Below are 57,671 nucleotides of genomic sequence, written 5' to 3' on the forward strand. Positions count from 1 at the left end.
GGGGGACGGGGGAGAGAACGGGGGAGACGGGGGAAGACCGGCGGCGCCGGGGTGGTGGGGCTCTTGGGGGAGAGCCCACCACCCCGGCGCCGCCGTTCGCGGTGTCCACCGCCGTTCGCCGACTCCGCCGCCGTTCGCGGTCCCGGGCCGGGGCCGGGGTCAGTGGCCGCTGACGCGGCCGTGCAGGAGGAGGGACAGGGCGCCGTGGACGTCGTCGAGTGAGCGCTGCGGCTGGAAGGCCTGCCAGTCGAGCGCGGCCACCAGCACCATGCCGACCAGCGCCGCGGCGGTGAGCGGGATGTCGATCTCCTCGCTCAGCTCGCCCGCGGCCACCCCGTCCCGCAGCACCGTCTCCACCACCGCGACCGCCTCCTGACGGACCACCAGCAGGGTGGACTGCCAGGCCCGGTTGGTGCGCCACAGCTCGGCCACGTACAGCTGGGTGAAGGCGGGGTAGCGGTGGATGAAGAGCAGCCCGGCGCGGATCATCGCGTCCAGCGCCTCCACCCGGGTCCCGCCCCCGGCCACCGTGTCCTCGGCGGCCTGGCGCAGGGAGGCGGTCAGCAGCCCCACTCCGTGCCGCAGCAACTCCTCGAACAGCTCGCTCTTGCTCTTGAAGTTGTAGTAGACGGTGCCCTTGGCCACCCCGGCGCGTTCCGCGATCTCGTCCACGGTCGTGGCCGAGAAACCCTGCTCGGCGATGAGGGTCACGGCGGCCTCGTACAGCTTGGTGCGGGTGGCCTGCCGTCTGGTGCTGCTGCGGGTTTCCATGGTGTCGATTCTCACAGGCTCAGCTCGGGGTGCAGCTTGTCCAGGGTCCACACCTGGCGCCGGTGGGCGGAGATCGCGGTCAGCGCCAGCGCACCGGCGGTGAACGCGGCGAGCACCGCCGAGGCCGTCCAGACCGGCTCCATCCCGCCGCCGCTGATCAGCCGGCGCAGCGCCTCGACCACGTAGGTCATCGGCAGCCAGGGGTGGATGGCGTTGAAGAAGCCGGGGCTGGTCTGCACCGGGTAGGTGCCACCCGCGGAGGTCAGCTGGAGCATCAGCAGTGCCAGCACCAGGATGCGCCCGGCGGCCCCGAAGCGGGCGTTCAGCCACTGGATGATCGCGGCGAAGCAGCAGGTCACCAGGGCGAGGAAGCCCATGGTCGCGGCGGACCTGGCCATCTCCAGGCCGAGCCCCCAGTGCAGTACCGACATCAGCGCGGCCACCTGGACCAGCCCGATCGCGGCCACCGGCAGCCAGCCGGCCAGCGCGATCCGCCAGGCCGCGGCCCCGGCGGCGAGCGCCCGCCGGTTGAGCGGCTGGATCAGCATGTACGCCACCATGGCGCCCACCCAGAGGGAGAGCGGGATGAAGTACGGGGCGAAGCCGGTGCCGTAGTTGGGCGCCTTGTACAGCGACTGCGAGGCGAGCTTCACCGGGTCGGCCATCACCTCGGTACGCCGGTCCCGCTCGTCCTTGCCGTAGTCCGGGATCTTGCCCACACCGTCGTTGAGCCCGCCGGCCAGCTCGGTCGAGCCGTCCACCAGCCGGAACATCCCGCTGTCCAGGTCGCCCGCGCCCTGCTTGAGCCGGCCGACTCCACTGTCCAGGTCGGCCGAGCCGGACTTGGCGGTGGCCAGCCCGCCGTAGAGGGCGCCCGCACCGTCGGCCACCTTGCGGGCGCCGTCGTTGAGCTCGTTCACCTTGGTGACCGCGTACGCCAGGTCCTCGTCCAGGTGCGGGGCGCGCCGGGCGAGCGCCTGGGCCTTGGTCTGGACGTCCTTCAGCTGCGCGTCCAGCTTCCCGATGTCGCCGTTCGAGTCCTTGGCCAGTTCGTGTACGTCGTCGGCGACCCGCGCGGTGTCGGCGGCCGCCGTCTTGGCCTTGGCCAGCTTGGGGCAGACCTGGGCGTCGACGTCGGCCTGGGTGAGGCCCTCGGTCACCGGTACGCCGGGCACCTCGGGGAGCTGGCCGCCGGTGCCGGCCGACTCGCCCGTACCGGCGGTGGCGCTCGGGCCGTCCGCGCCGGGGGTCTTGCCGGTGCCGGTGCCGCCGGTGATGGCCTTGGCCTTGCCGAGCAGGGTCTTGTCGACGCACAGCTCCCGGTACACGGTGTTCAGGTCGTCGGAGGCCTTATGGGCGTTCTCCCGGCCGGTGGGCCCCCACTTCACGATCAGGTCGAGGTTGTTCCGCAGCCCCTGCGAGAAGTCGGCGACCATCTGGGCGGACCGGCCGATCTGCGCGCCGTTGTCCTTGAGGTACGGGCGGGCCTCGCCGGCCGCGCGGTTGACCCGGTCGGCGAGCAGCTGGGTGCCGTCGGCCACCTGCCGCGAGCCGGACGTCAGCTCGGCGGCGCCGGAGGTGAGCCGGGTGATGCCGCCGGCCAGTTCGCCACTGCCCTTCTTGGCGTCCGTCAGCCCGTCGGAGAGGTCTTTGGAGCCCTTCTTCGCCTTCTCGGTGCCGTTCTTGAGGTCGTCGGCGCCCTGGGCGGCCTTCTCCGTGGCGTCGTGGATGTCGGAGAAGGAGATGAAGATCCGGTCCAGGAAGGAGCGGGACGACTTGGTGGAGGCGGCGGTGCGGATCTCGGAGAACACCGTGCGGGAGATCTGGCCGACGATGTAGTTGTTGGAGTCGTTGGTCCGCACCCGCAGGGCCCCGGTCTCCGGGGAGTCACCGGAGCTGGAGGCGATCCGCTCGCTGAAGTCCTTCGGCATGGTCAGCGACAGGTAGTAGCGGCCCTCCTCGACGCCCTCCCGGGCCTCCTCGTCGCTCACCTCGTGCCACTCGAAGACCTTGCTGTCCCGCAGGTTCCTGGTGATCTCGTCGCCCGCGTTGAGCTTCTCACCACCGGTCTTGGCGCCCTTGTCCTCGTTGACCAGCGCGACCGGCAGCTTGTCCAGCCGGCCGTACGGGTCCCAGAACGACCACAGGTACAGCGCGCCGTACAGCAGCGGCAGCAGCAGGATGGCGACCAGCGCGGCGCGCGGCAGCTTCCCGCGGCCGAACCGCCTCAGCTCAAGCGCGGCCAGTCTCGGCGAACGCATCGGCCGCCCCCTCCTCGTCCTGGGTCTGTGTCTTCTGGGTCTGCTGCGACTTCTGGGTCTGGTGCGGCTCTTGCGGCTGCGGACGCGGCTCGGCTTCGGTGTCCTCGGCGCCTTCCGGGACGGCCGCGGCCTTCGGCGCCTCCGCCTTCTCCGGCTGTGCCGCCTCTTCCGGCGTCGGTGAGGCGTCGGTGCGGCCGGTGTCCGGCCGGTCGGTCACGGTACGGACGACCAGGGCGTCGGCGGGCGCCTCGCTGCACACCGCGAGCACCGTGATCCCGGACGCCGCGATGGACCGCAGCAGCTCCCAGGCCGCCTCGCGGTCGGTGCCGGAGAGCTTCAGGTCGGTGTCGTCCACGGCGAGCAGACGCGGCTGCGCCATCAGCGCGAGGGCGAGGGACAGCCGCAGGCCCTCCAGCCGCTCCAGGTCCCGTACGGAGGTCCGCTCGCCCTTGGGCAGGGCGGCGGGGTCGAGCCCGGCGGCCTCCAGGGCGGCGGTGACACGGGCGCGGGCGGCGGCCCGGGTGGCGCGTGGCCGCAGCAGGTCGAGCGGGGAGCCGGTGAAGTGGCGCTGGAGCAGGGCCCGTTCACGCAGGTGCTCGGCGACGGTGAACGCCGGGTCGAGGTCGCTGACTCCGCACACGGGGCCGAGCGCGCTGATCCGCCGGACCTTGCCCATCTTCTTCGGCAGTGGCACCCCGCCCACCTCGGCGTGGCCCGCGGTGGCGCGCATCCGGCCGGTGAGGGCGAGCAGCAGGCAGGTGCGGCCGGAGCCTGACGGCCCCTCGATGGCCACCAGCGCCCCGGCCGGTGCCGCCACGTCCACGTCCTGGAAGGCCCAGCCGCGCGGACCCTTCAGTCCGAAGCCCCGGGCGACGACCGTCGCACCCGGCCCCGAGTCCGCCCCCGACTCCGCCCCCGGGTTCGGTCCCGACTCCGGCTTCGCGTCCCGCTTTTCACCGGTCCGCGCCGATGGGCCGCCGCCCCTCTTCACCAACGTGCCGCGCGTACCGCGTATGCGGCCGCCTCCGGTCCGTCCCGCCACCGGCCTGCACCCCCACCCCTTTTTGAACTGACTGGTCAGTCCAAAAACTACTCCGAACGGGGAGTTGAGGCAAAACCGCTGGTCAAGGTGGATTGTCAGTGGGGGCGGGCACGATGGACACAGTCGGCCACAGTGCCGTCACACGACGACAGGAGGTTCGTCATGTCCGCTGGTTCCCGCGCCACGGCGAACGATGTCCATCCGGTGGTACGCCGCTCCACGGCGCCGCCCGCCGCCCTCGACCTCCTCGCCCAGGCCCACGCCGGGCTGGACGAGGCCGCCGTGCTGGAGACGTCCAACGAGCGGTACGCCGCGGCCCATCTGGCCGCGCTGCGCACCGCCGCCGCCGTGCTGGCCGCCCGCGGCCGCCCCGAGACCACCGCGCGCGGGCGGCAGCGGATCCGCAGCGCCTGGGAGGTGCTGCCCGAGTCGGCGCCCGAGCTGGCCGAGTGGAGCGCCCTGTTCGCCTCGGGGGCGGACCGGCGGGCCCGGGCCGAGGCGGGCATAGACGGCGCGGCCGACCGCCGCGAGGCCGACGACCTGATCCGCGACGCCGGGCGGTTCCTGCGCATCGTGGAGCGGCTGCTGCGACCGGAGCCGGTGGCGCCGCGCCCGGTGCCGGCGCCGCGCGGGGGAGCCGCCCAGGACGGGTGATCGGACCAGGCCCGCAGGCCATAGGGTGGGGGAGTCCGCAATCTGTCCCGAGGAGTCAACTGCCGTGTCGGACCCCCAGCGCCCCCGCGCCTCCCTCCGTACCGCCGTGGTGTGGGACGTTCTGGCGGAAGCCCTCGACCGCCGGGTCAAGGCCGCCGGCCAGGACAGCCTGGACGTCCTCGACACCGGCGGCGGCAGCGGCAACTTCGCGGTGCCCGTGGCCGCCCTGGGCCACCGGGTCACCGTGGTGGACCCCAGCCCCAACGCGCTGTTCGCGCTGGAGCGCCGGGCCGCCGAGGCCGGGGTGGCCGACCGGGTGCGCGGCGTGCAGGGCGATGTACACGGGCTGTTCGACGTGGTCGAGCGCGGCGGCTTCGACGCGGTGCTCTGCCACGGTGTCCTGGAGTACGTGGACGACCCCGCCGAGGGCGTGCGCAACGCGGTCGCGGCGCTGCGGCCCGACGGCATCCTGAGCCTGCTGGCCGCCGGACTGGGCGGCGCCGTGCTGGCCCGGGCGCTCGCCGGGCACTTCACCGAGGCCCGCCGCGCCCTGGAGGACCCGGCCGGCCGCTGGGGCGAGGGCGACCCGGTTCCGCGCCGTTTCACCGCCGAGCAGCTGACCGAGGCCGCGCGGGCGGCGGGCGTCGAGGTGGGGGCGGTGCACGGGGTGCGGGTCTTCGCCGACCTGGTGCCCGGAGTGCTGGTCGACACCGAGCCGGGAGCCGTGGAAGCCCTGCTGAAGCTGGAGGCGGCCGCCGCCGAGCTGCCCGCCTTCCGCTCGGTCGCCACTCAGCTGCACGTACTGGGCGAACGCCGGGGCTGACCCTCACCGCGCCCGGCGACCGGCGCCGACCTGCGGCGCAGCCGCACATGGAGTACGCCACACGCCACCCGTGCGGGCCCGAAGCCCCGTATGATCGAGGGACACCACTCGGGCATGACGGAACGCAGGACGGGGAACCACAACCTCACCGGCCGTACCGGCATGGCGGTCCCAGCGGTGAAAGGCACGAGGGCGGGTTTCACGGGGGCGATTCCCTGCCTATCCTGGAAGGGCCGCATACCGGTCGCCCCCAGCGACCGACGACGAGGAGGACTCCGTGCCGCTCTCGGAGCACGAGCAGCGCATGCTCGAGCAGATGGAGCGAGCGCTGTACGCCGAAGATCCCAAGTTCGCGACAGCGCTCGAGGGAAGCGGGCTGCGTACGTACACCCGGCGACGGGTCTACCAAGCGGTCGCAGGCTTCCTGGTGGGTATCGCCCTCCTCATGGCCGGAATGGTCGCCCAGCAGATCTGGATCAGCGTGGTGGGCTTCCTCGTCATGCTGGGGTGCGCGGTCCTCGCGGTCACCGGATGGCGCAAGGCCCCCAAGCCCGGCGAGGCCCAGGCCGCGCCCGGCCAGGGCCGGCAGCAGGGCGGCGGAGGCCGGCAGTCCCGGCAGCGCCGCTCCATGATGAACCGGATCGAGGAGCGCTGGCAGCGCCGCCGCGACGAACAGGGCCAGTGAGCCCGGGGCGCGCACCACGCCGGTGACGACCCCCGTCGGTGCGGGGTGTGGACGGCTTCCGTCCGTACGGCCCTCGGCACCATGACTTCGCCTGTGGGGCGGCCACTTCGGTGGCCGCCCCACAGACGTGTGCGCCCACGCTCACCGACCGCGCCGCCGGGGACGCGGCGAGGGTGAGCGAAGCCTCCCGCGCGGGCGGGGCACAGACAGCCGCCGGAGGAACGGTGCGCACCCGTGGGCCCCGGGTGCCCACCGGCCTGCGCCGGGGGTGCCCACCGGCCTCCGCCCGAGGGCGCAGCGGCCTGCGCCGGGGGTGCCCACCGGCCTCCGCCCGAGGGCGCAGCGGCCTCCGCCGGGGGTGCCCACCGGCCTCCGCCCGAGGGCGCAGCGGCCTCCGCCGGGGGTGCCCACCGGCCTCCGCCCGAGGGCGCAGCGGCCTCCGCCCGGGATGCCCACCGGCCTCCGCCCGGGTGCCCACCGGCCCACGCCCGAGTGCCCACCGGCCTGCACCCCGCCCGAGGGTGCGCCGGAGCAGGCTCATCAGGCTCGTCCCGGTGCACCCTTCCCGCGTCCTACCCCCGGCGGCGGCCCGGGAGGGCCAGGGGGCGGGTGGCGGTGGCCAGGCGGGCGGTCAGGCGGCGGCGGGTGCGGGACCAGCGGGCGGCCAGGGCCCGGCGGCGGTCGGACAGCGCCCACAGCACCCGGGCCGAGGACCGGGGCAGGAGCAGGGCGCGTATCCGGGTGCCGCGGTCGGCGGAGGCGGCCAGTCCGGTGCGGACCCGGGCCGCGTCGTCCGCCAGGGAGCCCGCGGGGCGCGGGTGCGGGGCGTAGAGGACCTGCTCCACCGCACCGGCCAGCCGGTGCGCCGCGGCCGCCGGTTCGTCCTCCAGGCGGCCCTGGCGGACGATCCGCTCGGCCGCCCGGCGCGGGGTGAGGGCGCCGTCCGGTGGGATGCCGTGGTCCCAGGCGGCGTCCTCCACCTCCTGCCACACGGCCAGGGTCCGGGCGGCCGCGTCCTGCTCGGTGCGCCCGGCGGAGCCGCCCAGCCGCCGCGCCCGTATCCGGATCCGCCACAGCAGGGGCAGCAGCGCCAGGATGACGAGCAGCGCCACCCCGGCCGCGATCGGCAGGACCGGCCACCAGGGGAAGCCGGAGTCGGCGGCCGGTGCCGCGTCCTGCTCCTTCTCGGGGCCGCAGCCCGCGATCCCGGTCACCCCGGGCGGGCAGCTCTCCTCCCGCTCCGGGGCCCGGGACGGCACCGCCGCCTCGGACTCCTCCGGCCGGACCGGGACCGGGGCCTCATCCGCCGGGGACACCGCCCGGGTGTACTCCGGCACGCTGCCCCGGGACGGCGTCGGCTCGAAGCGGGTCCAGCCCACGCCCTCGAAGTACAGCTCCGGCCAGGCATGGGCGTCCCGGATGCCGACCGACATCAGACCGCCGGACTGCGAGGTGCCCGGGGTGAAGCCGACCGCCACCCGGGCCGGGATGCCCAGCGTCCGGGACATCGCCGCCATGGCGAAGGAGAAGTGGACGCAGAAGCCCTCGCGCTGCTTGAGGAAGCGGGAGATGGCCTCCACGCCGGTGCCGGAGGAGACCTTCACGTCGTAGCGGAAGCCGCCCTCCGAGGTGAACCAGTTCTGGAGCCTCACCGCGCGCTCGTAGTCGTTGGCCGCGCCCCGGGTGACCTCCAGCGCGGTGTCCTTCACGTCGGCGGGCAGCGAGTCCGGCACCGCCGTGTACTCACGGCGCAGCTCCTCGGGCGCCGGCGCCGCGGCGGCCAGCTGCTCGCGGGTCGGCTCGGTCACCAGGCTGCGCACCATGTACTTCTCACCCTGCGCCGTCTGGCCCTTGTCGCCGACGATCAGCCGGCCGGCCGGCTCGAACCGCCAGCGGCCGTCGATGTCCACCCGGGAGGCCGGGAACGGCATGGGCAGCCAGTTCGGCTCGAAGTAGTCGCTGACGACCAGGTTGGTGGTGACCTCCCGGGTGGCGACCGCCCCGCTCAGCCCGTCGGGGCGGGGCAGCACCTCCGGCACGTCCTCGATGCCGCGCCGGGAGGTGCGCCAGGTGGTGCCGTCGAACTCGTCCATGGCGACCATGCGCAGATACATCCCGGAGGTGTCCTTCGCGTTGGTGGCGTAGCGGATCACCTCCCGGTCCTCGGGCTGGACCAGGTTGTCCTGGAGCGACACCAGCGGGTTGACCGCCGAGATGGTGCCCCCGCCGCCGGAACCGCCCTGGCCGCCGACCCCGCCCAGCAGCCCCCCGTCCAGCGACGGCAGCGCGGCCGGCACCGCCAGCGCGGCGCCCAGCGCCAGCACACCGATCCGCCGCCCGAAGCGCACCGGCGGCCCGGTGCGGCCCGAGAACGGACCGGAGCCGCCGGCCGGCCGCGCGGACTCGGCGCCGCCCAGCACCCGGCCCCAGCCGGCCAGCCGGTCGCGCCCCTCGGCCAGCAGGAGCAGCAGATAGCCGCCCGCCGCCAGCAGGAACCACATCCAGACCGCCTCGCCGCCGGACAGCCCCGCGGCGACCGAGTACAGCGCCAGCAGCGGCAGCCCCGCGGGAGCGGCGGTGCGCAGGGTCACCGCCAGCGCGTCCACCACCAGCCCCACCAGCAGCACCCCGCCGACCAGCATCAGCCGGATGCCCTCCGTCGGCGGCGCCGGTATCGCGTACCGCCCCACGTCCTCCGCACCCTCGGTCAGCAGGGCGCTCCACCGGGCCACCACGTCCGGCCCGGGCAGGAATCCGGCGACCGCCCGGTCCCGGGCGAACACCACGGTGAGCAGCAGCAGGACCACCACGCCCTGCGCGGCCACCGTGAGCACCCGGGCCGCCGACAGCAGCCGCACCAGCACACCGGTGGCGGAGACCACGGCCAGCAGCGCCGCCGCCTCCAGCAGCCAGCTTTCCGAGGAGATCAGCGGCAGCAGGGCACCCGACGCCAGCAGCGTCGCCGCGTACGCCGCGAGCACCAGCCGCACCCGGCCCCTCATGACCGACCTCCCCGCGTACCGCCGGGAACGGAGCCGACGGAAGCCGGTCCGCCCGCGGTCGAAGACGCCGAGGACGCCGAGGACGCCGAATACATGGAGGACGCCGGGGACGCCGCCGGGCCGCCCAGGCCGCCCGGGCCCAGGTGCCGCCACAGCTCGGCCAGGGCCGCGCCGGGGGGCACCGCCACCGCCGACCAGCCGGCCTCGTTCAGCGTGCGCAGCCGCTCCGCGAGCGCGTGGCCGCCGGTGCCGCCGTGCGCCCAGGCGCCGCTGTCCAGCACGAACGCCACGGCGCCGCCGCCGCGGTGCCGCATCCGGGCGGCCACCGCCGCCTGCTCCTCGTCCAGATCGCCCACGAACGCCACCAGAAGCCCCTCACCGCCGCCGCGCAGCGCGTCGTACGCCCGGGACAGCCCCGAGCCCTCGGAGTGGTCCAGCACCGCGAGGGTGTCCAGCATCAGCCCGGCCGCCTCCGCGGAGTCTTGCGCCGCGGCGGCGAAGCCGTCCACGCTCTCCGACGGCAGCGCGTTGCCCTCGTCGGTGAGCAGCCGCACCGCGAAACCGCGCCCCAGCATGTGCACCACCGCCGAGGCCGCCCCGGACACCGCCCACTCGAACGCCGAGCCCGGCCCGGCGCCCCGGTAGGCGGTCCGCCGGGTGTCCAGCAGCACCGTGCAGCGGGCCCGCTGCGGCTGCTCCTCCCGGCGCACCATCAGCTCGCCGTGCCGGGCGGTGGAGCGCCAGTGCACCCGGCGCAGGTCGTCGCCGTGCCGGTAGCCGCGCGGGATCACGTCGTCCTCGCCGGCCAGGGCCAGCGAACGCTGCCGCCCGTCGCCGTACCCCGCGCCGTCGCCGGCCAGCCGCACCGGCGGCAGCGGCTCGGTGCGCGGCACCACGATCAGGTCGTCGTGGGCACTGAACGCCCGGGTCAGCTCGCACATCCCGAACGGGTCGCTCAGCCGCAGCTGGAGCGGGCCCAGCGGATAGCGGCCGCGCAGGTCGGAGCGGACCCGGTAGGACACCTCGCGCCGGCCGCCCGCCTCCACCCGCTCCAGCACGAAGCGGGGCCGGGGCCCGAGGACGTAGGGCACCTGGTCCTGGAGCATCAGCAGACCGGTGGTCACCCGGGAGACGTTGTCCAGCCGCAGGTGCACCCGGGCCTCCTCGCCGGCCGCCACCCGCCGCGGCGTCAGCCGCCGGGCCGCCGCCACCTGGTGGCGGGTGCGGTACAGCACCGCGGCGCACACCAGCGGCAGCACCGCGAGCAGCACCCCGACCCGCAGCAGGTCGCTCTGGCCGAGGACATAGGCGCACACCCCGGCGGCGATCCCGGCCGCCAGGAAGGACCGCCCGCGCGTGGTCAGCCCGCGCAGGGCCGTCCGCAGCCCGCCGGGCGCCCCACCGGCCCGGGTCCCATCGGCCCGGGTCCCGTCGGTCGGGGTCCCGTCGGTCCGGGGCTCACCCGTCTGCGACTCACCGGTCCCGGCCGCATCCGTCACGGCCTCACCGGCCCGGGCGGCGGAACTCCGGCGTGCGGCCGCCATCACGGCCGCCGCGCCCCGGGGTGCTGCCGGCCGAACAGCGGGGCCGCCGGCGGCGCCGCCGAGGGCACCGGGGTGCGCTGGACGATCTCGTGCACCACCTGCTCGGAGGTGCGCCGGTTCAGCTGGGCCTGGGCGGTCGGCAGCAGCCGGTGCGCCAACACGGCGGAGGCCAGCGCCTGCACATCGTCCGGCAGCGCGTACTCCCGGCCGTCCAGGGCGGCGGACGCCTTCGCGGCCCGCAGCAGATGCAGGGTGGCCCGCGGCGAGGCGCCGAGCCGCAGGTCGGGGTGGGTCCGGGTGGCGGCGACCAGCTCCACCGCGTACCGCCGCACCGCCTCCGCCACATGCACCCCGCGCACCGCCTCCACCAGCTTGAGCACCTCGTGCGCGTGCGCCACCGGCTGGAGGTCGTCCAGCGGGGAGAGAGCCCCGTGCACATCGAGCATCCGCAGCTCCGCCTCGGGGCTCGGATACCCGATGGAGACCCGGGCCATGAAGCGGTCCCGCTGCGCCTCCGGCAGCGGATAGGTGCCCTCCATCTCGACCGGGTTCTGGGTGGCCACCACCATGAAGGGGCTGGGCAGCTCGTAGCTCTGCCCGTCGATGGTGACCTGCCGCTCCTCCATCGACTCCAGCAGCGCCGACTGGGTCTTGGGGGAGGCGCGGTTGATCTCGTCGCCGATCACGATCTGCGAGAAGATCGCGCCCGGCTTGAACTCGAAGTCGCGGCGCTGCTGGTCGTAGATCGACACTCCGGTGATGTCCGACGGCAGCAGGTCCGGGGTGAACTGGATGCGTCGCACCGAGCAGTCGATCGACCGGGCCAGCGCCTTGGCGAGCATGGTCTTGCCCACCCCGGGAACGTCCTCTATGAGCAGATGTCCCTCGGCCAGCAGCACGGTCAGCGAGAGCCGAACGACCTCGGGCTTGCCCTCGATCACGCTCTCCACCGAGCGGCGGATCCGGTCCGCCGTGGTGGTGAGATCGGTGAGGCTCGCTCGGTCGTCGTAGGTCGTCACACGGCCCTCCTCGGCCCGTCCATGGGCGGGTGCGAGGCTGACGGCACCGGCCCATCCAGAAACACGGACACCGGACCCGGATCACTCGAAGGGCGGTGCCTTTCGAGCATTCTTGTTGCCCTGGCCCGTCCGTGTCACTCGCCTGTGGACAACCGCGGGCGATTTGCCGGGTGCGCCGTGTTTGCGGTGGCTGGAACGGTCACCCGACCTGGGAGCGTTCCTGTGCCGAAGGCCCGGTCCGATGATCGGACCGGGCCTTCGGGAGGCCGTGTACCGGCCGCCGGCTCAGACGGCCGGGGTGATCTCGCGCAGCAGGCCGGTCTTCACGTCGAAGACGAAGCCCCGCACATCCTCGGTGCTGATCAGGAACGGCGAGGTGCGCACCCGCTGCATCGACTGGCGCACGTCCTGGTCCACGTCCCGGAACGCCTCCACCGCCCAGGCCGGACGCTGCCCGACCTCGCGCTCGATGTCGTGCCGGAAGTCCTCGGTCAGCTGCTCCAGGCCGCAGCCGGTGTGGTGCACCAGCACCACGCTGCGGGTGCCCAGCGCGCGCTGGCTGATGGTGAGCGAGCGGATCACGTCGTCGGTGACCACACCGCCGGCGTTGCGGATGGTGTGGCAGTCGCCCAGTTCGAGGCCGAGGGCGGCGTGCAGGTCGAGACGGGCGTCCATGCAGGCCACCACGGCGACCTTCAGGACCGGCCGGGCGTCCATGCCGGGATCGGTGAACTCGCCGGCGTAGGACCGGTTGGCTTCGACGAGGCGGTCCGTGACCGTGCCGGCGTCGGGTGCCGCGGAGGGAGCGGAGTGCGCGGAAGCAGGAGTCGACATGGCACAGACGTTACTGGTCAGCCCGGCGGGCAGCGCGGTGTGGGATGCGGACAAAGAACCTCAACGCGCCCCCGCTGTGAGCCAACACACAGGACGCACGGAGGTGAGCGGGGGCGCACACCGGGCGCGCGGCCCGACGGGGCCGGACCGGGTGAGGGGCGGCCGCCACGCGAGAGGCGGTTGATTGACCGTGCGGGGCGGTGGACTAGAGTGACGCGCAGTTCTTACGGAGACAATCGAGCGAATCCCAGCGAATCCGCGGTTTCTCCCCCGCGTGCGCGGCGATACGCACGGCTCGGCTCCCGCTCGCCGGACCGGCCGACCCTTCCGGCGCCGGCCACGGGCTCCCTCGGGCGCCGACCCGCAGGCGTAACGGCCGGGCCCGATCCCTGAGAGGGCGCTGTGACCCCCCCGTCCCGACATGTCCCGGTGATGCTCCAGCGGTGCCTGGACATGCTCGCCCCCGCGATGGGGCGCCCGGGCGCCGTCGTCGTCGACTGCACCCTCGGCCTCGGCGGGCACAGCGAGGCGCTGCTCACCCGCTTCCCCGAGGCCCGGCTGGTCGCGCTGGACCGGGACAAGGAGGCGCTGCGGCTGGCCGGTGAGCGGCTCGCCCCCTTCGGGGAGCGCGCCACCCTGGTGCACGCCGTCTACGACGAGCTGCCCGAGGTCCTCGGCCGGCTCGGCCTGCCCCGCGTCCAGGGCGTCCTGTTCGACCTCGGCGTCTCCTCCATGCAGCTGGACGAGGCCGACCGCGGCTTCGCCTACGCCCAGGACGCCCCGCTCGACATGCGGATGGACCAGACGGCCGGCGTCAGCGCCGCCGAGGTCCTCAACACCTACCCGGCCGGCGAACTGGTCCGCATCCTGCGCGCCTACGGCGAGGAGAAGCAGGCCAAGCGGATCGTCTCGGCGATCGTGCGCGAGCGCGAGAAGGAGCCCTTCACCCGCAGCGCCCGGCTGGTCGAGCTCATCCGCGAGGCCCTGCCGCAGGCCGCCAAGCGCACCGGCGGCAACCCCGCCAAGCGCACCTTCCAGGCCCTGCGCATCGAGGTCAACGGCGAGCTGTCGGTGCTGGAGAGCGCCGTCCCGGCCGCCGTCGCGGCGCTCGCGGTGGGCGGGCGGATCGCCGTCCTGTCGTACCACTCCCTGGAGGACCGGCTGGTCAAGCAGGTCCTCTCGGCCGGCGCCGCCACCACCGCGCCGCCCGGACTGCCGGTCGTCCCCGAGCAGTACCAGCCCCGGCTGAAGCTGCTGACCCGCGGCGCCGAACTCCCCACCGAGGAGGAGATCGCCGAGAACCGGCGCGCCGCCCCGGCCCGGCTGCGCGGCGCCGAGCGGATCAGGGAGGACCATCGGTGAGCGCCCCTGACGGTGAGGCGGAGTAAGGAGGAGCGGTGACCACAGCTGGACCCCTCGGGGGGCGGGCCGGCCGGCTGGCGCGGCTGCTGCCGTCCGGACCGAGCACCGCCGCGCGTACCCCCTTCGTCCTGCTGGTGGTGGTCCTGCTCGGCGGCGGGCTGATCACCCTGCTGCTGCTCAACTCCTCGCTCAACCAGGGCTCGTTCGAGCTCAGCGAGCTGAAGAAGCGGACCACCGGGCTGACCGACGAGGAGCAGGAGCTCCAGCGCGAGGTCGACGGCCGCTCCGCCCCCGACGCGCTGGAGCGCCGGGCCCGCCAGCTCGGCATGGTGCCCGGTGGCAGCCCCGCCTTCCTCGACCCCGACGGCACCGTACGGGGCAAGCCCAGCCGGGCCACCGCCGAACCGTCCCCGCCCCCCGCCGACCCGGCCGCGCTCCCGGGTACCGGCGGCCCCGCGGCCCCGCCGGGCGCCGCCACCGCCCCGCAGACCGGCGGACAGCGCCCGGTGCCGGCCCCCGGCGCCGCACCGGAGCAGCCCGCACCGGACCCACCCGGCCGCCCCCAACCCGTAACGCGGCCACCCGGCGCCGCACCCCCGCCCGGCGGGACGCCCGCGCCAGGGCAAGGCCCCGCCCCGTCCGCCCTCCCGACCACGCCCGGCAGGTGACGCAGTGCCGACCACCCAGCCCCCGCGCCGCCGGGTGCCCGCCCCGGCCCGGGCGCCCCGCCCGGCCGCCCGCCGGCCCCGGCAGGGGCGCCCCGGCACCCTGCGGCTCGGCAACCCGCGGCCCCGGCTGCGGCTGGTCAGCCTCGGACTGACCCTGGTCATGCTGGTCTTCACGGTCCGGCTGCTCCAGGTGCAGGCGCTGGACGCCGACGCCTACGCGGCCAAGGCCGAGAAGAACCGCTACCAGGAGATCACCCTCTCCGCCGAGCGCGGCGAGATCACCGACCGCGCCGGGGTGGCCCTCGCCACCAGCGTCGACGCCTACGACATCACCGCCGACCCCAAGATGTTCACGCCCAAGGAGGCCAAGGCCCCGGACGCGCCCGAGCAGGCCGCCGCGCTGCTCGCCCCGATCCTCGGCCTGGACTCCGGGGAGCTGGTGAAGAAGCTCAAGGCGCCCGGCTCCCGCTACGCGCTGCTCGCCCGCCGCCAGACCCCGCAGGTCTGGAACCAGATCCGGGACCTGAAGAGCGTCTACGCCCGCAAGGCCCGCGAGGGCAAGGCGAAGGGCGGCAGCGGGGTCAGCGTGCTGGCCGGCGTCTTCAACGAGCCCAGCAGCAAGCGGGTCTACCCCAACGGGGCGCTGGCCGCCGGGATACTGGGCTATGTCAACGCCGAGGGCCGCGGCGGAGGCGGCCTGGAGTCCATGCTGGACGAGCAGCTGGCCGGCCGGGACGGCAAGGCCAAGTACGCGCAGTCCGGGGGCCGCCGGGTGCCCACCGTGGGCGCCAACGAGACCCCGGCCGTGCCCGGTTCGGACATCGAGCTGACCATCGACCGGGACATCCAATGGGCCGCCCAGCAGGCCATCAGCCGCCAGGTCGAGGAGTCCGCCGCCGACCGCGGCTATGTCGTCGTCCAGGACACCCGCACCGGCGAGGTGCTGGCCATGGCCAACTCGCCCGGGTTCGACCCCAACGACCTCTCCCAGGCCGACTCCGCCGCCATGGGCAACGCCGCCCTCCAGGACGCCTACGAGCCGGGCTCCACCGCCAAGGTGATGTCCATGGCCGCCGTACTGGAGGAGGGCGCCGCCACCCCCTCCACCCATGTCACCGTGCCCAACCGGCTGCACCGCGGCGACCGGCTGTTCAAGGACGACATCGACCACCCCACCTGGTACCTCACCCTCAACGGGGTGCTGGCCAAGTCCAGCAACATCGGCACCATCCTCGCCACCGGCCAGCTGGGCAAGGACCAGGCCGAGTCCAACCGGATCCTCCACTCCTATCTGCGGAAGTTCGGCATCGGCCGGCCCAGCGGACTCGACTACCCGGGCGAGACCCCCGGCATCCTGGCCGCCCCGAAGAAGTGGTCCACCTCCCAGCAGTACACGATCCCCTTCGGCCAGGGCCTGTCCGTCAACGCCATGCAGGCCGCCTCCGTCTACTCCACCATCGCCAACGGCGGCCGGCGCATCGAGCCGACCCTGGTCCGCGGCACCCGCGGCGCCGACGGGCGCTTCACCCCGGCGCCCGCGCCGAAGAAGACCCGGGTGGTCAGCGAGAAGACCGCCACCACCCTGGCCGCCATGCTGGAGTCGGTGGTCGACGACCGGGAGGGCACCGGCACCAAGGCCGCCATCCCCGGCTACCGGGTCGCCGGCAAGACCGGCACCGCCAACCGCGTCGACCCCGAACTCGGCCGCTACAAGGGCTACACCGCCTCCTTCGCCGGCTTCGCCCCCGCCGACCAGCCCCGGCTCACCGTCTACTGCGCCATCCAGAACCCCACCAAGGGCAGCTACTTCGGCGGCCAGATCTGCGGCCCCGTCTACCGGCAGGTCATGGAGTTCGCCCTCAAGACCCTGTACATCGCACCGACCGGCAAGCAACCCCCGCACATGCCGGTCACGTTCGAACCCGGCCAGTGAGCCGGGCGGGAGCCACCAGTGACAACCCTCACCCCCCGATCAACCGACCAGCCCGGCGACGACGCCCGCGACACCCCGGCCGGCCGGCCCTCCGCCGCCCCCGCCGGAGGGGCCCCCGGCCACGCCGCCCCGGCGCCCTCTTTTGGCCCGATGCCGCCCCCGCCCGGTACGCTCACCGCCGTGCCACACGCTGATCAGTCCCGAACCACCCCCGCGGACGTGCCCGCCACCCGCCCCGGAGCGCCCCGGCCGGACCGCACCCGCCCCGTACCCCTGGGCGAACTCGCCGCGAAGCTGGGGACGACGGCCCCCGGCGACGCCCAGGTGACCGGCATCACCCACGACTCCCGGGCGGTGCGCCCCGGAGACGTGTACGCCGCGCTGCCGGGCGCCCGCGCGCACGGTGCCGACTTCGCCGGGCAGGCCGCCGACCTGGGCGCGGTCGCCGTGCTCACCGACCCCACCGGCGCCGAACGGGCCGCCGCCACCGGGCTGCCGGTGCTCGTCACCGAGCAGCCGCGCGGCCGGATGGGCGAGCTGGCCGCCGACATCTACGGCCGGCCCGGCGAGGACCTGCTGCAGATCGGCATCACCGGCACCTCCGGCAAGACCACCACGGCCTACCTGGTCGAGGGCGGGCTGAAGGCGGCCGGCCGGTCCACCGGGCTGATCGGCACCGTCGAGATGCGCATCGGCGACGAGCGCATCAAGTCCGAGCGCACCACCCCCGAGGCCACCGACCTCCAGGCGCTCTTCGCGGTGATGCGCGAACGCGGCACCGAGGCGGTCGCCATGGAGGTCTCCAGCCACGCCCTGGTGCTCGGCCGGGTCGACGGCTGCGTCTTCGACGTCGCCGTCTTCAACAACCTCAGCCCGGAGCACATGGAGTTCCACTCCGGCATGGAGGACTACTTCCAGGCCAAGGCGCAGCTGTTCACCCCGCGCCGCTCCCGCCGAGGGGTCGTCAACCTCGACGACGAGTACGGCCAGCGGCTGGTGAAGGAGGCCTCCGTGCCGATCACCACCTTCTCCGCGGAGGGCCACCCGGACGCCGACTGGCGCGCCGAGGACGTGGAAGTGGGCGCCACCGGCTCCACGTTCACCGTCGTCGCGCCCGACGGCCGGCGGATCTCCGCCGCCGCCCCGCTGCCCGGCCCGTTCAACGTGGCCAACACCCTCGCCGCGATCACCGTCCTCGCGGTGGCCGGAATCGACCCCCAGACCGCCGCCGACGGGGTGGCCGCCGTACCCGGCGTCCCCGGCCGGCTGGAGCGCGTGGACGCCGGGCAGCCCTATCTGGCGCTGGTCGACTACGCGCACAAGACCGACGCCGTCGAGTCGGTGCTGCGCTCGCTGCGCAAGGTCACCGAGGGCCGGCTGCACATCGTGCTCGGCTGCGGCGGCGACCGCGACACCACCAAGCGCGGCCCGATGGGCGCCGCCGCCGCGCGGCTCGCCGACACCGCCGTGCTCACCTCCGACAACCCCCGCTCCGAGGACCCCCTCGCGATCCTCGCCGCCATGCTGGCCGGCGCCGCCGAGGTGCCCACCCACGAACGCGGCGACGTGATCGTGGAGGAGGACCGGGCCGACGCCATCGCCGCCGTCGTCGCACGTGCGAAGCCCGGCGACACCGTGCTGGTCGCCGGCAAGGGCCACGAGCAGGGCCAGGACGTCGCCGGGGTCATCCGCCCCTTCGACGACCGCGAGGTCCTGCGCGACGCCATCCAGGCGCATTCCCAGACCCCCGCTTCACCCCACCCGAACACCCAGGGATGACCTAGTGATCGCCCTCTCCCTCGCCGAGGTCGCCACCCTCACCGGCGGGCTGCCGCACGACATACCGGACCCGGAGCTGAAGGTCACCGGTCCGGTCGTCATCGACTCCCGCAAGGTCGGACCCGGCTCGCTGTTCGCCGCCTTCGCCGGTGAGAACGTCGACGGCCACGACTACGCCCGCGGCGCCGTGGACGCGGGCGCCGTCGCCGTGCTCGCCACCCGGCCGCTCGGCGTGCCCGCCATCGTCGTGGACGACGTGCAGAGAGCCCTCGGCGCGCTCGCCCGCGCGGTCGTCGCCCGGCTCGGCACCCGGGTGGTCGCGCTGACCGGCTCGGCCGGCAAGACCAGCACCAAGGACCTCATCGCCCAGGTGCTCCAGCGCAAGGGCCCCACGGTCTGGACCCCCGGCTCCCTCAACAACGAGATCGGCCTGCCGCTCACCGCGCTCACCGCCGACGCCACCACCGAGCACCTGGTGCTGGAGATGGGAGCGCGCGGAATCGGCCATATCCGCTACCTCACCGAACTCACCCCGCCCTCCATCGGGCTGGTGCTCAACGTCGGCTCCGCCCACATCGGCGAGTTCGGCGGCCGCGAGCAGATCGCCCAGGCCAAGGGCGAAATGGTCGAGTCCCTGCCGGCCGCCGAGGACGGCGGCACCGCCGTCCTCAACGCCGACGACCCCCTCGTCAAGGCCATGGCCTCCCGCACCAAGGCCCGCGTGCTGCTCTTCGGCGAGGCCGACGAAGCGGACGTACGGGCCGAGAACGTGCACCTCAGCGACGCCGGGCAGCCCTCGTTCCGGCTTCGGACACCCACCGGGTGCAGCGACGTGACCTTGCGCCTGTACGGTGAGCACCACGTGTCGAACGCGCTCGCCGCGGCCGCCGTCGCCCATGAGCTGGGCATGTCCGCCGAGGAGATCGCCACCGCGCTGTCCGGGGCAGGCACCCTCTCCCGCTGGCGTATGGAGGTCACCGAGCGTCCGGACGGTGTGACGATCGTCAACGACGCCTACAACGCCAACCCCGAATCCATGCGGGCCGCGCTGCGCGCGCTGGTGGCCATGGGCCGGGGGCGCCGTACGTGGGCGGTGCTCGGCACCATGGCCGAGCTGGGCGACGAGGCGCTCGCCGAGCACGACGCGGTCGGACGGCTCGCCGTCCGGCTCAATGTCGGCAAGCTCGTCGCGGTCGGGGGCAGGGAAGCGTCCTGGCTGCAACTGGGCGCATACAACGAGGGTTCGTGGGGTGAGGAGTCGGTGCACGTGTCCGACGCACAGGCGGCGGTCGACCTGCTGCGCAGGGAACTGCGTCCGGGAGACGTCGTGCTGGTGAAGGCGTCCAGGTCGGTCGGTCTGGAGCGGGTCGCCCAGGCGCTGCTGGAGACCGCCGAGGGCGAGGTTGCCGGCCGATGAGGCAGATCCTCTTCGCGGGGGCCATCGGGCTCTTCCTCACCCTGATCGGCACCCCGCTGCTGATCAAGCTCCTGGCCCGCAAGGGATACGGGCAGTTCATCCGCGACGACGGCCCGCGCACCCACGGCAGCAAGAAGGGCACGCCCACCATGGGCGGCATCTCCTTCATCCTCGCCACCCTCATCGCGTACGCGCTGGCCAAGGTCATCACCGGCGGGGAGGTGTCCTACTCCGGCCTGCTGGTGCTGTTCCTGATGGCCGGCATGGGCCTGGTCGGCTTCCTGGACGACTACATCAAGATCGTCAAGCAGCGCTCGCTGGGCCTGCGGGCCAAGGCGAAGATGGCCGGCCAGCTGATCGTCGGCATCGCCTTCGCGGTGCTGGCGCTCCAGTTCGCCGACACCCGCGGCCAGACCCCGGCCTCCACCAAGCTGTCCTTCATCACCGACTTCGGCTGGTCCATCGGCCCGGTGCTGTTCGTGGTGTGGGCGCTGTTCATGATCCTCGCCATGTCCAACGGCGTGAACCTGACGGACGGTCTGGACGGCCTGGCCACCGGCGCCTCCGTGATGGTCTTCGGCGCGTACACCTTCATCGGGCTGTGGCAGTTCCAGGAATCCTGCGCCAACGCCCTGGAGCTGACCAACCCCAACGCCTGCTTCGAGGTCCGCGACCCGCTGGACCTCGCGGTGGTCGCCTCCGCGCTGATGGGCGCCTGCTTCGGCTTCCTGTGGTGGAACACCTCACCCGCCAAGATCTTCATGGGGGACACCGGCTCGCTCGCCCTCGGCGGCGCGCTGGCCGGCCTCGCGATCTGCTCCCGCACCGAGCTGCTGCTCGCGCTGCTGGGCGGCCTGTTCGTGCTGATCACCCTCTCCGTCGTCATCCAGGTCGGCTCCTTCCGGATGACCGGCAAGCGGGTCTTCCGGATGGCGCCGCTCCAGCACCACTTCGAACTCAAGGGCTGGTCCGAGGTCCTGGTGGTGGTCCGGTTCTGGATCATCCAGGGCATGTGCGTCATCGTGGGCCTCGGCCTCTTCTACGCGGGATGGGCAGCCGACAAGTGAGCACCACCTCCTGGCAGGGCAAGCACGTCACCGTCGCCGGCCTCGGCGTGAGCGGCATCCCCGCCGCCCGCGCCCTGGCCGGCCTCGGCGCGCGGGTCACGGTCGTCAACGACGGCGACGACGAGCGCTCCCGTACGCAGGCGGAAGAGCTGCGGGCCGAGGGCATCGCGGTACGCCTCGGGGACGGCGACACCCTGCCGGAGGGCACCGAACTCATCGTCACCGCCCCCGGCTGGCGCCCCGGCAAGCCGCTGTTCGCCGCCGCCGAGGCGGCCGGCGTCGAGGTGTGGGGCGATGTGGAGCTGGCCTGGCGGCTGCGCGGCCCGGACGCCGCGCCCTGGCTGGCGGTCACCGGCACCAACGGCAAGACCACCACCGTACGGATGCTGGCCTCCATCCTCGAGGCCGCCGGGCTGCGCACCGCGGCCGTCGGCAACATCGGCGTCTCGCTGCTGGACGCCGTGCTCGGCGAGCAGGAGTACGACGTGCTGGCGGTCGAGCTGTCCAGCTACCAGCTGCACTGGGCGCCCTCGCTGCGCGCCCACTCCGCGGCCGTGCTCAACCTCGCCCCCGACCACCTGGACTGGCACGGCTCCATGGAGGCGTACGCCGCCGACAAGGGCCGGATCTACGAGGGCAACACCGTCGCCTGCGTCTACAACGCCGCCGACAAGGCCACCGAGGACCTGGTCCGGGAGGCCGACGTCGAGGAGGGCTGCCGGGCCGTCGGCTTCACCCTGGGCACCCCCGGGCCGTCGCAGGTCGGCATCGTGGACGACCTGCTGGTGGACCGGGCGTTCGTGGAGAACCGGCAGCAGCAGGCCCAGGAGCTGGCCCAGGTCTCCGACGTGAACCCGCCGGCCCCGCACAACATCGCCAACGCGCTCGCCGCCGCCGCCCTGGCCCGCGCCTTCGGCGTCCCGGCCGGCGCGGTCCGCGAGGGGCTGCGCGCCTTCCGGCCCGACGCCCACCGCATCGAGCACGTCGCCGACGTGGACGGCGTGGCCTATGTGGACGACTCCAAGGCCACCAACACCCACGCCGCCGAGGCCTCCCTCGCCGCCTACCAGGGCATCGTCTGGATCGCCGGCGGCCTCGCCAAGGGCGCCACCTTCGACGAACTGGTCCAGCGCTCCGCGCCCCGGTTGCGCGCCGCCGTGCTGATGGGCGCCGACCGCGCCCTCATCCGCGAAGCCCTGGCGCGACACGCCCCCGAGGTCCCGGTGGTCGACCTCGACCGGACCGACACTGGGGCGATGTCCGAGGCGGTCGCCGAGGCCGCCCGGCTCGCCCGGACCGGGGACACCGTGCTCCTCGCCCCGGCCTGCGCGTCGATGGACATGTTCACCGACTACACCAAGCGGGGCGAGGCGTTCGCGGACGCCGTCCGCGCACGCTCCGCCGAGCGCGCCTGAGAGCCCGGCCGCCCGGCCGCCGCGGCCAGGGCGCCGGGACACCACCGGACCGGACACCACCGGAGGGGACAGCGACCATGCGGGCCGACCACACCGCGTACCCGCCCCGCTGGGCGGGCATCGTCCTGCGCGGCCGCACCGCCGGAGCACGCACCCCCGCCACCGTCCGCCGCCCCCGCCGCCCGGCCCCCGGCCGGCCCCCGCGCGGCGGCGGGCTGCGCGCCGCCTACGAGCGGGCCCGGCGGGCCTGGGACCGGCCGCTCACCGCGTACTACGTGATCCTCGGCGCCAGCCTGCTGATCACCGTCCTCGGGCTGGTGATGGTCTACTCGGCCTCCCAGATCCAGGCGCTGAACTTCTCGCTGCCCGACTCCTACTTCTTCCGCAAGCAGTTCCTGGCCGCCGCGATCGGCGCCGGGCTGCTGCTCATGGCCTCCCGGATGCCGGTCCGGCTGCACCGGGCGCTGTCCTACCCGCTGCTGGTCGGCGCGGTCTTCCTGATGGTGCTGGTGCAGATCCCCGGGATAGGGCACGCGGTCAACGGCAACCAGAACTGGATCTCCCTCGGCGGCCCCTTCCAGCTCCAGCCCAGCGAGTTCGGCAAGCTGGCGCTGATCCTGTGGGGCGCCGACCTGCTCGCCCGCAAGCAGGACCGGCGGCTGCTGAGCCAGTGGAAGCACATGCTGGTGCCGCTGGTCCCGGTCGCCTTCCTGCTGCTCGGGCTGATCATGCTCGGCGGCGACATGGGCACCGCGATCATCCTCACCGCCATCCTCTTCGGGCTGCTCTGGCTGGCCGGGGCGCCCACCCGGATGTTCGTCGGGGTGCTGCTGGTGGCCGCCGTGCTCGGCGCCGCCCTTATCGGCACCAGCAGCAACCGGATGGCCCGGCTCGGCTGCATCGGCGCCGCCGACCCCGGGCCCGGCGACGCCTGCTGGCAGGCCGTGCACGGGATCTACGCGCTGGCGTCCGGCGGATGGTTCGGTTCCGGACTCGGGGCGAGTGTGGAGAAATGGGGCCAACTCCCCGAACCGCACACCGACTTCATTTTCGCCATCACCGGGGAGGAACTGGGACTGGCGGGGACGCTGTCGGTGCTCGCCCTGTTCGCGGCTCTAGGCTATGCGGGTATCCGCGTGGCCGGACGCACGGAGGACCCCTTCGTGAGGTACGCCGCGGGAGGAGTGACCACCTGGATCACGGCCCAGGCCGTGGTCAACATCGGTGCGGTGCTCGGGCTGCTGCCCATCGCCGGCGTCCCCCTCCCGCTGTTCTCCTACGGGGGCTCCGCCCTGCTGCCGACCATGTTCGCCGTCGGACTGCTGATCGCCTTCGCGCGAGACGAGCCGGCGGCGAGAGCGGCCCTCGCCCTGCGCCGGCCCCGGCAGGGCGGCCGGGCCGGGGTGAGTTGGAAGTCGATGCGACGGCGCGTCAAGAAGCGTCCGTCCGGAGAGCGGTGAATTTCGGTGCATGTCGTACTCGCCGGTGGGGGGACCGCCGGCCACATCGAGCCGGCGCTCGCCCTCGCGGACGCCCTGCGCAGGCAGGACCCCACCGTGGGGATCACGGCCCTCGGTACCGAGCGCGGCCTGGAGACCCGGCTCGTGCCCGAACGGGGCTACGAGCTGGCGCTCATCCCCGCCGTGCCGCTGCCCCGCAAGCCCACGCCGGAGCTGATCACCGTCCCCGGCCGGCTGCGCGGCACCATCCGGGCCGCCGAGCAGGTGCTGGAGCGCACCAAGGCCGACTGCGTGGTCGGCTTCGGCGGCTACGTGGCCCTGCCCGGCTACCTCGCCGCCAAGCGGCTCGGCGTGCCGATCGTGGTCCACGAGGCCAACGCCCGCCCCGGGCTCGCCAACAAGATCGGCTCCCGGTACGCGGCCGGGGTCGCCGTCGCCACCCCGGACAGCAAGCTGCGGGGCGCCCGCTACATCGGCATCCCGCTGCGCTACTCCATCGCCACCCTGGACCGGGCCCGGGTCCGCCCCGAGGCGCGGGCCACCTTCGGGCTCGACCCCAACCTGCCGACCCTGCTGGTCTCCGGCGGCTCCCAGGGCGCCCGCCGGCTCAACGAGGTCATCCAGCAGGCCGCGCCGATCCTCCAGCGCTCCGGGATCCAGATCCTGCACGCCGTCGGCCCGAAGAACGAACTGCCGCACGTCGAGAACATGCCTGGGATGCCCCCGTACGTCCCGGTACCGTATGTGGACCGGATGGACCTCGCGTACGCTGCGGCCGACATGATGCTCTGCCGCGCGGGCGCGATGACCGTCGCCGAACTCTCCGCCGTCGGGCTCCCCGCCGCGTACGTCCCGCTGCCCATCGGCAACGGCGAGCAGCGGCTCAACGCCCAGCCGGTGGTCAAGGCCGGCGGCGGACTGCTGGTCGACGACGCCGAGCTGACGCCCCAGTGGGTCCAGGGCAACGTCCTGCCCGTGCTGGCCGACCCGCACCGGCTGTACGAGATGTCCCGCTCGGCCGCCGAGTTCGGCCGCCGGGACGCCGACGAGCTGCTCGTCGGCATGGTCCGCGAGGCGATCGCCGCCCGCCGGGGCTAGCCCCGGTCGGCCGCACGCAGGAGGAGGCAGGGAGCATGGCCGGACCGACCACCGCCGAACGCGGCGCCCGCAGGCCGAAGAAGGGCGCCGCACCGGCCCGGCCCTCCCGCCCCGCCCCCCGCCGCCGGCTGCCCCCGGCCCGGGTGCTGCTGCTCGGCCTCGCCGCCCTCGCGCTGGCCGGCGGCGGGGCCTGGGTGCTGTACGGCTCCTCCTGGCTGCGGGTGGAGGCCACCGCGGTCTCCGGCACCCGGGTGCTCACCCCCGCCCAGGTGGAGGCCGCCGCCGGCGTCCCCGAGGGCGCCCCGCTCGCCTCGGTGGACACCGAGGCCATCGCCGGCCGGCTGCTCCGCAAGCTGCCCCGGATCGACACGGTGGAGGTGAGCCGCTCCTGGCCGGACACCGTCGAACTCACCGTCACCGAGCGGACCCCCGTGCTCCTTGCCGCCTCCCGCGGCGGCTACACCGAGATCGACGCCACCGGCTTCCGGTACGCCACCGTGAAACGGCCGCCCGCCGGCGTACCGCTGCTGGAGCTGAAGGCGGCCGACTCCGCCAGCCTGCGCCGCTTCGGCCGGGAGGAACTCACCGTCTCCGCCGTGGCGGTGGCGGGCGGGCTGCCCGAGGCCGTGGCCAAGGACACCCGGTCGCTGCGGGTGACCTCCTTTGACGCGGTCACCCTGGAACTCACCCGGGGGCGCCGGGTGGTGTGGGGCAGCGCCGAGAACGGCGAGCCCAAGTCCCGTGCGCTGACCGCCCTGATGAAGGCCGAACCCCGTGCGCGGACGTTCGACGTCAGTGCTCCGACCGCCCCGGCCGCTTCGCGCGGTTGACGCACATATGCCCTGGCCAGCACCCTGGTTGGTCAGCGCTCCGGGTGATCACATAGGGTGAAAAGAAAAACGGGAGGTTCGGCGTGTTCGTTGAACGCGCGCCACTTGTCGACTTAGTGTCCTGTTCGGAGAAGAGTCCAGCGGACAGGCGTACTGGTAACCCTAAACTTCAACGTTAGGGTTTGGGTCGGCGTTCCGGACCGTCCCATCGGCATCCGCCGTCGCGGCGCGCACACGGGCGCGGCGGCGGCACGTAAATCGAGGCGAGAGGCCTTCGACGTGGCAGCACCGCAGAACTACCTCGCAGTCATCAAGGTCATCGGTGTCGGCGGCGGTGGTGTCAATGCCATCAACCGAATGATCGAGGTCGGTCTCAAGGGTGTCGAGTTCATCGCCATCAACACGGACGCACAGGCGCTGTTGATGAGTGACGCCGACGTGAAGCTCGACGTCGGCCGCGAACTCACCCGAGGCCTCGGAGCCGGGGCCAACCCGGCGGTCGGTCGCAAGGCGGCAGAGGACCACCGCGAGGAGATCGAGGAGGTCCTCAAGGGGGCCGACATGGTCTTCGTCACCGCGGGCGAAGGCGGTGGCACCGGCACCGGCGGCGCCCCCGTGGTCGCCAACATCGCGCGCTCCCTGGGCGCGCTGACCATCGGCGTGGTCACCCGCCCCTTCACCTTCGAAGGGCGGCGCCGCGCCAACCAGGCGGAGGACGGCATCGCCGAACTCCGCGAAGAGGTCGACACCCTCATCGTCATCCCCAACGACCGGCTGCTGTCCATCTCGGACCGCCAGGTCAGCGTGCTCGACGCGTTCAAGTCGGCCGACCAGGTGCTGCTCTCCGGCGTACAGGGCATCACCGACCTGATCACCACCCCCGGTCTGATCAACCTGGACTTCGCCGACGTCAAGTCGGTCATGTCCGACGCCGGTTCGGCGCTCATGGGCATCGGCTCGGCCCGCGGCGACGACCGCGCGGTGGCCGCCGCCGAGATGGCGATCTCCTCGCCGCTGCTGGAGGCCTCCATCGACGGCGCCCGCGGGGTGCTGCTCTCCATCTCCGGCGGCTCCGACCTCGGCCTGTTCGAGATCAACGAGGCCGCCCAGCTGGTGAGCGAGGCCGCCCACCCGGAGGCCAACATCATCTTCGGCGCGGTGATCGACGACGCCCTCGGCGACGAGGTGCGGGTCACCGTGATCGCCGCCGGGTTCGACGGCGGCCAGCCGCCGGCCCGCCGGGACAACGTGATCGGCGCCTCCTCCACTGCCAAGCGCGAGGAGTCCCCGGCGCCCCGCTCCATCCCCGAGCCGCCCCGTCCGGCGCCCGGGCTCGGCACCGTCCCGGTGCGCGAGGAGCAGCCGCCGGCCCCGGCGCCCGTCGAGCCGGCCCCGGTCTCGGAGGCCAAGTCGCCGAGCATCCCGGAGCCGCACCACTACCCGGACAGCCAGGCCGAAGAGCTGGACGTCCCGGACTTCCTGAAGTGACCTGGTCGCAGTGATAGGGCAGTACCACTCCGCGAGCGGCGCGCACTTCGCCTTCACCGACCGGTGGGGCGGGGTGAGCGCCGCTCCGTACGAGCAGCTCAACCTCGGGGGAGCGGTCGGCGACGACCCGGACACGGTCCGCGCCAACCGCCGGCTCGCGGCCGAGTCCCTGAAGCTGGACCCGGCCGCGGTCGTCTGGATGAACCAGGTCCACGGCCGGGAGGTCGCCGTGGTCGACGGGCCCTGGCCCGACGGCCCGGTCCCGGCGGTGGACGCGGTGGTCACCACGCGGCGCGGGCTCGCCCTCGCCGTGCTCACCGCCGACTGCGTCCCCGTCCTGCTGGCCGACCCGGTCGCCGGGGTGGCCGCCGCCGCACACGCCGGACGGCCCGGACTGGCCGCCGGGGTCGTCCCGGCCGCCGTCGAGGCCATGGTCCGGCTCGGCGCCGAGCCCTCCCGGATCACCGCGCACACCGGCCCCGCCGTCTGCGGACGGTGCTACGAGGTCCCCGCGGCCCTGCGCGAGGAAGTGGCCGCCACCGAGCCGGCCGCCTGGGCCCAGACGAGTTGGGGCACCCCGGCACTGGATGTGACCGCCGGGGTGCACGCCCAGCTCGCCGCGCTCGGGGTGGCCGGCCGGCACGCCTCGGAGGTCTGCACCCGCGAGTCCGGCGACCACTACTCGTACCGCCGCGACCGCACCACCGGCCGGCTCGCCGGCTACGTCTGGCTGGACGCCGCACAGATGACGGAAGGCTCATGACGGACCGCGACCGCAGGGCGGAACTCACCGCCAACCTCGGGCGGGTGGAGGAGCGCATCGCCACCGCGTGCCGGGCCGCCGGGCGCCCGCGTGAGGACGTGACCCTGATCGTGGTCACCAAGACCTATCCGGCGGACGACGTACGGCTGCTGCATGAAATGGGGGTGCGCCATGTCGCCGAGAACCGCGACCAGGACGCCGCCCCCAAGGCGGCCGAGTGCGCCGATCTCGACCTGACCTGGCACTTCGTGGGCCAGTTGCAGACCAACAAGGTACGTTCCGTGACGGGTTACGCCCGCGTGGTGCAGTCCGTGGACCGGTTGAAGCTCGTCGGCGCACTCTCGGGCGCGGCGGAGCGCGCCGGGCGCGAACTGGGGTGCCTGATCCAGGTCGCACTGGACGCGGGGGCCGACGGACGCGGTGAGCGCGGCGGCGTCGGACCGGACGGTGTGGCCGAGTTGGCCGACGCGGTGGCAAAGGCCCCCGGGCTCGCGCTCGGCGGGCTGATGACGGTGGCCCCGCTCAGCGGGGAGTACGCCGGGCGCCAACGCGCCGCGTTCGACCGGCTGGTGGACATCTCGGCCCGGCTGCGTGAGGCTCATCCCGCTGCGACCATGGTGTCCGCGGGGATGAGCGCGGACCTGGAGGACGCCGTCGCGGCCGGGGCGACACATGTACGCATCGGTACGGCGGTACTCGGTCGGCGCCCGCCGCTCCGGTAACGTCGCGAAGCAAAGTCGGACCACAGCAGAAAATATGGTCATTTCCGCCGAACAGCGGACAGGCCGGGAGCCAGTGGATCGCGGGCACCAGTGACGATGCCGATCCACCACAGAGCGGAGGACTGGAGAGCATGGCCGGCGCGATGCGCAAGATGGCGGTCTACCTCGGCCTCGTGGAGGACGATGGGTACGACGGCCGGGGCTTCGACCCCGACGACGACTTCGAACCCGAGCTGGAGCCGGAGCCCGAGCGGCGCCACCAGCCCCCGCACCAGGCGGTCCACGCCTCCGCGCACCAGCCGCACCGCCCGGTCGAGCACGAGGAGCCGCCCCGGGTGGTGGCGCAGCCGCCGGTGCCCCGCGAGCCCGTCGCGCTGCCGGTGGAAAGCGGACGTCCGGCACGAATCGCCCCCGTGTCATCCATCACACCCGAACGCCCGAGCCTGGAGAAGAACGCACCGGTGATCATGCCCAAGGTCGTGTCCGAGCGGGAGCCCTACCGGATCACGACGCTGCACCCCCGGACCTACAACGAGGCCCGTACCATCGGGGAACACTTCCGCGAGGGCACCCCCGTGATCATGAACCTGACCGAGATGGACGACACCGACGCGAAGCGGCTGGTCGACTTCGCCGCCGGTCTGGTGTTCGGCCTGCACGGCAGCATCGAGCGGGTGACGCAGAAGGTGTTCCTGCTGTCGCCTGCTAACGTCGATGTCACGGCGGAGGACAAGGCCCGCATCGCAGAGGGCGGATTCTTCAACCAGAGCTGAGAGCACGACACCGGGAACGACCGGCCCGCGCGGCCGGACGGGCACGGGATGGACATGGGGATCAGGGGAGAGGGAAGCGCGGGATGAGCGTGGCACTGCAGGTGGTCTACATCGCTCTGATGTGCTTCCTGGTCGTCCTGATCTTCCGGCTCGTCATGGACTACGTCTTCCAGTTCGCCCGTTCATGGCAACCCGGGAAGGCGATGGTGGTCGTTCTGGAGGCCACCTACACTGTCACCGATCCACCACTGAAACTCCTTCGGCGGTTCATCCCGCCGTTGCGTCTCGGAGGCGTGGCACTCGACCTGTCCTTCTTCGTCCTGATGATCATCGTATGGATTCTGACCTCCGTCGTGAGCAGTCTCATGATGAAGGTGTAAGGGTCCGGCGATACGGTCCTGCCGACTGCCGACGACTACGTAGAGGTGAAGGAAAGATGCCGCTGACCCCCGAGGACGTGCGGAACAAGCAGTTCACGACCGTCCGCCTCCGAGAAGGCTATGACGAGGACGAGGTCGATGCCTTTCTCGACGAGGTCGAGGCGGAACTGACCCGCCTCCTGCGCGAGAACGAGGACCTGCGCGCCAAACTGGCCGCGGCCACCCGCGCCGCCGCGCAGAACCAGCAGCAGCAGGGGATGCGCAAGCCTCAGGAGCCCCAGGACCGTCCGCAGGGTCCCGGCGCCCCGGTGCCCGCCGCCATATCCGGACCCCCGGTCCAGCAGCAGCCCCCGCAGATGGGCCCGCCCCAGCTGCCCGGTGGAGCTCCGCAGCTGCCGGCCGGTCCGAGCCACGGCGGCCCCCAGGGCGGCCCCGGCGGCCCTATGGGCCAGGGCCCGATGCAGGGCGGTCCGATGCAGGGCGGCCCCGGCCAGATGGGCGGCCCCATGCAGGGCGGTCCCGGTCAGATGGGCGGCCCGATGGGCGGCGGCATGGGTGGACCCATGGGCGGCCACGGCGGCCCGGGCATGCCCCAGCCGCAGAACCCCGGCGGCGACAGCGCCGCGCGGGTGCTCTCGCTGGCCCAGCAGACCGCCGACCAGGCGATCGCGGAGGCCCGTTCCGAGGCCAACAAGATCGTCGGTGAGGCCCGTTCGCGCGCCGAGGGCCTGGAGCGCGACGCCCGCGCCAAGGCCGACGCGCTGGAGCGGGACGCCCAGGAGAAGCACCGCGTCGCCATGGGTTCCCTGGAGTCCGCCCGCGCCACCCTGGAGCGGAAGGTCGAGGACCTGCGCGGCTTCGAGCGCGAGTACCGGACCCGCCTGAAGTCCTACCTGGAGAGCCAGCTGCGCCAGCTGGAGACCCAGTCGGACGACTCGCTGGCCCCGCCGCGCTCCCCGGCCGCCCCGTCCCTGCCGCCGTCCCCGTCGATGGCCTCGGCCGGCGCCGGTGCCCCGTCCTACGGCGGCAACCAGGCGATGGGCGGCGGCCCGTCGATGGGCCCGGGTCCGTCCTACGGCGGCCAGCAGCAGATGTCGCCCGCGATGACCCAGCCGATGGCACCGGTGCGCCCCCAGGCGCCCCAGCCGATGCAGCAGGCGCCGTCGCCGATGCGGGGCTTCCTCATCGACGAGGACGACAACTGACGCGGCGGCCCGAGCGGGCCGCGTAGCGCGGTAGGCAGTCGCCAGGGCCGGGCCCGGGACCACGAGTCCCGGGCCCGGCCCTTCGGCGTGTCCGCGCCTGTCTCGGTACGTGGGGAGATACGGGGAAGGGGCCCGGCGCCGGGGTGGCGGCCGGGCCCCTTCGGGGTGCCGGGGTGCTACGCCTTGCGGAGGCGGAAGGCGAGCGAGAGGCCCTCGTCGGTGAACGGGGTGCCGAACTCCGCCTCGCCCTCCGCGTAGTCGGTGGCCAGCACCTCGTCCGCGATCAGGCCCGCGTGGTCGGTGAGGGCCGCGGTGACCTCCGGGTCGGTGGAGGACCAGCGCAGCGCGATCCGGTCGGCCACGTCCAGGCCGCTGTTCTTGCGGGCCTCCTGGATGAGGCGGATCGCGTCCCGGGCCAGGCCCGCGCGGCGCAGCTCCGGGGTGATCTCCAGGTCCAGGGCGACCGTGGCGCCCGCGTCGGACGCCACCGACCAGCCCTCGCGCGGGGTCTCGGTGATGATCACCTCGTCCGGGGCGAGGGCGATGGTCTCGCCGTTCACCTCCAGGGTGGCCGTGCCGTCCCGCAGGGCGAGGGAGAGCGCGGCGGCGTCGGCGGCGGCGACCGCCTTGGCCACGTCCTGGACGCCCTTGCCGAACCGCTTGCCCAGCGCCCGGAAGTTGGCCTTGGCGGTGGTGTCCACCAGCGAGCCGCCCACCTCGGAGAGCGCGGCCAGCGAGGAGACGTTCAGCTCCTCGGTGATCTGCTCGCGCAGCTCCGGCGAGAGCGCCTCGAACCCGGCGGCGCCGACCAGCGCGCGGGACAGCGGCTGGCGGGTCTTCACCCCCGACTCGGCCCGGGTGGCCCGGCCCAGCTCGACCAGCCGCCGCACCAGCGCCATCTGCGTCGACAGCGCGGGGTCGATGGCGGCGAGGTCCGCCTCCGGCCAGGTGGCCAGGTGGACGGACTCGGGCGCGCCCGGGGTGACCGGGACGACCAGGTCCTGCCAGACCCGCTCGGTGATGAACGGGGTCAGCGGCGCCATCAGCCGGGTGACCGTCTCGATCACCTCGTGCAGGGTGCGCAGCGCGGCCTTGTCGCCCTGCCAGAAGCGGCGACGGGACCGGCGTACGTACCAGTTGGACAGGTCGTCGACGAACGCGGAGAGCAGCTTGCCGGCCCGCTGGGTGTCGTACGCCTCCATCGCGGAGGTCACCTGGTCGGTCAACGCGTGCAGCTCGGACAGCAGCCAGCGGTCCAGCACCGAGCGCTCGGCGGGCGCCGGGTCGGCCTCGTCGGGCGCCCAGCCCGAGGTGCGGGCGTACAGGGCCTGGAAGGCGACCGTGTTCCAGTAGGTCAGCAGCGTCTTGCGGACGACCTCCTGGATGGTGCCGTGGCCGACCCGGCGGGCCGCCCACGGGGAGCCGCCGGCGGCCATGAACCAGCGCACCGCGTCGGCACCGTGCTGGTCCATGAGCGGGATCGGCTGGAGGATGTTGCCCAGGTGCTTGGACATCTTGCGGCCGTCCTCGGCGAGGATGTGGCCGAGGCAGACCACGTTCTCGTACGAGGACTTGTCGAAGACCAGGGTGCCGACGGCCATCAGCGTGTAGAACCAGCCGCGGGTCTGGTCGATGGCCTCGGAGATGAACTGCGCCGGGTAGCGGGACTCGAACAGCTCCTTGTTCTTGTACGGGTAGCCGTACTGCGCGAACGGCATGGAGCCGGAGTCGTACCAGGCGTCGATCACCTCGGGGACCCGGGTCGCGGTGGCGCCGCAGTCCGGGCAGTCGAAGACCACCTCGTCGATGAACGGGCGGTGCGGGTCCAGGCCGGACTGGTCGGTGCCGGTCAGCTCGGACAGCTCGGCCAGCGAGCCGACGCAGGTGAGGTGGTCCTCCGCGCAGCGCCAGATCGGCAGCGGGGTGCCCCAGTAGCGGTTGCGGGAGAGCGCCCAGTCGATGTTGTTGTTCAGCCAGTCGCCGAAGCGGCCGTGCTTGACGGAGTCCGGGAACCAGTTGGTGTTCTCGTTCTCCTCAAGGAGCCGGTCCTTGACCGCGGTGGTGCGGATGTACCAGGACGGCTGGGCGTAGTAGAGCAGCGCGGTGTGGCAGCGCCAGCAGTGCGGATAGCTGTGCTCGTACGGCACGTGCCGGAACAGCAGCCCGCGGTCCGCCAGGTCCTGGGTCAGCGCCTCGTCGGCCTTCTTGAAGAAGACCCCGCCGACCAGCGGCACGTCCTCCTCGAAGGTGCCGTCGGGGCGGACCGGGTTGACCACCGGCAGCCCGTAGGAGCGGCAGACCACCAGGTCGTCGGCGCCGAACGCGGGGGACTGGTGGACCAGACCGGTGCCGTCCTCGGTGGTGACGTACTCGGCGTTGACCACATAGTGCGCGGGCGCGTCGAAGGGGACCAGCTCGAAGGGGCGCTGATAGGTCCAGCGCTCCATCTCGGCGCCGGTGAAGCTCTCCCCGGTCGCCTGCCAGCCCTCGCCCAGCGCCTTCTGAAGCAGCGGCTCGGCGACGACCAGCTTCTCGGTGCCGTCGGTGGCCACCACGTACCGCACCCCGGGGTGCGCGGCGACGGCGGTGTTCGACACCAGCGTCCACGGGGTGGTGGTCCACACCAGCAGCGCGGCCTGGCCGGCCAGCGGGCCGGAGGTGAGCGGGAAGCGGACGAAGACCGAGGGGTCGACGACCGTCTCGTACCCCTGCGCCAGCTCGTGGTCGGACAGCCCGGTGCCGCAGCGCGGGCACCAGGGGGCGACCCGGTGGTCCTGGACCAGCAGGTCCTTGGTGAAGATCTCCTTCAGCGACCACCAGACCGACTGGACGTAGTCCGGGTCCATGGTCCGGTAGGCGTCGTCCAGGTCCACCCAGTACCCCATGCGGGTGGTCAGCTCGGCGAAGGCGTCGGTGTGCCGGGTCACCGACTCGCGGCACCTGGCGTTGAACTCGGCGATGCCGTACGCCTCGATGTCCCCCTTGCCGGAGAAGCCGAGCTCCTTCTCCACGGCCAGCTCCACGGGCAGCCCGTGGCAGTCCCAGCCGGCCTTGCGGGCCACGTGGTAGCCGCGCATGGTGCGGAAGCGCGGGAAGACGTCCTTGAAGACGCGGGCCTCGATGTGGTGGGCCCCGGGCATGCCGTTGGCGGTCGGCGGACCCTCGTAGAACACCCACTCCGGGCGGCCCTCGGACTGCTCCAGGCTCTTGGTGAACACCTTCTGCTCGCGCCAGAAGTCGAGCACGGCGTGCTCCAGGGCGGGCAGGTCTACCTGGGCGGGCACCTGGCGGTACTGCGACATCGATTCCTCCGGCGGACTGCGTACGTCTCCGTCCGGAGGGACGAGAGCGCCGACGCTGCAACGGCTCCCGCGGTACCACCCTCCTTGGCGGCGCGCGCGTGGCGCACCGCCCCCTCATTGGGGTCGCGACGCCGGTTCTACGGCCGGGGCTCCCGCACTGGGCGGCTGGAGGCCCCGGCTTTCTTCCGGCGGCTCCGGGGTGATGCTTCACGCCGCGCTCGCCTCCGGGCTCGCACCGTCCCCGGCTCGCTCATGGCTGCGTACGACGCTACTCGGCCCCATCGTCGCCTTTCGCTGGGCCCAGTGTACGGGGCGGGGGTCGGCCCGGCCGACCGGATAACCGCCGGATTACCGGCGGGGGAGCTGGGCACAACGGAGGCAAGCCGTCCCCCGGGCGTACCGAGGTATCGGGCCGGGGTGTCGCAAACGGGCGGCGTGCCCCGTTGCCGCGGGGCCTGAGTCGATTTATCGTCCCAGCACGATTCGCGAGCAAGATCACGATATGTGAAGGGGCCGCGAGATGGTGGCGAAGAACTCCACGGGGGCCGGGGCCGCCGGGGCCGCCGGGGCCGCCGGGGCGGCGGCGGGGGCCGGGGCGGCGTCGTCGTCGGCTGCCGACGATGCCGCCGGGCCCAGGGCGGTGAAGGCCGGGGCCGCCGAGGGGCGGGCGGCGGATGGGGGGACGGCCGCGGGCCGGGAGGCTGGGGCGAAGAGGGCCGCTCCGAAGGAGAAGGCGAAGAAGGCGAAGAGGGCGGAGAGGGCTTCGGGGGCGGCGGATGCCTCGGACGAGGGTGCGGCCGGGACGGTGCCGGGTGCGCCGGCCGGCAGCGCCCCGGCGGAACGGGCCGCGGTGCGGACCGCCGCGAAGAAGAAGGCCGCCGCCGGGGAGGGCGCGACCGGGGAGGGCGCTGGGAAGAAGGTCCCTGCCGAGAAGGCTGCCGCCGGGAAGGGCACCACGAAGAAGGCCTCTGCGAAGAAGACCGCTGCGAAGAAGGCCTCTGCTGGGAAGGGCGCCGCGACGAAGGTTGCCACCGGGGAAGCCACCGTTGAGAAAGGTGCCGCGAAGAAGGCCGGGGCGGAGGAAGCCCCCGCTGGGAAGGGCGGCGCCGAGAAGGCGTCTGCTGGGAAGGCCTCTGCTGGGAAGGGTGCCGCCGGGAAGGGTGCTGGAAAGAAGGACCCTGCTGGGGAGGCCGGGGCGGAGGAGGCCTCCGCCGGGAAGAGGGGCGCCGAGAGGGCCCCGGCCCGGAAGGCTGCGGCGAAGAAGGCCGCCGGCAGCAAGGCGACCGGCGCCGGTGCCGGGGCGTCGGAGAGCTTGGCGGAGAGGGCGGAGCCCGACCGGGCCGCGGCCGAGGCGGCCGCGGATCGGGCCGCCGCCGAGGCGTCGCCCGAGCTGGCCCTGGAGCGGCAGCCGGGCGGGCCGGGTGGACGGAAGGCGCGGCATGGCGCCGCCACCGGTACGGCGCCTGGCGGGCGGGTCCGGGGCGAGGCGAAGGATGCCGGGGGCTCCGGTGGGTCGGGTGGCGCCGAGCGGCGGTCGGGTGGGCGGACGGCGCGGCGCGGCGAGGACGCCGGGGCCGCGGGGGCGGGCGAGGCGGGCGTACCCGAGGGGCGTACGGCGTCCGCCGGGGCAGCGACGGCGGGCGAGGCGGGTGCATCTGAGGGGCGTACGGCGTCCGGTGGGGGCGCGGGGACGGGCGGGGCGGGTGTGCCGGAGGGGCGTATGGCGTCGGGTGGGGTGGCTGCGGGGGGAGTCGGCGCGGGTCGGCGCAAGGGCGCGACCGGGGGCCGTACGGCCAAGGGCAAGGGTGGGAGGGCCGCTGCGGGGAGGGCGGCGGTGGGGGAGCGGGGCAGGACGGACACGGCCGGATCGGCCGTGGCCGAGGGGGCCGGTGAGGCCGTGGAACAGACAGGAGCCAAGACTGTGGCAGCGAAGAAGACCGTCGATGTGACCGCGGCGCCCGGCGCCTCGGCCGTGTCCACCGCGCGCGGCGGGGTGGCCGACACCGCGCCCGAGCAGCTCGCCGTACGGCCCGGGGAGGACCCCTGGACCCCGGAGGAGGTGGCCGAGGCCAAGGCGGAGCTGGAGGGCGAGGTGGCCCGTATCCACGCCGAGCTGACCGCCTCCGAGACCGCGCTGACCGGGTTGATGCGGGACTCCGGGGACGGCGCCGGGCACGACGAGGCGGACACCGGGACCAAGAACATCACCCGTGAGCACGAGATGGCGCTCGCCGCCAACGCCCGGGCCACCCTGGAGCAGACCGAGCACGCCCTCCAGCGGCTGGACGCCGGCACCTACGGGCTGTGCGAGGTCTGCGGCAAGCCCATCGGCAAGGCCAGAATGCAGGCGTTCCCCCGGGCCACCCTCTGCGTGGAGGACAAGCAGAAGCAGGAGAGGCGCGGCTGACCCGGGGCGCCCGCACAGCCGTGCCGTACCCTCGTGCACAGTCAGGCACCTAGGTTGAGGGACTCACGTGGCAGAGGCGGAGCGCGTCATCGGTACCCCGGACACGGACGACGAGGCCGCGGCGCCCGCCGAACGGCCCAAGGGCAGGCGGCGGGTGTTCGCGCTGTTCACCGTCGCGCTCGTCGCCTACCTGCTGGACCTCGGCAGCAAGATGCTGGTGGTCGCCCGGCTGGAGCACCGGGAGCCGATCCAGATCGTCGGTGACTGGCTGCGCTTCGTGGCGGTACGCAACCCGGGCGCCGCCTTCGGCATCGGCGAGGCGTTCACGGTGATCTTCACCGTGATCGCGGCCACCGTCATCGTGGTGATCATCCGCCTCGCCCGCAAGCTCTACAGCCTGCCCTGGGCGATCGCGCTCGGCCTGCTGCTCGGCGGCGCGCTCGGCAACCTCACCGACCGGATCTTCCGCGCGCCGGGCGTCTTCAAGGGCGCGGTGGTCGACTTCATCGCGCCCGCCCACTTCGCGGTCTTCAACTTCGCCGACTCGGCGATCGTCTGCGGCGGCTTCCTGATCGTGATCCTCTCCTTCCGCGGCCTCGACCCGGACGGGACCGTCCACAAGGACTGACCGCCCGCACGGCCGCCGGGACGGGCGTGTCGGCTGGACAAGGCATACTCGACGGGTGAGCACGCTTCCCGAGATCCGTACGCTGCCCGTTCCCGATGGTCTGGAGGGCGAGCGCGTCGACGCCGCCATCGCCCGGATGTTCGGCTTCTCCCGGACCAAGGCCGCCGAGCTGGCCGCCGCCGGGAAGGTGCTGGTCGACGGCTCGGTGGTGGGCAAGTCGGAGCGGGTCAGCGGCGGGGCCTGGCTGGAGGTCGAGATGCCGGGTGCGCCCGCCCCGGTGCAGATCGTCGCCGAGCCCGTCGAGGGCATGGAGATCGTCCACGACGACGACGACATCGTGGTGATCGTCAAGCCGGTCGGGGTCGCCGCCCACCCCAGTCCCGGCTGGACCGGCACCACCGTGATCGGCGGGCTGGCCGCCGCCGGGTACCGGATCTCCACCTCCGGCGCCGCCGAGCGCCAGGGCATCGTGCACCGGCTGGACGTCGGCACCTCCGGGCTGATGGTGGTCGCCAAGTCCGAGCGGGCGTACACCCTGCTGAAGCAGCAGTTCCGCGAGCGCACGGTCGACAAGCGCTACCACGCGCTGGTGCAGGGCCACCCGGACCCGCTGAGCGGCACCATCGACGCGCCGATCGGCCGCCACCCCCAGCACGACTACAAGTGGGCGGTCACCGCCGACGGCAAGCCCTCGGTGACCCACTACGACCTCATCGAGGCGTACCGGGCGGCCTCGCTGCTCGACATCAAGCTGGAGACCGGCCGCACCCACCAGATCCGGGTGCACATGTCGGCCCACCGCCACCCCTGCGTCGGCGACCTCACCTACGGCGCCGACCCGACGCTGGCCAAGCGGCTGCGGCTGACCCGCCAGTGGCTGCACGCGGTCCGGCTGGGCTTCGAGCACCCCTCGGACGGCAGCTGGGTGGAGTTCGAGAGCGGCTACCCGGCCGATCTGCGGTCCGCCCTGGACATCATCGCCGCGGAGAGCGCGTGAGCGCCTTCCTGGTACGGGAGGCGGTGACCGAGGAGGACCGCCGGGCGGCCTTCGCGGTGCGCCGCGAGGTGTTCGTCGGCGAGCAGGGCGTACCGGAGGAGATCGAGTACGACGCGCTGGACGCCACCGCGGTGCATGTCGTCGCCCTCGGGCCGGACGGGACGCCGCTGGGCGCCGGGCGGCTGCTGTTCGGGTCGGACGCGGTCGCGCGGACCGGCGGCGCGGAGGGCGTCGGCTCGCTCGGCCGGCTCGCGGTCACCAGGGCGGCCCGCGGCCTTGGCCTGGGCGCCGCGCTGGTGCGGGCCGTCGAGGAGGCGGCCCGGGCGCGCGGGCTGACCGCGGTCGACCTGCACGCCCAGACCCACGCGCTCGGCTTCTACCTGCGGCTGGGGTACCAGGCGTACGGCGAGGAGTACCTGGAGGCGGGCATCCCGCACCAGGCGATGCGCCGCCCGCTCTGAGGCCGGACCGTCTTCCCCTTCCCGCCCCTCGTGCCCCGGCGCCGATCCGCGCGTCCCTCGTGGCAGGGTTGAGGCGCTGATCATCATCCCGGGACGGACGCCCGGGACGTACGACCGGAGGGGCGCACCGTGGACCAGCTGGCGCTGCTGCTCGCACTGCTGCTCGGGGCGGTGCTGACCGTCCCCCTGGGGGAGCGGCTGGGGCTGCCCGCCCCGGTGCTGATGACGCTTGTCGGCGTCGTCCTCGCCCTGGTGCCGGTGGTGCCGAATGTCGACATCCCACCCGACTACATCCTGCCGCTGGTGCTGCCGCCGCTGTTGTACGCGGCGGTGCAGCGCACCTCCTGGCGGCAGTTCGCCGCCAACAAGCGGCCCATCTTCCTGCTCGCCGTCGCCCTGGTCTTCGTCACCACCGGCGCCGTCGCCGCGGTCGCGCACGCCCTGGTGCCGGCGCTGCCGCTGGCCGCCGCCTGTGTGCTGGGCGCGCTGGTCGCCCCGCCGGACCCGGTCGCCGCCACCGCGGTCGCCGGCTCGCTGGGGCTGCCGCGCCGGCTGGTGTCGATCCTGGAGGGCGAGGGGCTGTTCAACGACGTCACCGCGATCGTGCTGTACCACGTGGCGATCGGCGCGGTGGTGGGCGGCACCTTCTCCTGGGGCGGCGCGGTCGGGGAGCTGGCGCTCTCCGCGCTGGTCGCCGTCGCGGTCGGGCTGGCGCTCGGCTGGCTCACCGACAAGCTGCTCGGCCGGCTCGGCGACGCCACCCTGCAGACCGGGCTGACCCTCCTCGTCCCCTTCACCGCCTATGTGCTGGCCGAGGAGCTGCTCGGCTCCGGGGTGCTGGCGGTGCTGGTCACCGCGATGTTCCTGGCCGAGCGGTCGGTGGACGCCGACGACGTGATGGGGCGCCTCGCCGGGCGGACCTTCTGGGAGATCGTCGACACCCTGGTCACCGGGATCGCCTTCGGGCTGATCGGGCTGGAGCTGCACAACGTCTTCGGCACCGCCGAGGAGCGGGTGGGGTCGATGCTCGGCTGGGGCGCCGCGATCGTCGCCTGCGTGGTCGGCGTACGGCTGCTGTGGCTGCTGCCCGCCACCTGGCTGGCCAAGCGGCTGCACAAGCGCCGGGACGTGGACGAGGAGATCCCCACCACCTGGCGGGAGACCGTGGTCATGTGGTGGGCCGGGATGCGCGGGGTGGCCTCGGTCGCGCTGGCGCTCGCCATCCCGCTCCAGACCGACGACGGCAGGCCGTTCCCCGGGCGCGACGAGATCGTCTTCATCGCCTTCTGCGTGATCCTGGCCACCCTGGTCGTCCAGGGGCTCACCCTGCCCTGGCTGGTCCGCCGGCTCGGGGTGCGGGCCGACACCGACGCCGAGCGCCGCTGCGAGCACGACCTCGCGGTACGGGCGTACAAGGCGGCCAAGCGCCGGCTGAAGGAGATCCAGGAGGTGGAGGAGCTGCCCGAGGAGTTCCAGGAGCGGCTTCAGCGCGTCGCCTTCGACGTGGGCGCGCGGATCAGCCCGGACATCGTGGACGAGGAGCGCCGTTCGGCGTACGCGGACCGGGCCAAGCGGTTCAAGAACATGCAGCGCCTCCAGCGGGAGCTGATGTCGGCCGCCCGCCACGAGGTGCTGGCCGCCCGCAGCGAACCGGGCGCCGACCCGGAGGTGGTGGACCGGGTGCTGCGCCAACTCGACGTGCGCAGCATGCGGTAGGGCGGACGGCCCGCTGCCTGCGGTGGCGTGTGGGGCGGGGGGGTACGCCGAAGGCCGGGGCGGTGCCTTCCGCCCCGGCCTTCGCTGTCCGTACGCCGTGCTCAGCCGCGACCGGTGCGCGGGGCCTCCTCGGCGACCGGGCTGCCGTCCACCAGCGGGTACTCGTCGGCGTTGTTGCTGTGCACCTCCGAGGGGCGCGGCTGGCGGCCGTCCAGTCGGGCCTGCTCCTGCCACTGGCCGTCCGGCGGCAGGGTGGCCGCCGAGGTGGCGACCCGCGGCAGCGCGTACGGGTGCTTCTCGCACAGCCAGCCGATCAGCTGCTCGCGCACCACGCAGCGGGCGGTCCAGATGTCGTCGGCGTCCTTCGCGGTCACCACCACCCGCACCTGGATGGTGCTCGGCGTGGTGTCCGTCACGGCCAGCGACCAGTCCCGGCCGTCCCAGGCCGAGCAGTTGCCCAGGATCTCCTTGGTCTTCTCGCGCATCAGGCTGATCGGCGCGGAGTGGTCCAGGTGGAAGAAGACGGTGCCGGTCATCTGCACCCCGCCGCGCGACCAGTTCTCGAACGGCTTGCTGGTGAAGTACGACACCGGCATGGTGATCCGCCGCTCGTCCCAGGTGCGCACCGCCAGGAAGGTCAGCGTGACCTCCTCGACCACGCCCCACTCGCCGTCCACCACCACGGTGTCGCCGATGCGGACCATGTCGCCGAAGGCGATCTGGAAGCCCGCGAACAGATTGCCCAGCGTGGACTGGGCGGCCACACCGGCGACGATGCCGATGATGCCCGCCGATGCCAGCACCGAGGTGCCGATCGCCTTGAACTGCGGGAACGTCAGCAGCATCGCCGCGGCGGCGACCACCCCGACCACCGCCGTGACGATCCGCATGATCAGCGTCACCTGGGTGCGCACCCGGCGCACCCGCGCCCGGTCGTGCGAGATGGTGGCGTACCGGGCGTAGCTGGACTCCGTTATCGCCGAGGCGATGCGGATCACCAGCCAGGCGCAGGCGCCGATCATCACCAGCGACAGCACCTGCCCGATGCCGGCCTCGTGGTCCTCGATGATCTTCCACTTGGTCTGCCGGTACGAGCCGCGCAGCGCCCCGGTCAGCAGCACCACCTGGAGCGGCAGCCGGCAGCGGCGCAGCAGCCCCCACAGGGGTGTCTCGGGGTGGCGGGCGTCGGCCCGGCGCAGCGTGACGTCGACGACGTAGCCGACGAGCAGCGTGAGCACGATCGCTCCGCCCACGACGAACAGGGGGCGCAGTGCGTTGTCCATGACTCCGAATCCATCTGGATCGACTGGCAGGATGACCGGATGGACATCCTGCTCTTCCACTCGGCTCTCGGTCCGCGCCCGGCCGTGGACGCCGCGGCGCAGCGCCTGCGCGCCGCCGGGCACCACGTGCGCGTGCCCGACCTCTACGGCGGTCAAACGGCCGGCACCCTGGAGGAGGGCCTGGCGGTGAAGGACGCGATCGGCCGCGACGAGCTGCTGCGCAGGGCCGTGCTGGCGGCCGCCCCGTACGCCGACAAGGGCCTGGTCTACGCCGGTTTCTCGCTCGGCGCCTCGGTGGCGCAGACCCTCGCCCTGGGCGACGCGAAGGCCCGCGGACTGCTGCTCCTGCACGGCACCTCGGAGATCGCGCCGAACGCCTCGGTGGACGGGCTGCCCGTCCAACTGCACGTCGCGGAGCCGGATCCGTACGAGTCGGACGACTGGCTGACGACCTGGTACCTGACGATGAGCCGGATCGGCGCGGACGCCGAGGTGCACCGCTACCGGGGCGCCGGGCACCTCTACACCGACCCCGGCCTCCCGGACTACGACGAGGAGGCCGCCGAGCGCACCTGGCGCACCGCGCTCGGCTTCCTGAACAGCCTCTGAGCGGGCGTGGAGCGGGGGCCGGTTGTGAGCAAGGCCATACGGGCCGGGACCCCCGCTGTGGCCCGGGTCACTCCCGGACGCAGCGCCCGCTGACCCCGGCTCCGGACGCCAGGCACTGGTAGCCGAAGTCCCGTGAGTCCCCGCTCACATAGCGGCCCAGGCACTCGTCGCGGACCAGACCCTGCGCCCGGCACCACTCCACCGCCTGCCGCCCGTCGGCGAACCCCTTGGCGTAGAACACCCAGAAGCCCGGGCGCAGCGAGGCGTACCCGTCGCTGTCCAGGTACTCCTTCTCCCGCACCCCCTTCTCCTCCAGCGCGCGCCCCATCCGGTCCCGGGCCGCGGTGCCGGCCGGCTTGCCCACCGTGCCCAGCTGGGCGATCCAGGCCCCCGCGGCCAGGTCCGGGTCCCTCCCCGGGGCGGCGGCGGAGGCGGAGGCGGTCGGGGTCGCGGAGGCGCCCCGGTCGTCGTCGTCCCGCACGGTGGTGCCGCGCAGCGCGTACGCGGTGACGGCCGCGGCGGCCACGGCCACCGCGAGGGCGGTGACCGCGAGGACGGTCCGGCGCCCGGTCCGGTGGCGGGCGCGGCGGCGCGGTACGGGGGCGGGCGTGGAGGGGGACGGGTCTGGCGAAGGGGCGGGGGCGGAGGCGGCCCGCAGGGTCGGCGCCGTCCGGTCCGGCGCCGCGCCTTCCGGAGCGTCCGCCTCCGCCTCGGCCCGGGCCAGCATCGCGTCCAGCCGCTCCGCGTCCGGGCGGGCCGCCGGATCCCGTACCAGCAGCGCGGCCAGCGCCGGGGCGAGCGGCCCGGAGCGCACCGGCGGAGGCACCGGCTCGTCCAGCACCGCGGCCAGGGTGGCCAGCGCGGTCGCCCGGCGCAGCGGACTGACGCCCTCCACACACAGGTACAGCACCACCCCCAGCGACCACAGGTCGGCCGCCGGCCCGTCCCCCAGCGCCCGCACCCGCTCGGGAGCCATGAACTCCGGCGAGCCCACCAGCTCCCCGGTGGCCGTCAGCGAGGTCGCCCCCGGCAGCGCGGCGATCCCGAAGTCGGTCAGCACCGCGGAGCCGTCGGCCCGCAGCAGTACGTTGGCGGGCTTGACGTCGCGGTGCCGGATGCCCACCGCGTGCGCGGCCCGCAGCGCCGACAGCAGCTGCCGGCCGGTGCGCGCCGTCTCGGCCGGGCCGATCGGCCCGGCCGCGATCCGGTCCTGGAGCGAGGTGTTCGGCAGCAGCTCCATCACGATCCACGGATGCGGCCCCTGGTCCACCACATGGTGGACCGTCACCACATGCGGATGGCTGATCCGGGCCAGCGCCCGCGCCTCCCGCAGCACCCGCTCCCGTACCGCCGGGTCCGCGTCCGCCCCGTAGCGGACCTCCTTCAGGGCCACCTCGCGCTGGAGCACGGTGTCGCGGGCCCGCCACACCGTGCCCATCCCGCCGCTGCCCAGCCGCTCCACCAGCGTGAAACGGCCGTCCACCACATCCCCCGGCGCACTCATGGCGCACAGAGTAGAGGACCGTGCACGGCCGTTCAGGAGCCGATCACCGCACCGGGGCGTACACCCGCTCGACCTTCTGCGTCCCGTTCAGCGTCCGGTACGAGCGCAGCCACGCCGAGGTGGCGTCCGGGCGGGCCTTGTCGGACACCGCGTAGTAGTCCATCTGCGTCCGCTCGGCCGTCACATCCAGCACCCCGTAGCCGTGCCGGTCCAGATCCACCCACTTCACATGGCGGTTGGCGGCCCGCAGCGCGGTCGCGGCGGCCACCGACACCGTGCCCGCCGGCACCCGCAGCAGGTCGTCCAGGTTGTCCGAGGACACCGAGGTCACCACGAACTCGGTCGCCGCCGACCGGGACAGCGGATAGGTCGCCGCCGTCACCGGCACGTCGTTCGCCCAGGCCATGTGGATGTCCCCGGTCAGGAACACGGTGTTGCGGACGGCCCGCCCGGTCAGATGCGCCAGCAGCTCCCGGCGGTCGTCGGTGTAGCCGTCCCACTGGTCGGTGTTGACCGCCAGCCCGCCCTTCGGCAGCCCCAGCAGCTCCGCGAGCGGCGCCAGCAGATGCGCCGGCAGCGAGCCGAACGCCACCGGGGAGATCATCACCGAGGTGCCCACCAGCTGCCAGACCGCGTCCGAGGACGACAGCCCCGCCTTCAGCCAGTCCAGTTGGGCCCGCCCGGTGACCGTCCGCTCCGGGTCGTCCACCTGCCCGCTGCCCACCGAGACCTGCTGGGAGCGGAACGAGCGCAGGTCCAGCAGATGCAGATCGGCCAGACCGCCGAACCGCAGCCGCCGGTAGACCGTCCCCTCCGTCGAGGCGCGCACCGGCATCCACTCGAAGTACGCCCGCTTCGCCGCCGCCACCCGGGCCGCCCAGTCGCCCTCCGCGCCCGGGGTGTGGTTCTCCGCCCCGCCGGTCCAGGCGTCGTTGGCGAACTCGTGGTCGTCCCAGATCGCCACCACCGGATGCGCGGCGTGCAGCGCCTGGAGGTCGGGGTCCGTCTTGTACGTGGCGTGCCGCAGCCGGTAGTCGGCCAGCGTGGTGATCTCGTGCGCCGGGAGGTGCGGCCGCACCGTGTACTTCGCCGCCGGGTACGTCCCGGACGCGTACTCGTACACGTAGTCGCCCAGGTGCAGCACCGCGTCCAGGTCCGGGCGGGCGGCGAGATGGCGGTACGCGGAGAAGTAGCCGGACTCCCAGTTGGCGCAGGACACCACCCCGAACCGCACCCCTTGGGCGGTCACCCCGGCGGCGGGCGCGGTCCGGGTGCGGCCGGTGGCGGAGACGGTCCCGTCGGCGGTGAACCGGTAGTGGTACGCGGTGGCCGGGGCCAGCCCGCGGACGTCCGCCTTCACGGTGTGGTCGCCGGCCGCGGTGGCTCTCACCGCGCCCCGGGCGACGATCCGGGTGAACCCGGCGTCCTCGGCGACCTCCCACCCGACCTCGGTGTCCGGCCCCGCGCCCGAACCCGGTATGGCGTCGGGCACCGGGGTCACCCGGGTCCAGAGCAGCACCCCGTCGGGCAGCGGGTCACCGGAGGCGACGCCATGGACGAAGGCGGGGCCCGGCGCGGCGGGCACGGCGCTCGCGGGGCCCGCGAGGCCCGCCAGGGCGGGCGCGGCGACGGCGGTGGTGGCCGCGGCCTTCACGACCGTGCGGCGGCTGGGGGAAACGGAGAGCTCACGACTGGTCACAGACAATCAGATTACCGACCGGTATGGCCGATGGCAGGTGGTTCGGATGAAGAACCGCCGTCGTTTGACCGTCCATTGACCCATGCGGGGGCCGGTGGTGAGCGGGGTGGGACGCAGGGGGCCGGGGTGGCGCCCGTGGTCCGGGCGCCACCCCGACGGGGCTCAGGCCTTCAGCGCCTTGTCGATCGCGGTCGTGAACTCCTCGGCCGTCAGCGGGGCGTTCTTGCCGTTCGCACCCGTCACCGGCTTGCCGTCCATCTTCAGCGTCGGCGTGCCCTGCACATCGCTCTTGGAGAACACCGCGGACATCTTCAGCGCCCAGGCGTCGAAGGTGCCGCCCTCCACGTTCTTCCTGAACGCCGCGTTGCCCTTGAGCGCCGGCACCGAGTCGGCGGCCTTCAGCAGGTAGTCGTCCTTGGCGAACGCGTCCTCGGACTCCTCCGGGTGGAACTCGGCCGAGTACAGCGCGCTCTTGTACGCCAGGAACGCCTCCGGGCTCACATCCAGCGCCGCGCCCAGCGCGCTCAGCGCGTTCTTCGAGCCCTGGCCGACGGAACCGACCTTCTCCTCGGCGATGTTGTCGCCGTCCAGGAAGGTGGCGCCGATGTACCGCAGCTTGTACTTGCCGGCCGCGACGTCCTCGTCGACCGTCTTGCCGACCTGCTGCTCGAACGTCGCACAGACCGGGCAGCGCGAGTCCTCGTACACCTCCAGGGTCTTCTTCGCGGACGCCTTGCCCACGACGACCGTGGTGCCGTCCGGGCCCGAGGTGTTCTTCGGCTTCCTCACGTCCTTGGCGTCCATCGCCGCCTCCCAGTGGGACGGCTTGTTCATCTGCACCACGGCGTAGCTGATGCCGCCGGCCAGCGCCAGCACACCGACCACCGACAGGGCGACCGTCACCTGCCGGCGGACCTTCGCCTTCTTCGCCTCGCGCTCGCGCTCCTCGCGCAGCCGCTCGCGGGCGGCGGCCTTGTTGGCCTTGCTGTTCCGTGCACTCATGGGTCTTCTCCGTACGGGTGGGAAAGGGTGGACGTTCGTCGCTCAGGCGGTGAGGCCCGGGCACGGCGGTCCACGCCGTCCGACGGAGTGCACCAGCAGCCGGCCGCGGCCGGCCTTCGGGGGCGCGGTGGTGGGGCGCGACCGGGGCGGCGCCGTGCGAGGAGCCAGGGCGGGGGCCGAGGCCACCCTGGGCAGGCGGAACGCCAGTGCCGCGACCGTGCGGGCCAGCCCGGCCAGTGCGCTCTCGCCCCGGCGGAGGTAGCCGGCCGCGGCGAGGCCCACCGCGACGTGCACGGCGAGCAGCAGCAGCGGGAGGGCGGGGCTGGGGTCGCTCAGGGCCTCCGGGGCGGCCCCGGTCCCGGCGACCCCGGGCAGCGCCGCGCCCACCGGGCCGCCGCCGCACAGCACGTCCACGCCGACGGCCCGCAGCGAACCGGCGACGGGGCCGCCGGAGGGGCCGTAGCAGACGTGCTGGCCGGTGGTGAAGACGGTGTCCGCGGCGAGCTCCAGCGGGACGAGCAGCCCGGCGATGGACCAGAACCCGCGCTCCCGCCCGGCCAGCGCGTACGCGGCCGCGAACACGGCGGCGACGACGGCGGCGAGGCTGCCCAGGGGCAGCGGGACGCGGGACAGCAGGACGTGGGAGGCCGCGGACAGTGTCACGGTCAACGCCGTGAAGACCGCCGCGCGCACCCCCCTGAGCCGGGTCCCGGATATGCCGTTCGCGTCCATCGCGGGAACGAGTGTGCCATGCGGCGGGGTAAGCGGCGGCTAAGTGGGCGGCTGGCGCCGCCGGTGCCCGGGCCGGGCTGCTGCCCGGTGGCCTCGCTGACCTGGGCGGCTCTTGCCGCCGGTGTCCGGGTCGCTGCCTGGTGGCTTCGCTGACGCGGGTGGGTCTGTGCTTGGTTCCGGTCCGGTGGTCGGGCCGCTGCCTGGTGGGCGCGCTGACGCGGGTGGGTCTGTCTCGGGGTGGGTTCGGTGGCCTTTTCCAGGCCCGGTGGTCGGGTCCGCTCTGCGGTGGGTGGGGGCGTGGGCACTCCGGGCTCACGTGCTCGCGGCTCGCGCTCACCGTTCGACGCTCAAGCGCACCGCCTCATTACGCTCGGCCGCTCCGCGCGCGACCCTGCGTACCCCCACCCGACCGGCGGCGCACTGACCGATTCGCCGTGGTCGCGCACTATCGGGCCGGGGCCCGGACCGTCTCGTCCGGACTCCACCTGACCGGCGGAGGCTTCCGGGCAGACGCGGCCCCCGGCGGCGCAAGCCGCCCACGCGGGGCCACCGGTCCGCGGATGAAGGCCCGGCGACTACAGACCCGGTACTCGGCCGTTGCGGAAGAGGTCGACGAAGATCTGGTGGTCGGCCCGGGCGCGGGCTCCGTAGGTGTGGGCGAAGTCGACCAGCAGCTCCGGGAAGCCCGTCTCGTCCGCGGAGATCGCCGCGTCGATGGCGCGCTCCGTGGAGAACGGCACCAGGGAGTGCCCGCTCTCGTCGTCCGCCGCCGCGTGCATCGCGGCCACCGCGCGGCCCAGGTCGGCGACGACCGCCGCGATCTCCTGGGGGTCGTCGATGTCGGACCAGTCCAGGTCCACCGCGTACGGCGAGACCTCGGCGACCAGCTGGCCGGCGCCGTCCAGTTCGGTCCAGCCGAGCCAGGGGTCGGCGTGGGCCTGGAGGGCGCGCTGGGAGATGACCGTGCGGTGGCCCTCGTGGCGGAAGTAGCCGCGGACCGCGGGGTCGGTGAGGTGGCGGGAGACGGCCGGGGTCTGGCCCTGCTTCATGTAGATGACGACGTCGTTCTCCAGGGCGTCGCTGTTGCCCTCCAGGAGGATGTTGTACGAGGGCAGGCCCGCCGAGCCGATGCCGATGCCCCGGCGGCCGACCACGTCCTTGACCCGGTGGGTGTCCGGGCGGGCCCGGCTCGCCTCGGGCAGGGTCTCCAGGTACGCCCCGAACGCGTCCAGCACCTTGTAGCGGGTGGCCGCGTCCAGGTCGATGGTGCCGCCGCCCGGCGTGAAGCGGCGTTCGAAGTCGCGTACCTCGGTCATGGAGTCCAGCAGCCCGAACCGGGTCAGCGCCCTGGCCACCCGCAGCGCGGCGAGGAGGGGGCCGTCGGCGGTGTCCAGGGTGAAGGGCTGGGCCTCGTCGCTGCGGGTGCCGGTGGCCAGCGCGTGGATCCGCTCGCGGTAGGCCGCGGCGAAGATCCGGACCAGCTCGGTGATCTGGTCGTCACCGAGGGCCTTGGCGTAGCCGATCAGCGCCAGGGAGGCGGCGAGCCGCTTGACGTCCCAGGTGAAGGGACCGACGTACGCCTCGTCGAAGTCGTTGACGTTGAAGACCAGGCGGCCGTTGGCGTCCAGGTAGGTGCCGAAGTTCTCGGCGTGCAGATCGCCGTGGATCCAGACCCGGGAGGTGCACTCGTCGAGGAAGGGGCCGCCGTGCTGCTCCTGCTCCAGGTCGGCGTAGAACAGGCAGGCCGAGCCCCGGTAGAAGGCGAACGCGGAGCCGGCCATCTTGCGGAACTTGACCCGGAAGGCGGCCGGGTCGGCGGCCAGGAGCTCGCCGAAGGCGGTGCCGAAGACGGAGAGGATCTGCTCGCCGCGTTCCTCGGCGGCGGGCTGGGGGACCGGCATGGCGGGGTGCCTCCTGGGGGTGCGGGGTGTTTCCGGTGGGCGGGCCATGAGGGGGTGGCCGCCACAGCGTGACCGTACTCCCGGGTGCGGGATGGCTGTCGGCGGGGCGGTCTAGAGTTGAGGGCCGCCCCCCTCGTCCTCGACCCCGGAAGGCGCCACCGTGTCGAAGCCGCCGTTCACGCACCTGCACGTCCACACCCAGTACTCGCTGCTGGACGGTGCCGCGCGGCTGAAGGACATGTTCAACGCGTGCAACGAGATGGGCATGACCCATATCGCCATGTCCGACCACGGCAACCTGCACGGGGCGTACGACTTCTTCCACACCGCGAAGAAGGCCGGGGTCACGCCGATCATCGGGATCGAGGCGTACGTCGCGCCGGAGTCGCGGCGCAACAAGCGCAAGATCCAGTGGGGGCAGCCGCACCAGAAGCGGGACGACGTGTCCGGTTCGGGTGGTTACACGCACAAGACGATCTGGGCGGCGAACGCCACCGGGCTGCACAACATCTTCCGGCTCTCCTCGGACGCGTACAAGGAGGGCTGGCTGCAGAAGTGGCCCCGGATGGACAAGGAGACCATCTCCCAGTGGTCGGAGGGTCTGATCGCCTCCACCGGCTGCCCGTCCGGCGAGCTGCAGACCCGGCTGCGGCTGGGGCAGTTCGACGAGGCGCTGAAGTCGGCCTCCGAGTACCAGGACATCTTCGGCAAGGACCGGTACTTCCTGGAGCTGATGGACCACGGCATCGAGATCGAGCGCCGGGTCCGCGACGGGCTGCTGGAGATCGGCAAGAAGCTCGGCATCCCGCCGCTGGTGACGAATGACTCGCACTACACCTACGCGCACGAGGCGACCGCGCACGACGCCCTGCTGTGCATCCAGACCGGCAAGAACCTCTCCGACCCGGACCGCTTCAAGTTCGACGGCACGGGCTACTACCTGAAGTCCACGGACGAGATGTACGCCATCGACTCCTCGGACGCCTGGCAGCAGGGCTGCGCCAACACCCTGCTGGTGGCCGAGCAGATCGACACCGAGGGCATGTTCGTCGAGCGCAACCTGATGCCGCGCTTCGACATCCCCGAGGGGTACACGGAGGTCTCCTGGTTCCGCGAGGAGACCATGCGCGGGATGGAGCGCCGGTACGAGGGGAACATCCCGGAGGACCGGCTCAGGCAGGTCGAGTACGAGATGGACACCATCATCTCGATGGGCTTCCCCGGCTACTTCCTGGTGGTCGCCGACTTCATCATGTGGGCCAAGAACCAGGGCATCGCGGTGGGCCCGGGCCGCGGCTCGGCGGCCGGCTCGATCGTCGCGTACGCGCTGGGGATCACCGACCTCGACCCGCTCACCCACGGACTGATCTTCGAGCGGTTCCTCAACCCCGAGCGCATCTCCATGCCCGACGTCGACATCGACTTCGACGAGCGCCGGCGCGTGGAGGTCATCCGGTACGTCACGGAGAAGTACGGCGCCGACAAGGTCGCCATGATCGGCACCTACGGCACCATCAAGGCGAAGAACGCGATCAAGGACTCGGCGCGGGTGCTCGGCTACCCGTACGCCATGGGCGACCGGATCACCAAGGCGATGCCCGCCGACGTCCTCGGCAAGGGCATCCCGCTCTCCGGCATCCTCGACTCCTCCCACCCCCGGTACTCCGAGGCCGGCGAGGTGCGCGGGATGTACGAGAACGAGCCGGACGTGAAGAAGGTCATCGACACCGCGCGCGGTGTGGAGGGCCTGGTGCGGCAGATGGGCGTGCACGCCGCCGGCGTGATCATGTCCAGCGAGACCATCACCGACCACGTCCCGGTCTGGGTGCGGCACACCGACGGCGTCACCATCACGCAGTGGGACTACCCGAGCTGCGAGTCGCTCGGCCTGCTGAAGATGGACTTCCTCGGGCTGCGCAACCTCACGATCATGGACGACGCCGTCAAGATGGTGAAGGCCAACAAGGGCGTCGACATCGACCTGCTGAGCCTGCCGCTCGACGACCCCAAGACCTTCGAACTGCTCCAGCGCGGCGACACCCTCGGCGTCTTCCAGTTCGACGGCGGGCCCATGCGCTCCCTGCTGCGGCTGATGAAGCCCGACAACTTCGAGGACATCTCCGCCGTCTCGGCCCTGTACCGGCCGGGCCCGATGGGCATGAACTCGCACACCAACTACGCGCTGCGCAAGAACGGCCAGCAGGACATCACCCCGATCCACCCGGCCCTGGAGGAGCCGCTCAAGGAGGTCCTGGACGTCACCTACGGCCTGATCGTCTACCAGGAGCAGGTGCAGAAGGCCGCCCAGATCATCGCCGGGTACTCGCTCGGCGAGGCCGACATCCTGCGGCGGGTGATGGGCAAGAAGAAGCCCGAGGAGCTGGCGAAGAACTTCGTCCTGTTCCAGGAGGGCGCCCGGAAGAAGGGCTACACCGACGAGGCGATCCAGGCCCTGTGGGACGTGCTGGTGCCCTTCGCCGGCTACGCGTTCAACAAGGCCCACTCCGCCGCGTACGGGCTGGTCTCCTACTGGACCGCGTATCTGAAGGCGAACTACCCGGCCGAGTACATGGCCGGGCTGCTGACCTCGGTCAAGGACGACAAGGACAAGTCGGCCGTCTATCTGAACGAGTGCCGGCGCATGGGCATCAAGGTGCTGCCGCCGGACGTCAACGAGTCCGAGTCCAACTTCGCCGCCCAGGGTGACGACATGATCCTCTTCGGGCTCACCGCGGTGCGCAACGTCGGCACCAACGTGGTCGAGTCGATCATCCGGTGCCGGAAGGCCAAGGGGAAGTACGCCACCTTCCCGGACTTCCTGGACAAGGTCGAGGTGGTGGTCTGCAACAAGCGGACCATCGAGTCGCTGATCAAGGCCGGCGGCTTCGACACCATGGGCCACACCCGCAAGTCCCTGGTCGCCCACCACGAAGGCATGATCGACAACGTGGTGGCGGTCAAGCGCAAGGAGGCCGAGGGGCAGTTCGACCTCTTCGGCGGCATGGGTGAGGCGGCTGCCGGGGACGAGCCGGGCTTCGGGCTGGACATCGAGTTCTCCGATGTGGAGTGGGACAAGACGTATCTGCTCGCCCAGGAGCGCGAGATGCTCGGCCTGTACGTCTCCGACCACCCGCTGTTCGGGCTGGAGCACGTGCTGTCCGACAAGGCCGACGCCGGTATCCAGCAGCTCACCGGAGGCGAGCACTCCGACGGCGCGGTGGTCACCATCGGCGGCATCATCTCCGGGCTGCAGCGCAAGATGACCAAGCAGGGCAACGCCTGGGCCATCGCCACCGTCGAGGACCTGGCCGGCTCCATCGAGTGCATGTTCTTCCCCGCCACCTACCAGCTGGTCTCCACCCAGCTCGTCGAGGACACCGTCGTGTTCGTCAAGGGACGGCTGGACAAGCGGGAGGACGTGCCCCGGCTGGTCGCCATGGAGCTGATGGTCCCCGACCTGTCCTCGGCCGGGACCAACGCGCCGGTGGTGCTCACCATCCCCACCGTGAAGGTCACCCCGCCGATGATCAGCCGCCTCGGCGAGATCCTCACCCACCACCGGGGCAACACCGAGGTGCGGATCAAGCTCCAGGGCCCCCGCTCCACCACGGTGCTCCGGCTCGACCGGCACCGGGTCCAGCCGGACCCGGCCCTCTTCGGCGACCTGAAGGTGCTGCTCGGCCCGTCCTGCCTGGCCGGCTGAGCCCTGCCGGACCCGGTCGTACGCGGAAGGGGCGCGCCCGTCGTCACGGGAGCGCCCCTTCCGGCGTCGGCACGGCGGCCGGCTGTGCCGTCAGTTGTGACCGAAGCGCTTCTGCCGGCCCTTGTGGGCCACATCGGTGGACGTCATCTGCGAGACGCGCTGCTCGGCGCGCTCCTCGATGGACGAGGCCTTCGCGGCCTGCTGCCCGCGCTCGGCCGGCGAGGACGTGGACTTGCCGCGGTTCTGCTTCCTGTCCTTGGCCATGGTGGTGCCTCCTGGGGGACTGCGGGGTCCGGGACGCCCTCAGCCTCACATACGCCTAATTACGCCGCATATTGGATCATTGCGGACAGTGAGCGGAGGCATGGCGAGGGTGCGCCGCGCCCCGGTGAGGGGCGCCCCCGCAGCGCCTTCCGGGACCTTTCCGACGATCCGCCACGCCGATGATCCAGTTCCGGCCGTCAACCCCCGGCCAGTCGGGCAGACTCGAAGGAAACCCGAAGCAACTCCCGATCCCGAGGTTCCCGAAAGAGGGTGGAACACGTGGACCGCTGCGTCGTTCTGGTGGACGCCGGCTATCTGCTGGGCGCCGCCGCCAGCCTTCTCGCCGGGGAACCGGCCCGCTCCCGGATCACCGTCGACCACGCCGCCCTCATCCGCGGCCTGCGCGAACGCGCCGAGATCGACACCCAGCAACCCCTGCTGCGGATCTACTGGTTCGACGGCGCCCCCGACCGCGTACCGCAGCCCGAACACCGGCGGCTGCGGGTCATGCCCCGGGTCACCGTCCGCCTCGGCGCCCTGACCCGCAGCGACGGGCGCTGGGCGCAGAAGGGCGTCGACGCGGCGATGCACGCCGAACTCACCGAACTCGCCCGCAACCGCGCCTGCTCCGACATCGTGCTGGTCACCGGCGACGGCGACCTGCTGCCCGGGCTGATGTCCGCCAAGGAACACGGCGTCGCCGTCCACCTGTGGGCCGTGCAGGCCGCCGACGGCGACTACAACCAGTCCGAGGACCTGGTCGCCGAGGCCGACGAGCGCCGCGTCCTCGACCGGGCCTGGATCACCAGAGCCGTACGCGCCAAGGACCTCACCGGGGTCTGCGCCCCCGCCCCCGCCCCGCGCCCCGAGATCGCCGCCATCCTCTCCGCGCCGCTGCCCGAGTCGGCGCTCGCCTCCTCCGCCTCCGCGGAACGGGCCTCCGCCGAGCGTGCCGCCGCCGAACGGGCCGCCACCGCCACCCCCGACCAGGGCGCCCCCGCCCCCGCCGCGCCCGTCAACGGCAGCGCCCGCCCCGCCACCCCCGTACCACCGGGCGCGAGCGTCAAGGGCGTGCCCACCCCCAAGGACCTGGCCGCCCTCCGCGCCGGCCAGCACCACCCCGGCCCCGCCGCCCCGCACCCCGCGAGCGCCACCCTGCGCTGGTCCTCCGACCGGGGCTGGATCGACCGCCCGGGCGGCCCGGGCAGCGAACCGCCCGAGACCGCCTCACTGCCCACCCTCGCCCAGCTCACCAGCGCCGAACAGCGCTGGGCCGACCGCGAGGAGGACATCACCACCGTCGGCGGCGACCCCTTCGAGGTCGGCCAGGTCTTCGCCCGCCGCTGGCTGGACCGGCTCCCCGACACCGCCCACGTCCAGACCCTCTCCGCCATGTACCCGCGCATCCCGCACCGGGTCGACGGCGAACTCCTCCGCTACGCCGCCCGCTTCGGACTGCTCGCCCACAAGGACGACCAGATCGACGAACACGACCGGTACGCCATCCGGGCCGGGTTCTGGCGCGAGATCGATGTCCGCACCGCCGCCGGGCACACCGCGGCGGGGGAGTAGCCGACCTGGCCGGCCGCCGCCCGTCTCCCCTCTCGCCCCGCGCCCGGGGCACGCCCCCGGGCGCGGGGTGGCCCATCGGACCCCTTAGGCTCATCCCTCGTGAGTACGGTGTGCGTGGTGCGGGACCTGGTCAAGACGTACCCCGCCGCGCGCGGTCGGCGGGGCGCCCCCGCGGCCCCCGAGGTGCGCGCCACCGACGGCGTCTGCCTGGAGGTACGGGGCGGTGAGATCTTCGGACTGCTCGGTCCCAACGGCGCCGGCAAGTCCACCCTGGTCCGCCAGCTCACCGGGCTGATGCGCCCCGACTCCGGCTCCGTCGAGATCCTCGGCCACGACCTGGTGCGCCACCCCGAGCGGGCCGCCCGGCTGGTCGGCTACCTCGGCCAGGAGTCCACCGCGCTGGACGAACTGACCGTCGCCCTCGCCGCCGAGACCACCGGCCGGCTGCGCGGGCTGACCGCCCGCGAGGCCCGTGCCGGGCGGGACGCCGTCCTGGACGAACTGGGCCTCGCCGAGCTCGCCGGACGGCCCCTGAAGAAGCTCTCCGGCGGCCAGCGGCGGCTCGCCTGCTTCGCCGCCGCACTGGTCGGCGAACGCCCGGTGCTCGTCCTGGACGAGCCGACCACCGGAATGGACCCGGTCGCCCGCCGCGCCGTCTGGGCCGCCGTCGACCGCCGCCGCGCCGAGCACGGCGCCACCGTGCTGCTGGTCACCCACAACGTCATCGAGGCCGAGACGGTCCTCGACCGGGTCGCCGTGCTGGAACGCGGCCGGGTCATCGCCTGCGACACGCCCTCCGGGCTGAAGGAGCGGGTGGCCGGCGAGGTCCGGGTGGAGCTCGTGTGGCGCGAGCGCGCCCCGCTGGACGTCCCCGAGGTCGCCGCGCTGCGCCCCTCGGCCCAGGAGTCCGGCCGCCGCTGGGTCCTGCGGCTCGCCCCCGACGAGGCCCGGGCCGCCGTCGCCGCGGTCACCGGCGGCGCCGCCTTCGCCGCCCTGGACGACTTCACCCTGGCGGTGCCCAGCCTGGAGGACGTCTACCTGGCCCTCGGCGGCCGGACGAAGGGCCTGGTCAAGACGTGAGGCCGGGCACGGGGACGAGGACGGGGACAGCGGCGGGGATGACGGCTGGGCGGGGGAGGGGCCGGGGATCCCGTACCGTGAACCCGGGCCCCGGGGACGTACGACCAGGACCCCCGGTGGTACTGCCGCGCTCCCCGGTCGTGTTCCGGAGGCGCCCGGAACGTACGCCGGAGACCTCGTACAGACGCCGGGAGTGCCCGGAACGGGTGACCGAGACCGCGTACGCGTGCCGGGAGCGCCCGATGCGGGTGCCGGTGGCCTCGGACGCGTTGCAGGTGCGGCCGGACCGGACGCCGGTGGCCTCGGACGGATTGCGGGGGCGCCCGGGCCGTCTGGCGGGGGCCTCGGACCGTACGCGAGCGCCATGGACGTATCCGCCGGGGACCCCGGCCGGTACGCCGGTGGCCAGGAGAGAGCGCGGGAAGCGCGGGAACAGGAGCGACACCACGTGAGCACCGTGTCCGCCAAGGCCCTGCCGTCCACGGTGGTGCGCGGGACGCGCGCCGGGGCAGGGGACGACCGGCCGGGCGCGGCAGACCTCGCCCCCCGGGCGCGGCTGCTGCCCGCGCTCGCCGCGGTGTACCGGGCGCAGCTGTCCCGGGCCCGGGTGGCCCGGATCCCGCTGCTGTTCGTCGCCACCTTCCAGTCCGTCGGGATCATGGTCCTGATGCGCGGCGTGGTGGACGGCGGAACCGAGGCGCGGGCCGTGGTCGCCGGCTCCTCGGTGCTGGTCGTGGCGTTCGTCGCGCTCAACCTGCTGGCCCAGTACTTCGGGCAGCTGCGGGCGAGCGGCGGGCTCGACCACTACGCCACCCTGCCGGTGCCGCCCGCCGCGGTGGTGCTCGGCGCGGCCGGCGCGTACGCCTCCTTCACGGTGCCCGGCACGGTGGTGACGGCCGTCACCGGTTCGGTGCTGTTCGGGCTGCCGCTCACCCATCTGTGGGTGCTGGCCGCGGTGGTGCCGCTCTCCGGGGCGGCGCTGGCCGGTCTGGGCGCGGCGCTCGGACTGCTGGCACCCCGCCAGGAGCTGGCCACCCTGCTGGGCCAGCTGGGCATGTCGGCGGCGCTGCTGCTCGGGGTGCTCCCCGCCGAGCGGATGCCGGAGGCGCTCGGCTGGGCGCGTGACCTGCTGCCCTCCACGTACGGGGTGGAGGCCCTGGCCCGTACCTTCGACGCCCGGCCGGACTGGGCGGTGGTCGGGCTGGACCTGGCGGTCTGCGCCGGGGTCGGTGTGGTGTCGCTGGCCCTGGCCACCTGGGCCTACCGCCGGGCCGCGGTGCGCTGACCCCCGCCATGGCGGACCGGTGAGGCGTGCGCCGGGGGTGCCTGGCACGATGGCAGGGTGACCGCACCGCTGACCCCGCCCCACCAGCCGCCCCACGGGTCGTCCGACGGCCCCGCCCCCTCGCCGGCCGGCGGTGCCGACTGGCCGCCGCCCTATCCCTCGGCGGCCTACCGGGACGGTGCCGGGCGGGACGAGAAGGCCGACCTGGCGGGCGAGGTGCGGCAGGGCGTCCTGGTGGCGTTCGCGGTGACCGCGCTGGGAGTGCTGCTGGGGCTGCTGTGGCTCTGGCTGGCGCCGCGCGTGCCGCTGATCTCGGACGGCAAGGCCGTCTTCCTGCGGGACACCGAGGGCGAGGGCGCGATCGGCGCCGACGCGGTGTTCGCGCTGCTGGGGCTCGGCCTCGGGGCGCTGAGCGCGGCGGGCGTCTTCTGGTACCAGCGGCGCGGCGGCATCCCGGTGGTGGCGGGCCTCGCCCTCGGCGGGCTGCTCGGCTCGCTGCTCGGCTGGGGCATCGGCACCCTGCTCGGCCCC

General features: G+C 73.5%; 45 protein-coding genes (1 of these 45 running past the window's edge). 30 read left to right on the forward strand and 15 right to left on the reverse strand.

The window, feature by feature from the left end:
* Positions 1 to 159 precede the first annotated feature (159 nt).
* Genes M1O15_RS24095 through M1O15_RS24105 form a run of 3 tightly spaced genes read right to left on the reverse strand, consistent with a single transcriptional unit; the run spans position 160 to position 3,888 of the window.
* On the reverse strand, positions 160 to 771 hold the full coding sequence (locus tag M1O15_RS24095) for a TetR/AcrR family transcriptional regulator (RefSeq protein WP_248636243.1): 612 nt from the start codon (positions 769 to 771) through the stop codon (positions 160 to 162).
* Positions 772 to 782: 11 nt separating this feature from the next.
* Positions 783 to 3,032 carry a YhgE/Pip domain-containing protein gene (locus tag M1O15_RS24100; protein WP_248636244.1) on the reverse strand — a complete coding sequence of 750 codons (2,250 nt, stop codon included), beginning with the start codon at positions 3,030 to 3,032 and terminating at the stop codon, positions 783 to 785.
* Positions 3,004 to 3,888: an ATP-binding cassette domain-containing protein gene (locus M1O15_RS24105; RefSeq protein ID WP_248636330.1), complete on the reverse strand. Its 885-nt coding sequence runs from the start codon at positions 3,886 to 3,888 to the stop codon at positions 3,004 to 3,006. The genes M1O15_RS24100 and M1O15_RS24105 overlap by 29 nt, the downstream gene beginning before the upstream one ends.
* 348 nt (positions 3,889 to 4,236) lie before the next feature.
* On the opposite strand from M1O15_RS24105, the gene M1O15_RS24110 reads away from it, so the two are divergent.
* The 3 genes from M1O15_RS24110 to M1O15_RS24120 all read left to right on the forward strand — a co-directional run bounded on the left by M1O15_RS24110 (position 4,237) and on the right by M1O15_RS24120 (position 6,236).
* The gene (locus M1O15_RS24110; RefSeq protein ID WP_248636245.1) at positions 4,237 to 4,728 is read left to right on the forward strand and encodes an SAV_6107 family HEPN domain-containing protein; all 492 of its coding nucleotides are present in this window, start codon (positions 4,237 to 4,239) and stop codon (positions 4,726 to 4,728) included.
* A gap of 64 nt (positions 4,729 to 4,792) precedes the next feature.
* The gene (locus M1O15_RS24115) at positions 4,793 to 5,551 is read left to right on the forward strand and encodes a methyltransferase (protein ID WP_248636246.1); all 759 of its coding nucleotides are present in this window, start codon (positions 4,793 to 4,795) and stop codon (positions 5,549 to 5,551) included.
* 277 nt (positions 5,552 to 5,828) lie between these two features.
* On the forward strand, positions 5,829 to 6,236 hold the full coding sequence (locus M1O15_RS24120) for an SCO2097 family morphological protein (protein ID WP_248636247.1): 408 nt from the start codon (positions 5,829 to 5,831) through the stop codon (positions 6,234 to 6,236).
* Positions 6,237 to 6,808: 572 nt separating this feature from the next.
* On the opposite strand, the gene M1O15_RS24130 is transcribed toward M1O15_RS24120, so the two are convergent.
* The 4 genes from M1O15_RS24130 to M1O15_RS24145 form a co-directional block, all read right to left on the reverse strand.
* On the reverse strand, positions 6,809 to 9,238 hold the full coding sequence (locus tag M1O15_RS24130) for a transglutaminase TgpA family protein (protein WP_248636248.1): 2,430 nt from the start codon (positions 9,236 to 9,238) through the stop codon (positions 6,809 to 6,811).
* Positions 9,235 to 10,623 carry a DUF58 domain-containing protein gene (locus M1O15_RS24135; RefSeq protein WP_248636331.1) on the reverse strand — a complete coding sequence of 463 codons (1,389 nt, stop codon included), beginning with the start codon at positions 10,621 to 10,623 and terminating at the stop codon, positions 9,235 to 9,237. Before M1O15_RS24135 ends, M1O15_RS24130 begins: the two co-directional genes overlap by 4 nt.
* A 158-nt stretch (positions 10,624 to 10,781) precedes the next feature.
* On the reverse strand, positions 10,782 to 11,801 hold the full coding sequence (locus tag M1O15_RS24140) for an AAA family ATPase (protein ID WP_248636249.1): 1,020 nt from the start codon (positions 11,799 to 11,801) through the stop codon (positions 10,782 to 10,784).
* 285 nt (positions 11,802 to 12,086) lie between these two features.
* A complete protein-coding gene (locus M1O15_RS24145; RefSeq protein ID WP_248636250.1) occupies positions 12,087 to 12,635 on the reverse strand; it encodes a beta-class carbonic anhydrase in 549 nt (182 codons plus the stop codon).
* 402 nt (positions 12,636 to 13,037) lie between these two features.
* Here M1O15_RS24145 and rsmH point away from each other — a divergent pair, with 402 nt between their 5' ends.
* The 16 genes from rsmH to M1O15_RS24225 all read left to right on the forward strand — a co-directional run bounded on the left by rsmH (position 13,038) and on the right by M1O15_RS24225 (position 30,995).
* Entirely contained in the window at positions 13,038 to 13,997 is a 960-nt protein-coding gene (rsmH, locus tag M1O15_RS24150) for a 16S rRNA (cytosine(1402)-N(4))-methyltransferase RsmH (protein ID WP_308282393.1), read from the forward strand.
* A 35-nt stretch (positions 13,998 to 14,032) separates the two neighbouring features.
* Entirely contained in the window at positions 14,033 to 14,665 is a 633-nt protein-coding gene (ftsL, locus tag M1O15_RS24155; RefSeq protein WP_248636252.1) for a cell division protein FtsL, read from the forward strand.
* A gap of 4 nt (positions 14,666 to 14,669) precedes the next feature.
* Entirely contained in the window at positions 14,670 to 16,598 is a 1,929-nt protein-coding gene (locus M1O15_RS24160) for a peptidoglycan D,D-transpeptidase FtsI family protein (protein WP_248636253.1), read from the forward strand.
* Positions 16,599 to 16,616: 18 nt separating this feature from the next.
* The gene (locus M1O15_RS24165) at positions 16,617 to 18,377 is read left to right on the forward strand and encodes a UDP-N-acetylmuramoyl-L-alanyl-D-glutamate--2,6-diaminopimelate ligase (protein ID WP_372499569.1); all 1,761 of its coding nucleotides are present in this window, start codon (positions 16,617 to 16,619) and stop codon (positions 18,375 to 18,377) included.
* Positions 18,378 to 18,381: 4 nt separating this feature from the next.
* Positions 18,382 to 19,794, forward strand: coding sequence for a UDP-N-acetylmuramoyl-tripeptide--D-alanyl-D-alanine ligase (locus M1O15_RS24170; protein WP_248636255.1), 1,413 nt, complete (start codon positions 18,382 to 18,384; stop codon positions 19,792 to 19,794).
* On the forward strand, positions 19,791 to 20,861 hold the full coding sequence (gene mraY, locus M1O15_RS24175) for a phospho-N-acetylmuramoyl-pentapeptide-transferase (RefSeq protein WP_248636256.1): 1,071 nt from the start codon (positions 19,791 to 19,793) through the stop codon (positions 20,859 to 20,861). Before M1O15_RS24170 ends, mraY begins: the two co-directional genes overlap by 4 nt.
* Positions 20,843 to 22,276, forward strand: a complete 1,434-nt coding sequence (murD, locus tag M1O15_RS24180; protein ID WP_248636257.1) for a UDP-N-acetylmuramoyl-L-alanine--D-glutamate ligase — start codon at positions 20,843 to 20,845, stop codon at positions 22,274 to 22,276. The genes mraY and murD overlap by 19 nt, the downstream gene beginning before the upstream one ends.
* A 77-nt stretch (positions 22,277 to 22,353) precedes the next feature.
* Complete coding sequence (gene ftsW, locus M1O15_RS24185) at positions 22,354 to 23,736, forward strand: putative lipid II flippase FtsW (RefSeq protein WP_248636258.1); 1,383 nt, start codon at positions 22,354 to 22,356, stop codon at positions 23,734 to 23,736.
* A 6-nt stretch (positions 23,737 to 23,742) separates the two neighbouring features.
* Positions 23,743 to 24,834, forward strand: a complete 1,092-nt coding sequence (gene murG / locus M1O15_RS24190; RefSeq protein ID WP_248636259.1) for an undecaprenyldiphospho-muramoylpentapeptide beta-N-acetylglucosaminyltransferase — start codon at positions 23,743 to 23,745, stop codon at positions 24,832 to 24,834.
* Between the two features lie 35 nt (positions 24,835 to 24,869).
* Positions 24,870 to 25,664 (forward strand): cell division protein FtsQ/DivIB, encoded by a 795-nt coding sequence (locus M1O15_RS24195; protein WP_248636260.1) that lies wholly within the window; start codon positions 24,870 to 24,872, stop codon positions 25,662 to 25,664.
* A 279-nt stretch (positions 25,665 to 25,943) separates the two neighbouring features.
* Positions 25,944 to 27,152, forward strand: coding sequence for a cell division protein FtsZ (gene ftsZ, locus M1O15_RS24200; RefSeq protein ID WP_248636261.1), 1,209 nt, complete (start codon positions 25,944 to 25,946; stop codon positions 27,150 to 27,152).
* Between the two features lie 10 nt (positions 27,153 to 27,162).
* Positions 27,163 to 27,915 carry a peptidoglycan editing factor PgeF gene (gene pgeF, locus M1O15_RS24205; protein WP_248636262.1) on the forward strand — a complete coding sequence of 251 codons (753 nt, stop codon included), beginning with the start codon at positions 27,163 to 27,165 and terminating at the stop codon, positions 27,913 to 27,915.
* A complete protein-coding gene (locus M1O15_RS24210; protein ID WP_248636263.1) occupies positions 27,912 to 28,637 on the forward strand; it encodes a YggS family pyridoxal phosphate-dependent enzyme in 726 nt (241 codons plus the stop codon). The genes pgeF and M1O15_RS24210 overlap by 4 nt, the downstream gene beginning before the upstream one ends.
* A gap of 131 nt (positions 28,638 to 28,768) precedes the next feature.
* Positions 28,769 to 29,410 (forward strand): cell division protein SepF, encoded by a 642-nt coding sequence (locus M1O15_RS24215; RefSeq protein WP_248636264.1) that lies wholly within the window; start codon positions 28,769 to 28,771, stop codon positions 29,408 to 29,410.
* A gap of 83 nt (positions 29,411 to 29,493) precedes the next feature.
* A complete protein-coding gene (locus M1O15_RS24220) occupies positions 29,494 to 29,790 on the forward strand; it encodes a YggT family protein (RefSeq protein ID WP_248636265.1) in 297 nt (98 codons plus the stop codon).
* A gap of 56 nt (positions 29,791 to 29,846) precedes the next feature.
* Complete coding sequence (locus M1O15_RS24225) at positions 29,847 to 30,995, forward strand: DivIVA domain-containing protein (protein WP_248636266.1); 1,149 nt, start codon at positions 29,847 to 29,849, stop codon at positions 30,993 to 30,995.
* A gap of 176 nt (positions 30,996 to 31,171) precedes the next feature.
* Here M1O15_RS24225 and ileS read toward each other — a convergent pair whose 3' ends face one another.
* The gene (ileS, locus tag M1O15_RS24230) at positions 31,172 to 34,297 is read right to left on the reverse strand and encodes an isoleucine--tRNA ligase (protein WP_248636267.1); all 3,126 of its coding nucleotides are present in this window, start codon (positions 34,295 to 34,297) and stop codon (positions 31,172 to 31,174) included.
* A gap of 520 nt (positions 34,298 to 34,817) precedes the next feature.
* Here ileS and M1O15_RS31995 point away from each other — a divergent pair.
* From M1O15_RS31995 to M1O15_RS24260, 5 genes are all read left to right on the forward strand, one after another.
* Entirely contained in the window at positions 34,818 to 36,704 is a 1,887-nt protein-coding gene (locus M1O15_RS31995; protein ID WP_282577186.1) for a histone H1-like repetitive region-containing protein, read from the forward strand.
* A gap of 67 nt (positions 36,705 to 36,771) precedes the next feature.
* Positions 36,772 to 37,332: a signal peptidase II gene (gene lspA, locus M1O15_RS24245; protein WP_248636268.1), complete on the forward strand. Its 561-nt coding sequence runs from the start codon at positions 36,772 to 36,774 to the stop codon at positions 37,330 to 37,332.
* 55 nt (positions 37,333 to 37,387) lie between these two features.
* Entirely contained in the window at positions 37,388 to 38,329 is a 942-nt protein-coding gene (locus M1O15_RS24250) for an RluA family pseudouridine synthase (RefSeq protein WP_248636269.1), read from the forward strand.
* Complete coding sequence (locus M1O15_RS24255) at positions 38,326 to 38,790, forward strand: GNAT family N-acetyltransferase (RefSeq protein WP_248636270.1); 465 nt, start codon at positions 38,326 to 38,328, stop codon at positions 38,788 to 38,790. The genes M1O15_RS24250 and M1O15_RS24255 overlap by 4 nt, the downstream gene beginning before the upstream one ends.
* 129 nt (positions 38,791 to 38,919) lie before the next feature.
* The gene (locus M1O15_RS24260; protein ID WP_248636271.1) at positions 38,920 to 40,506 is read left to right on the forward strand and encodes a Na+/H+ antiporter; all 1,587 of its coding nucleotides are present in this window, start codon (positions 38,920 to 38,922) and stop codon (positions 40,504 to 40,506) included.
* 101 nt (positions 40,507 to 40,607) lie between these two features.
* On the opposite strand, the gene M1O15_RS24265 is transcribed toward M1O15_RS24260, so the two are convergent.
* The gene (locus M1O15_RS24265) at positions 40,608 to 41,789 is read right to left on the reverse strand and encodes a mechanosensitive ion channel family protein (protein WP_248636272.1); all 1,182 of its coding nucleotides are present in this window, start codon (positions 41,787 to 41,789) and stop codon (positions 40,608 to 40,610) included.
* 39 nt (positions 41,790 to 41,828) lie between these two features.
* Between M1O15_RS24265 and M1O15_RS24270 the strand changes: the two genes are divergently transcribed.
* Positions 41,829 to 42,398 (forward strand): dienelactone hydrolase family protein, encoded by a 570-nt coding sequence (locus M1O15_RS24270; protein WP_248636273.1) that lies wholly within the window; start codon positions 41,829 to 41,831, stop codon positions 42,396 to 42,398.
* 67 nt (positions 42,399 to 42,465) lie between these two features.
* Here the strand turns inward: M1O15_RS24270 and M1O15_RS24275 are convergent, their stop codons facing one another.
* The 5 genes from M1O15_RS24275 to M1O15_RS24295 all read right to left on the reverse strand — a co-directional run bounded on the left by M1O15_RS24275 (position 42,466) and on the right by M1O15_RS24295 (position 49,236).
* Positions 42,466 to 43,902, reverse strand: a complete 1,437-nt coding sequence (locus tag M1O15_RS24275) for a serine/threonine-protein kinase (RefSeq protein WP_248636274.1) — start codon at positions 43,900 to 43,902, stop codon at positions 42,466 to 42,468.
* Between the two features lie 43 nt (positions 43,903 to 43,945).
* Positions 43,946 to 45,601, reverse strand: a complete 1,656-nt coding sequence (locus tag M1O15_RS24280) for an alkaline phosphatase D family protein (protein WP_248636275.1) — start codon at positions 45,599 to 45,601, stop codon at positions 43,946 to 43,948.
* A gap of 162 nt (positions 45,602 to 45,763) precedes the next feature.
* Positions 45,764 to 46,603 (reverse strand): thioredoxin domain-containing protein, encoded by an 840-nt coding sequence (locus M1O15_RS24285; protein WP_248636276.1) that lies wholly within the window; start codon positions 46,601 to 46,603, stop codon positions 45,764 to 45,766.
* A gap of 42 nt (positions 46,604 to 46,645) precedes the next feature.
* Entirely contained in the window at positions 46,646 to 47,335 is a 690-nt protein-coding gene (locus tag M1O15_RS24290; RefSeq protein WP_248636277.1) for a hypothetical protein, read from the reverse strand.
* A gap of 575 nt (positions 47,336 to 47,910) precedes the next feature.
* The gene (locus M1O15_RS24295; protein WP_248636278.1) at positions 47,911 to 49,236 is read right to left on the reverse strand and encodes a DUF2252 domain-containing protein; all 1,326 of its coding nucleotides are present in this window, start codon (positions 49,234 to 49,236) and stop codon (positions 47,911 to 47,913) included.
* A gap of 160 nt (positions 49,237 to 49,396) precedes the next feature.
* Here M1O15_RS24295 and dnaE point away from each other — a divergent pair, with 160 nt between their 5' ends.
* Entirely contained in the window at positions 49,397 to 52,939 is a 3,543-nt protein-coding gene (gene dnaE / locus M1O15_RS24300; protein ID WP_248636279.1) for a DNA polymerase III subunit alpha, read from the forward strand.
* Positions 52,940 to 53,029: 90 nt separating this feature from the next.
* Here dnaE and M1O15_RS24305 read toward each other — a convergent pair whose 3' ends face one another.
* Positions 53,030 to 53,203 carry a hypothetical protein gene (locus tag M1O15_RS24305; RefSeq protein ID WP_248636280.1) on the reverse strand — a complete coding sequence of 58 codons (174 nt, stop codon included), beginning with the start codon at positions 53,201 to 53,203 and terminating at the stop codon, positions 53,030 to 53,032.
* 270 nt (positions 53,204 to 53,473) lie between these two features.
* Here M1O15_RS24305 and M1O15_RS24310 point away from each other — a divergent pair, with 270 nt between their 5' ends.
* From M1O15_RS24310 to M1O15_RS24325, 4 genes are all read left to right on the forward strand, one after another.
* Positions 53,474 to 54,775 carry an NYN domain-containing protein gene (locus tag M1O15_RS24310; protein ID WP_248636281.1) on the forward strand — a complete coding sequence of 434 codons (1,302 nt, stop codon included), beginning with the start codon at positions 53,474 to 53,476 and terminating at the stop codon, positions 54,773 to 54,775.
* Between the two features lie 108 nt (positions 54,776 to 54,883).
* The gene (locus tag M1O15_RS24315; protein WP_248636333.1) at positions 54,884 to 55,855 is read left to right on the forward strand and encodes an ABC transporter ATP-binding protein; all 972 of its coding nucleotides are present in this window, start codon (positions 54,884 to 54,886) and stop codon (positions 55,853 to 55,855) included.
* A gap of 448 nt (positions 55,856 to 56,303) precedes the next feature.
* On the forward strand, positions 56,304 to 57,140 hold the full coding sequence (locus M1O15_RS24320) for an ABC transporter permease (protein ID WP_372499570.1): 837 nt from the start codon (positions 56,304 to 56,306) through the stop codon (positions 57,138 to 57,140).
* 57 nt (positions 57,141 to 57,197) lie between these two features.
* A protein-coding gene (locus M1O15_RS24325; protein ID WP_248636282.1) for a hypothetical protein crosses the window boundary here: on the forward strand, positions 57,198 to 57,671 show its 5' portion. Its footprint extends 291 nt past the window's final position; 474 of the gene's 765 nt are visible here — the first part of the coding sequence; the start codon lies at positions 57,198 to 57,200; its stop codon lies off the right edge, out of view.

Origin of the sequence: Streptomyces lichenis (assembly GCF_023218175.1) — a bacterium.
Lineage (GTDB): Bacteria > Actinomycetota > Actinomycetes > Streptomycetales > Streptomycetaceae > Streptomyces > Streptomyces lichenis.

Excerpts from the sequence above, each read along its gene's own strand:
- M1O15_RS24195 (WP_248636260.1), top strand. The coding sequence starts at position 24,870 with ATGGCCGGACCGACCACCGCCGAACGCGGCGCCCGCAGGCCGAAGAAG.
- M1O15_RS24145 (WP_248636250.1), bottom strand. The coding sequence starts at position 12,635 with ATGTCGACTCCTGCTTCCGCGCACTCCGCTCCCTCCGCGGCACCCGAC.
- M1O15_RS24220 (WP_248636265.1), top strand. The coding sequence starts at position 29,494 with ATGAGCGTGGCACTGCAGGTGGTCTACATCGCTCTGATGTGCTTCCTG.
- M1O15_RS24295 (WP_248636278.1), bottom strand. The coding sequence starts at position 49,236 with ATGCCGGTCCCCCAGCCCGCCGCCGAGGAACGCGGCGAGCAGATCCTC.
- M1O15_RS24270 (WP_248636273.1), top strand. The coding sequence starts at position 41,829 with ATGGACATCCTGCTCTTCCACTCGGCTCTCGGTCCGCGCCCGGCCGTG.
- M1O15_RS24285 (WP_248636276.1), bottom strand. The coding sequence starts at position 46,603 with ATGAGTGCACGGAACAGCAAGGCCAACAAGGCCGCCGCCCGCGAGCGG.
- ileS (WP_248636267.1), bottom strand. The coding sequence starts at position 34,297 with ATGTCGCAGTACCGCCAGGTGCCCGCCCAGGTAGACCTGCCCGCCCTG.
- M1O15_RS24225 (WP_248636266.1), top strand. The coding sequence starts at position 29,847 with ATGCCGCTGACCCCCGAGGACGTGCGGAACAAGCAGTTCACGACCGTC.
- M1O15_RS24130 (WP_248636248.1), bottom strand. The coding sequence starts at position 9,238 with ATGAGGGGCCGGGTGCGGCTGGTGCTCGCGGCGTACGCGGCGACGCTG.
- M1O15_RS24290 (WP_248636277.1), bottom strand. The coding sequence starts at position 47,335 with ATGGACGCGAACGGCATATCCGGGACCCGGCTCAGGGGGGTGCGCGCG.
- M1O15_RS24265 (WP_248636272.1), bottom strand. The coding sequence starts at position 41,789 with ATGGACAACGCACTGCGCCCCCTGTTCGTCGTGGGCGGAGCGATCGTG.
- M1O15_RS31995 (WP_282577186.1), top strand. The coding sequence starts at position 34,818 with ATGGTGGCGAAGAACTCCACGGGGGCCGGGGCCGCCGGGGCCGCCGGG.
- M1O15_RS24210 (WP_248636263.1), top strand. The coding sequence starts at position 27,912 with ATGACGGACCGCGACCGCAGGGCGGAACTCACCGCCAACCTCGGGCGG.
- M1O15_RS24110 (WP_248636245.1), top strand. The coding sequence starts at position 4,237 with ATGTCCGCTGGTTCCCGCGCCACGGCGAACGATGTCCATCCGGTGGTA.
- M1O15_RS24275 (WP_248636274.1), bottom strand. The coding sequence starts at position 43,902 with ATGAGTGCGCCGGGGGATGTGGTGGACGGCCGTTTCACGCTGGTGGAG.
- murD (WP_248636257.1), top strand. The coding sequence starts at position 20,843 with ATGGGCAGCCGACAAGTGAGCACCACCTCCTGGCAGGGCAAGCACGTC.
- M1O15_RS24215 (WP_248636264.1), top strand. The coding sequence starts at position 28,769 with ATGGCCGGCGCGATGCGCAAGATGGCGGTCTACCTCGGCCTCGTGGAG.
- M1O15_RS24100 (WP_248636244.1), bottom strand. The coding sequence starts at position 3,032 with ATGCGTTCGCCGAGACTGGCCGCGCTTGAGCTGAGGCGGTTCGGCCGC.
- ftsW (WP_248636258.1), top strand. The coding sequence starts at position 22,354 with ATGCGGGCCGACCACACCGCGTACCCGCCCCGCTGGGCGGGCATCGTC.
- mraY (WP_248636256.1), top strand. The coding sequence starts at position 19,791 with ATGAGGCAGATCCTCTTCGCGGGGGCCATCGGGCTCTTCCTCACCCTG.
- M1O15_RS24095 (WP_248636243.1), bottom strand. The coding sequence starts at position 771 with ATGGAAACCCGCAGCAGCACCAGACGGCAGGCCACCCGCACCAAGCTG.
- M1O15_RS24305 (WP_248636280.1), bottom strand. The coding sequence starts at position 53,203 with ATGGCCAAGGACAGGAAGCAGAACCGCGGCAAGTCCACGTCCTCGCCG.